At 38.9% G+C, this 57,671-nt stretch carries 52 protein-coding genes and 1 tRNA gene (2 of these 53 only partly in view); 32 read left to right on the top strand and 21 right to left on the bottom strand.

Annotated features, from left to right (window positions below; genetic code table 11):
- From AB657_RS16660 to AB657_RS16640, 5 genes are all read left to right on the top strand, one after another.
- Positions 1–1,963, top strand: the 3' portion of a protein-coding gene (locus AB657_RS16660; RefSeq protein ID WP_047247536.1) for a hypothetical protein. The gene continues 512 nt to the left of window position 1, outside the view; only the last 1,963 of its 2,475 coding nucleotides appear in the window; the start codon falls outside the window, past its left edge; the stop codon is at positions 1,961–1,963.
- Positions 1,964–2,164: 201 nt separating this feature from the next.
- Positions 2,165–3,502: an OmpA family protein gene (locus tag AB657_RS16655; protein WP_232304899.1), complete on the top strand. Its 1,338-nt coding sequence runs from the start codon at positions 2,165–2,167 to the stop codon at positions 3,500–3,502.
- Positions 3,503–3,512: 10 nt separating this feature from the next.
- Positions 3,513–4,211 (top strand): TapB family protein, encoded by a 699-nt coding sequence (locus tag AB657_RS16650; RefSeq protein WP_047247535.1) that lies wholly within the window; start codon positions 3,513–3,515, stop codon positions 4,209–4,211.
- 31 nt (positions 4,212–4,242) lie between these two features.
- Entirely contained in the window at positions 4,243–5,616 is a 1,374-nt protein-coding gene (locus tag AB657_RS16645; RefSeq protein WP_047247534.1) for a S8 family serine peptidase, read from the top strand.
- A gap of 148 nt (positions 5,617–5,764) precedes the next feature.
- Positions 5,765–8,536, top strand: coding sequence for a CHAT domain-containing protein (locus AB657_RS16640; RefSeq protein ID WP_084696450.1), 2,772 nt, complete (start codon positions 5,765–5,767; stop codon positions 8,534–8,536).
- A gap of 3 nt (positions 8,537–8,539) precedes the next feature.
- Here the strand turns inward: AB657_RS16640 and AB657_RS16635 are convergent, their stop codons facing one another.
- Positions 8,540–9,277 carry a tetratricopeptide repeat protein gene (locus AB657_RS16635; protein ID WP_047247532.1) on the bottom strand — a complete coding sequence of 246 codons (738 nt, stop codon included), beginning with the start codon at positions 9,275–9,277 and terminating at the stop codon, positions 8,540–8,542.
- 4 nt (positions 9,278–9,281) lie between these two features.
- The gene (locus AB657_RS16630; protein WP_047247531.1) at positions 9,282–9,851 is read right to left on the bottom strand and encodes an RNA polymerase sigma factor; all 570 of its coding nucleotides are present in this window, start codon (positions 9,849–9,851) and stop codon (positions 9,282–9,284) included.
- 408 nt (positions 9,852–10,259) lie between these two features.
- Here AB657_RS16630 and AB657_RS16625 point away from each other — a divergent pair, with 408 nt between their 5' ends.
- The 5 genes from AB657_RS16625 to AB657_RS16605 all read left to right on the top strand — a co-directional run bounded on the left by AB657_RS16625 (position 10,260) and on the right by AB657_RS16605 (position 15,138).
- Complete coding sequence (locus AB657_RS16625) at positions 10,260–11,363, top strand: YncE family protein (RefSeq protein ID WP_157491797.1); 1,104 nt, start codon at positions 10,260–10,262, stop codon at positions 11,361–11,363.
- A gap of 70 nt (positions 11,364–11,433) precedes the next feature.
- Entirely contained in the window at positions 11,434–12,468 is a 1,035-nt protein-coding gene (locus tag AB657_RS16620) for a Kelch repeat-containing protein (RefSeq protein WP_157491794.1), read from the top strand.
- 94 nt (positions 12,469–12,562) lie between these two features.
- Entirely contained in the window at positions 12,563–13,129 is a 567-nt protein-coding gene (locus tag AB657_RS16615) for a collagen-like protein (protein ID WP_047247528.1), read from the top strand.
- A 110-nt stretch (positions 13,130–13,239) separates the two neighbouring features.
- Positions 13,240–14,445: an outer membrane protein assembly factor BamB family protein gene (locus tag AB657_RS16610; protein WP_157491792.1), complete on the top strand. Its 1,206-nt coding sequence runs from the start codon at positions 13,240–13,242 to the stop codon at positions 14,443–14,445.
- A 105-nt stretch (positions 14,446–14,550) separates the two neighbouring features.
- Positions 14,551–15,138, top strand: coding sequence for a collagen-like protein (locus AB657_RS16605; protein WP_157491790.1), 588 nt, complete (start codon positions 14,551–14,553; stop codon positions 15,136–15,138).
- 27 nt (positions 15,139–15,165) lie between these two features.
- Here the strand turns inward: AB657_RS16605 and lipB are convergent, their stop codons facing one another.
- From lipB to AB657_RS17900, 3 genes are read right to left on the bottom strand one after another with little or no spacing between them, the layout of a single operon-like run.
- Positions 15,166–15,882, bottom strand: coding sequence for a lipoyl(octanoyl) transferase LipB (gene lipB, locus AB657_RS16600; RefSeq protein WP_047247525.1), 717 nt, complete (start codon positions 15,880–15,882; stop codon positions 15,166–15,168).
- A 28-nt stretch (positions 15,883–15,910) separates the two neighbouring features.
- Positions 15,911–16,648, bottom strand: a complete 738-nt coding sequence (locus tag AB657_RS16595; protein WP_047247524.1) for a hypothetical protein — start codon at positions 16,646–16,648, stop codon at positions 15,911–15,913.
- Between the two features lie 12 nt (positions 16,649–16,660).
- Positions 16,661–16,816, bottom strand: coding sequence for a YqaE/Pmp3 family membrane protein (locus tag AB657_RS17900; RefSeq protein ID WP_010518549.1), 156 nt, complete (start codon positions 16,814–16,816; stop codon positions 16,661–16,663).
- A gap of 219 nt (positions 16,817–17,035) precedes the next feature.
- On the opposite strand from AB657_RS17900, the gene lysS reads away from it, so the two are divergent.
- The gene (gene lysS / locus AB657_RS16590) at positions 17,036–18,727 is read left to right on the top strand and encodes a lysine--tRNA ligase (protein WP_047247523.1); all 1,692 of its coding nucleotides are present in this window, start codon (positions 17,036–17,038) and stop codon (positions 18,725–18,727) included.
- 120 nt (positions 18,728–18,847) lie between these two features.
- Here the strand turns inward: lysS and AB657_RS16585 are convergent, their stop codons facing one another.
- A complete protein-coding gene (locus tag AB657_RS16585) occupies positions 18,848–20,302 on the bottom strand; it encodes a RagB/SusD family nutrient uptake outer membrane protein (RefSeq protein ID WP_157491788.1) in 1,455 nt (484 codons plus the stop codon).
- 4 nt (positions 20,303–20,306) lie between these two features.
- Positions 20,307–23,405 carry a SusC/RagA family TonB-linked outer membrane protein gene (locus AB657_RS16580; protein ID WP_047247521.1) on the bottom strand — a complete coding sequence of 1,033 codons (3,099 nt, stop codon included), beginning with the start codon at positions 23,403–23,405 and terminating at the stop codon, positions 20,307–20,309.
- Positions 23,406–23,855: 450 nt separating this feature from the next.
- Here AB657_RS16580 and AB657_RS16575 point away from each other — a divergent pair, with 450 nt between their 5' ends.
- The 6 genes from AB657_RS16575 to AB657_RS16550 all read left to right on the top strand — a co-directional run bounded on the left by AB657_RS16575 (position 23,856) and on the right by AB657_RS16550 (position 29,869).
- Positions 23,856–25,286 (top strand): SLC13 family permease, encoded by a 1,431-nt coding sequence (locus AB657_RS16575; RefSeq protein WP_047247520.1) that lies wholly within the window; start codon positions 23,856–23,858, stop codon positions 25,284–25,286.
- A 201-nt stretch (positions 25,287–25,487) separates the two neighbouring features.
- The gene (locus AB657_RS16570) at positions 25,488–27,977 is read left to right on the top strand and encodes a zinc-dependent metalloprotease (protein WP_047247519.1); all 2,490 of its coding nucleotides are present in this window, start codon (positions 25,488–25,490) and stop codon (positions 27,975–27,977) included.
- Positions 27,978–28,149: 172 nt separating this feature from the next.
- Positions 28,150–28,329 carry a hypothetical protein gene (locus AB657_RS16565; protein ID WP_047247518.1) on the top strand — a complete coding sequence of 60 codons (180 nt, stop codon included), beginning with the start codon at positions 28,150–28,152 and terminating at the stop codon, positions 28,327–28,329.
- A gap of 161 nt (positions 28,330–28,490) precedes the next feature.
- A complete protein-coding gene (locus AB657_RS16560) occupies positions 28,491–28,931 on the top strand; it encodes a hypothetical protein (protein ID WP_047247517.1) in 441 nt (146 codons plus the stop codon).
- Between the two features lie 169 nt (positions 28,932–29,100).
- Positions 29,101–29,529: a GNAT family N-acetyltransferase gene (locus tag AB657_RS16555; RefSeq protein WP_047247516.1), complete on the top strand. Its 429-nt coding sequence runs from the start codon at positions 29,101–29,103 to the stop codon at positions 29,527–29,529.
- A 103-nt stretch (positions 29,530–29,632) separates the two neighbouring features.
- Positions 29,633–29,869, top strand: a complete 237-nt coding sequence (locus AB657_RS16550) for a hypothetical protein (RefSeq protein ID WP_047247515.1) — start codon at positions 29,633–29,635, stop codon at positions 29,867–29,869.
- 3 nt (positions 29,870–29,872) lie between these two features.
- Here the strand turns inward: AB657_RS16550 and hemL are convergent, their stop codons facing one another.
- From hemL to AB657_RS16535, 3 genes are read right to left on the bottom strand one after another with little or no spacing between them, the layout of a single operon-like run.
- Positions 29,873–31,153 carry a glutamate-1-semialdehyde 2,1-aminomutase gene (hemL, locus tag AB657_RS16545; RefSeq protein WP_047247514.1) on the bottom strand — a complete coding sequence of 427 codons (1,281 nt, stop codon included), beginning with the start codon at positions 31,151–31,153 and terminating at the stop codon, positions 29,873–29,875.
- Positions 31,154–31,160: 7 nt separating this feature from the next.
- A complete protein-coding gene (locus AB657_RS16540; protein WP_047247513.1) occupies positions 31,161–32,009 on the bottom strand; it encodes a glucosaminidase domain-containing protein in 849 nt (282 codons plus the stop codon).
- Positions 32,006–32,911: a 1-aminocyclopropane-1-carboxylate deaminase/D-cysteine desulfhydrase gene (locus tag AB657_RS16535; protein WP_047247512.1), complete on the bottom strand. Its 906-nt coding sequence runs from the start codon at positions 32,909–32,911 to the stop codon at positions 32,006–32,008. Before AB657_RS16535 ends, AB657_RS16540 begins: the two co-directional genes overlap by 4 nt.
- Positions 32,912–33,473: 562 nt before the next feature.
- Here AB657_RS16535 and AB657_RS18110 point away from each other — a divergent pair.
- Complete coding sequence (locus AB657_RS18110) at positions 33,474–33,632, top strand: DUF5522 domain-containing protein (protein WP_198146915.1); 159 nt, start codon at positions 33,474–33,476, stop codon at positions 33,630–33,632.
- Between the two features lie 69 nt (positions 33,633–33,701).
- Positions 33,702–34,277 (top strand): DUF4136 domain-containing protein, encoded by a 576-nt coding sequence (locus AB657_RS16525; RefSeq protein ID WP_047247510.1) that lies wholly within the window; start codon positions 33,702–33,704, stop codon positions 34,275–34,277.
- Between the two features lie 56 nt (positions 34,278–34,333).
- On the opposite strand, the gene AB657_RS16520 is transcribed toward AB657_RS16525, so the two are convergent.
- Positions 34,334–34,798: an Lrp/AsnC family transcriptional regulator gene (locus tag AB657_RS16520; protein ID WP_047247509.1), complete on the bottom strand. Its 465-nt coding sequence runs from the start codon at positions 34,796–34,798 to the stop codon at positions 34,334–34,336.
- Between the two features lie 166 nt (positions 34,799–34,964).
- Here AB657_RS16520 and AB657_RS16515 point away from each other — a divergent pair, with 166 nt between their 5' ends.
- Entirely contained in the window at positions 34,965–36,722 is a 1,758-nt protein-coding gene (locus tag AB657_RS16515; RefSeq protein ID WP_047248056.1) for an aromatic amino acid hydroxylase, read from the top strand.
- Here AB657_RS16515 and AB657_RS16510 read toward each other — a convergent pair.
- The 3 genes from AB657_RS16510 to alaS all read right to left on the bottom strand — a co-directional run bounded on the left by AB657_RS16510 (position 36,709) and on the right by alaS (position 40,961).
- Positions 36,709–37,320: a DUF4230 domain-containing protein gene (locus AB657_RS16510; protein WP_047247508.1), complete on the bottom strand. Its 612-nt coding sequence runs from the start codon at positions 37,318–37,320 to the stop codon at positions 36,709–36,711. The genes AB657_RS16515 and AB657_RS16510 overlap by 14 nt on opposite strands.
- The gene (locus tag AB657_RS16505; protein WP_047247507.1) at positions 37,317–38,279 is read right to left on the bottom strand and encodes a GSCFA domain-containing protein; all 963 of its coding nucleotides are present in this window, start codon (positions 38,277–38,279) and stop codon (positions 37,317–37,319) included. Before AB657_RS16505 ends, AB657_RS16510 begins: the two co-directional genes overlap by 4 nt.
- A 66-nt stretch (positions 38,280–38,345) precedes the next feature.
- Entirely contained in the window at positions 38,346–40,961 is a 2,616-nt protein-coding gene (alaS, locus tag AB657_RS16500; protein ID WP_047247506.1) for an alanine--tRNA ligase, read from the bottom strand.
- A gap of 103 nt (positions 40,962–41,064) precedes the next feature.
- Here alaS and AB657_RS16495 point away from each other — a divergent pair, with 103 nt between their 5' ends.
- Genes AB657_RS16495 through AB657_RS16475 form a run of 5 tightly spaced genes read left to right on the top strand, consistent with a single transcriptional unit; the run spans position 41,065 to position 44,193 of the window.
- Positions 41,065–42,042, top strand: a complete 978-nt coding sequence (locus AB657_RS16495; protein ID WP_047247505.1) for a M23 family metallopeptidase — start codon at positions 41,065–41,067, stop codon at positions 42,040–42,042.
- Entirely contained in the window at positions 42,042–42,371 is a 330-nt protein-coding gene (locus AB657_RS16490) for a MerR family transcriptional regulator (RefSeq protein ID WP_047247504.1), read from the top strand. The genes AB657_RS16495 and AB657_RS16490 overlap by 1 nt, the downstream gene beginning before the upstream one ends.
- A gap of 12 nt (positions 42,372–42,383) precedes the next feature.
- Entirely contained in the window at positions 42,384–42,983 is a 600-nt protein-coding gene (locus AB657_RS16485) for a LemA family protein (RefSeq protein WP_047247503.1), read from the top strand.
- A 6-nt stretch (positions 42,984–42,989) separates the two neighbouring features.
- Positions 42,990–43,427 (top strand): TPM domain-containing protein, encoded by a 438-nt coding sequence (locus tag AB657_RS16480; RefSeq protein ID WP_047247502.1) that lies wholly within the window; start codon positions 42,990–42,992, stop codon positions 43,425–43,427.
- Positions 43,408–44,193, top strand: coding sequence for a TPM domain-containing protein (locus AB657_RS16475; RefSeq protein WP_047247501.1), 786 nt, complete (start codon positions 43,408–43,410; stop codon positions 44,191–44,193). The genes AB657_RS16480 and AB657_RS16475 overlap by 20 nt, the downstream gene beginning before the upstream one ends.
- Before the next feature lie 62 nt (positions 44,194–44,255).
- Here AB657_RS16475 and der read toward each other — a convergent pair whose 3' ends face one another.
- The 4 genes from der to AB657_RS16455 all read right to left on the bottom strand — a co-directional run bounded on the left by der (position 44,256) and on the right by AB657_RS16455 (position 48,829).
- Positions 44,256–45,560 (bottom strand): ribosome biogenesis GTPase Der, encoded by a 1,305-nt coding sequence (gene der / locus AB657_RS16470; protein ID WP_047247500.1) that lies wholly within the window; start codon positions 45,558–45,560, stop codon positions 44,256–44,258.
- A 60-nt stretch (positions 45,561–45,620) separates the two neighbouring features.
- The gene (locus AB657_RS16465) at positions 45,621–46,331 is read right to left on the bottom strand and encodes a NeuD/PglB/VioB family sugar acetyltransferase (RefSeq protein ID WP_047248055.1); all 711 of its coding nucleotides are present in this window, start codon (positions 46,329–46,331) and stop codon (positions 45,621–45,623) included.
- A gap of 262 nt (positions 46,332–46,593) precedes the next feature.
- A complete protein-coding gene (gene era, locus AB657_RS16460; RefSeq protein ID WP_047247499.1) occupies positions 46,594–47,478 on the bottom strand; it encodes a GTPase Era in 885 nt (294 codons plus the stop codon).
- A complete protein-coding gene (locus tag AB657_RS16455; protein WP_047247498.1) occupies positions 47,465–48,829 on the bottom strand; it encodes an alanine/glycine:cation symporter family protein in 1,365 nt (454 codons plus the stop codon). Before AB657_RS16455 ends, era begins: the two co-directional genes overlap by 14 nt.
- A 155-nt stretch (positions 48,830–48,984) precedes the next feature.
- On the opposite strand from AB657_RS16455, the gene AB657_RS16450 reads away from it, so the two are divergent.
- From AB657_RS16450 to AB657_RS16420, 7 genes are all read left to right on the top strand, one after another.
- Positions 48,985–49,057: transfer RNA gene (locus AB657_RS16450), tRNA-Met, on the top strand.
- A 55-nt stretch (positions 49,058–49,112) separates the two neighbouring features.
- Positions 49,113–50,447 carry a tyrosine-type recombinase/integrase gene (locus AB657_RS16445; protein WP_047247497.1) on the top strand — a complete coding sequence of 445 codons (1,335 nt, stop codon included), beginning with the start codon at positions 49,113–49,115 and terminating at the stop codon, positions 50,445–50,447.
- The gene (locus AB657_RS16440) at positions 50,448–51,431 is read left to right on the top strand and encodes a hypothetical protein (RefSeq protein ID WP_047247496.1); all 984 of its coding nucleotides are present in this window, start codon (positions 50,448–50,450) and stop codon (positions 51,429–51,431) included.
- A gap of 122 nt (positions 51,432–51,553) precedes the next feature.
- Positions 51,554–52,060 carry a type II toxin-antitoxin system RelB/DinJ family antitoxin gene (locus AB657_RS16435; protein WP_198146914.1) on the top strand — a complete coding sequence of 169 codons (507 nt, stop codon included), beginning with the start codon at positions 51,554–51,556 and terminating at the stop codon, positions 52,058–52,060.
- A complete protein-coding gene (locus AB657_RS16430; RefSeq protein ID WP_047247494.1) occupies positions 52,057–53,106 on the top strand; it encodes an AAA family ATPase in 1,050 nt (349 codons plus the stop codon). Before AB657_RS16435 ends, AB657_RS16430 begins: the two co-directional genes overlap by 4 nt.
- Position 53,107: 1 nt before the next feature.
- Complete coding sequence (locus AB657_RS16425; protein ID WP_047247493.1) at positions 53,108–53,290, top strand: hypothetical protein; 183 nt, start codon at positions 53,108–53,110, stop codon at positions 53,288–53,290.
- Positions 53,291–53,349: 59 nt separating this feature from the next.
- A complete protein-coding gene (locus AB657_RS16420) occupies positions 53,350–54,207 on the top strand; it encodes a DUF6371 domain-containing protein (RefSeq protein ID WP_047247492.1) in 858 nt (285 codons plus the stop codon).
- On the opposite strand, the gene AB657_RS16415 is transcribed toward AB657_RS16420, so the two are convergent.
- From AB657_RS16415 to AB657_RS16410, 3 genes are all read right to left on the bottom strand, one after another.
- On the bottom strand, positions 54,208–54,528 hold the full coding sequence (locus AB657_RS16415) for a hypothetical protein (RefSeq protein WP_047247491.1): 321 nt from the start codon (positions 54,526–54,528) through the stop codon (positions 54,208–54,210). It abuts the gene before it with no gap.
- An 86-nt stretch (positions 54,529–54,614) separates the two neighbouring features.
- Positions 54,615–54,785, bottom strand: a complete 171-nt coding sequence (locus AB657_RS18290) for a hypothetical protein (protein ID WP_394332532.1) — start codon at positions 54,783–54,785, stop codon at positions 54,615–54,617.
- Positions 54,786–55,071: 286 nt separating this feature from the next.
- Positions 55,072–57,671, bottom strand: partial view of an RNA-directed DNA polymerase gene (locus AB657_RS16410; RefSeq protein ID WP_047247490.1) — the 3' portion only. It continues 397 nt past the right edge of the window; 2,600 of the gene's 2,997 nt are visible here — the last part of the coding sequence; the start codon falls outside the window, past its right edge — the gene reads right to left on this strand; its stop codon occupies positions 55,072–55,074.

Below are 57,671 nucleotides of genomic sequence, written 5' to 3'. Positions count from 1 at the left end.
CACTAAAAGTGATATCCTCGAAAAATTCAATAAATTATCGGATCCCTCCAAATCGGCCCAAGTATGGATAGACCTATCTAAGGGAAAACAACTTTACAACCACTTATTGAACATTACGCCGGACACGACCCAACCCTTTGCATTCAATAACTGGCTCTCTCTGGATGTAAGCTTTAAGACCGACCAATTGTTATTGAATGGTATAACAGTTTTAAAAGATTCTACAAACAACTATCTTAAACTATTCTCCGGCACCAAACCTTTGCTCAACACCACGGCAAAACTTATACCCACAAATACGGACCATTACCGGTCTATCACTTTTAACGACTATAAAACGTTTTCTAATAACAGGGAAAAATATCTGGATAGGGACCTAGAAAAAGATTCGATTTTATCTACGGTAGAAGAAATTGGCATTGCCCAAATAAACGGCAACAAGGCCGTTGTTCTAAAAACTTATGGTGCCGCCAACATCATAGATTTTGTAAATAATATTAAGACCGGTTCCATAGATTTTCAGGGAAGTGAAATATTAGAGCTAGAGCCCAACAATTTTATAACCAAGAACCTTTCTCCGATCATTGAAGATTTCACCCCAAAGTATGCCAGTATTATCGAAAACACCTTTGTCTTTAGCACAGAACCCGCATCTATAAAAGCCATTATCTCTACAAACAAAGGCGAGAAATCATTGGCCAATACGGTGATGTACAAAAACACAGCGAATATAACCACAGATGAGTCCACTGTACTTTTCATATCAAATCACAAGGGGTTTCAAGAAAACCTTAAACAAAATGGTTATTCACAATTGGCCAATGATTTACAGAGTGCGGGTTTGACAGATTATCTTTTTGGATCTCAAATAATCGCGGACCACGGTTTTCTTCATACCAACTACTTTCTAAAAAAAATATCGGAATCGGAGAACTTGGCAGGTGTTTCCGAAATATTCAATATTCAATTAGAGACCGATATTTTGCACAACCCCCAATTCTTCACAAACCACAGAACAAACAAGAAAGAAATTGTTGTCCAAGACCAAGACAATGTACTTTACCTTATTTCCACACAAGGAAAAATTCTTTGGAAGAAGCAGTTAGAGAGTGCTGTGCAAGGTAAAATACACGAAATAGACATTTATAAAAACGGGAAATTTCAGCTGGCATTTACCACCAACAACAGGTTTTTTGTTATTGACCGGAACGGTAAGGAAGTTGCACCTTTTACATTTAAATATGAAGGTGGCAACCTTAACCCATTGGCCGTATTTGATTATGAGGGCAAAAAGAACTACAGGTTCGTGGTTACCCAAAACAATAAAGTGTATATGTACAACAGCCAAGGGAAAATCGTATCCGGTTTTAAATACACGAAGGCCGAAGAAAATATTATTGCGGCCCCACAACATTTTACCATTGGACAAAAAGATTATTTAGTCTTTAGACTCAGCGATGGCAGTCTTAAAATACTAAATCGTGTTGGAAATGTTCGGGTAAAAGTTCCTGAAAAAATCTCTTTTTCCGAAAACGATGTCAAAGTCCATAAAAACAGATTTATCATAACTACCAATGACGGTGTTCTCTATCAAATAGGAACCAATGGCAATATTGAAAAAACAAATCTGAAATTACATGCAGACCATGGTATGGATGCCACCGCTAGAACCTTGGTGCTAATGGACGATAATATTTTAACCATCAGGGACCAAAAAGTGGCGTTGGACTTAGGGGTCTACACCAAACCATCCATTTTTTATCTGAACGATAAAATTTATGTATCGGTAACCGATATACAAAATCAAAAATCGTACTTGTTCGACAGTCAGGCAAAACCCATTTCCGGTTTCCCTGTTTTTGGTACTTCCACTGTAGATATGGCCGACATGGACAATGACAAAAAACCCGAACTGGTCATTAAAGACCTAGATAATTCTTTCATAGTATACAAAATACGTTAATACATATTTTATAAGTATTCATAAGCCTGTAGTTGCCAGCTATACATTCTTCTTAAAAATTTATTGAAGTTTCTTTAGTTTTAATGTTAACCCCAATATATGTGCTGGCATTAAATAGCGAGATCAGATCGGGAGCCTACTTATTTTCCCGTTTTACGATTCTCGCCAATAATACTAATGAATACTATAAAATATGTACCGATGAAACGTATGAAGCACATCTTACAAGTAATATGTACCTTATCTTTTATTTTTTTTTCCACATCTGAAGTTCATGGCCAGTTTTTAAAAAAATTAGGCAAAGCCGCCGAAAAGGCTGCAGAAAGAACAGTAGAACGGCGTGTAGAGAAAGAAACCTCCGAAAAGACCGACCAAGCCTTGGACAGTATTTTTGAACCTGGGGCCAAAGGTGGGGGAAAATCTCCTCGCCCTACCGAAAACAAATCGCCACAAACGGGCTCGGGCGATACCACTACCCCACAAAACCAAGGGGACGTAGGAACCTCAATACAAGCTCCTCCCAAAACACTGTCCGTTTATAGTAAGTTTGATTTTGTACCTGGAGACCAACCCTTGTTCATAGATGATTTTTCAAATGAATTTGTCGGGGATTTCCCTTCTCGATGGAATACCAACGGAAGTGGTGAACTTGTTACCGTAGAAGGCGAAACCAATAAATGGCTGAAAATTTTACCTGGCTTCTCTATGGCCTACATTCCAGACATCTCTTCATTGCCAGATGAATTCACCTTAGAGTTTGATGTAATTGCCTTAGGACTGGACAGCAAAACTTCATCACAATCTTATTTCGGCATTGTTATAAGTGACAACAACACTTTTAAACAATCGGCGAACATGGGTATGGTAGAATACTCTTTTTGTCAATTTATAAACCCCGGGGTGATCGTGGAAAACAAAATAGCCTCGAAAAGGGTGATCCGAAACGACGTAAAGGCAGATATACGAAACATTGTAAAAGAGAAACACCATGTATCGATAGCTGTAAACAAAGAACGTTTTAGATTTTGGATCAACGAGAACAAATATATTGACGTACCACGACTGTTACCATCAAATACACAAATGCAAGGTATAAAATTTACGCTCCGCGGAACTGACACCAACAAAGAATCTATTCTTATAAGTAATGTAAAAGTCGCCAAGGGAGGTGTGGATCTAAGAAGAAAATTATTGGCAGACGGAAAAATATCTACCACCGGCATTCTGTTTAACAGTGGATCGGCCCAGATACAACCACAATCTATGGGTATTATCCGACAGATATACCAGGTACTTCAACAAGACAGTACTATAAATCTAAAGATCGTTGGCCATACCGATGCCGACGGTGACGACCAGAAAAACCTCGAATTATCAAAAAAAAGGGCAGATGCGGTAAAAGATGCTCTGGTATCTATATATAACGTCTCTCAAAATAGATTGTCTACAGAAGGCATGGGAGAAACAAAACCTGTCGCGGACAACACTTCGGCAGATGGAAAAGCACTGAACCGACGCGTAGAATTCATTAAACTATAAAAACAAAATCATGAAGACCCCTTTACTAACAATAATATTATCTTTTATCATGGTCAGCATAACCTATGGCCAAAACAACTGCAGTAAATTCTACCCACTAAAAGAAGGTAGTTCTTTTGAATATACCAACTACGATAAAAGAGGAAAGGTAGATGGCTCTGTACACTACACCATCTCAGAAGTCCGTTCCGAAGGCAATGCCTCGGTTGCCACATTCGACATGAAATACAAGGACAAAAAGGGAAAGGACCTATTTGAATCTAGCTATTCCTTTAGTTGTGAAAATGGTTTGGTCACTATTGATTACGAATCACTTTTCCCTTCACAAATGATGCAGCAATATACCGATATGGGAATGGAAATGGACATCTCGGGCACCGATATTCAATTGCCCAACGACCTGGGTATCGGCCAGCAATTGTCAGATGCCAACGTTTCTATAGCCATGAGCATGGGAGGCATCAACATGAATACCTCGGTAAACCAAACAAATAGAAAAGTGGAGAAAAAAGAAAGTATAACCACCCCTGCGGGCACCTTTGACTGTTATCTACTAACCGAGGACCAAACTACTAAGGCTATGGGCGCAAATATGGAAACGTCCACCAAACTATGGTTAGCAGAGGGCATAGGTATGATAAAGCAAGAAAGCTATAAAAAGAACGGAACCCTGATCAGCCGAATGGAACTGACCCACTATAGCAAGTAACCAAAACTAAAAATATTAAACAACCACTACTATGAAACTAAAGATAACTCTATTAATACTGGTATGCCTTGGCATTACCTCTTGTTCTAAATGGCATTATGGGGACCACAAAGAAGACGAAGACCCGAAGGACAACGAAGAAAAATACAATGAAATAATTGTAGAAGAAGGCGCCAACGGCCAACATGGCAAAATCAGCCTTTCGCCCAATGAGGTCGTCGTTACCTATGATGGTGTAGATGCGATCCGAAAAACCGAAATACGAGATAGTATAACCACCGAGTATCCCGGACTGGAAATCTTGAAATGCGATTGTGGCAGCGATGATATCGAAATGTGGCAATTTGACCCGGCCACGCCAAACGTAGAGGCAATTATCGAAGGAGTCGTGGATAGATTGCCTCGACGCAACCCCCGAGGAAGAATCGAGGGAGAACAATCATTTATTGTTTCCTTGCCGGAAATGCCCCCTTACGTAGCCCAAGGCCAAAGTGGTGGTGAACCGGCTTTCATAGCTCCCCGTGACGAAAACAGTGTGAACATTGCCATTTTAGACACCGGAATCGATTATTTTCGGCCCGAGCTTACCTCATCGGACAGAAATGTTCTTTTCCCAAGTGGCGATTTTACCGGTTGTATAAGCACCCAATCGGGGTGGAATTTTACCCAGGACAATCAAGATATTTTAGATGAAAACGGCCACGGCACCTATGTGACCAAGATTATTACCGATATCCTCGATGCCGAAGAAACTCCCGTAAACTACCAAATTCTGCCCTTAAAAGTATTCGATAGCGAGGGCAAGGGCTCTTATTGGAATATCCTTTGTGCCCTGACCTATGTAAAATCGATAAACGAAAACGGAGGTAATATCCATATAGTCAACGCCAGTTTTGGCGGTGCAGTGGACCGTGCTTATTTCAGTTCTGACGACAACATATTTGCCCATCTTTTAGGCGAACTCAACGACCTTGGGGTGCTAGTGACCACATCGGCAGGCAACGCAGGTAGGGATAACGACAGTGGTCCCGAAGGTCACTTTTTATCTTCTTACCGAACCAAAAACATGTTGACGGTGGCCGGCTACAATTACATAGAGGGCGACACAGGGGATCCACAGTTACATGAAAAATCGAATTTCGGAAACGAAAGCGTACAAGTGGCCATGGCCTTTAATGGCTATGAAGTTATCCTGGGTTATCCTAGCGGATTGGACGATCTGGTCAAGTTAGAGGGCACCTCCTATTCAACAGGGGCCATGACCGCTCTAGCAGCTATTGTGTACCGCGAGACCGGAGTGGTATCGGAGGGCTTAAAATCGGCTATATTGTCATTGCCCATAGTAAGCTACTCTCCCAACCTCGATGGAAAAATTGAAGAGGGACGTGTCATTCTACGCGAATAGTTTTGTCTATAAACAGGTTTGAGAGCCCTTGTTTTCTATCAAGGGCTTTCCCGTTTTTGATTTTCCGGCATATTATACTCTTTTTTAGACATTTGTATTTATATACATTGTGCAATTGTTGTACTTTGTGGCATCCATAGGTCAAAAAATGTCAAAGCAACGCCCTCTCTTTTCGTTTCCTGCTTTTTGGTGCATACCTATGCTGCTTTTCCTATTTCCCATTGTTGGTATATCGCAACACGACCAATTGCTTCAAATAATTGAAAGCGGACAGGCCAAGGAGGGCATAGAAAACAGCCTCGATAAATTTTTTGAGGATAACGAGGCCCGCCTAAACGACCGGGAACTTGCCGATTGCTATCATGATGTTGCGAGCCAATGGTATTATGAAAACTGGTGGAATACCGGTAGCCTTCCCTACCTCGTAAAGGCCATTGACTATACGAAAAAGGCCTTGGACATAAAAAAGAACCTTGATAACCTTCCAGTGGGTTCAATGGAAAAAACCGCTTATAACCTAGGTGCCTTCCATCATTTGAAAGGAGAAGTGTTCAAAGCCGAAAAAGCCTATCTTTTTCTATTGCAAAACGGTAAAGATCCCGATAAGATAGAAAATGCCAAGGTTGAACTGGGTAACATCTATCTTGAGATCGGGGACTTTTACAAGGCACTGGAGCAATTTGATGAAATTATAATTTCCAACAACAGTTCTACAATAACCGAGAATTTCATCGATGCCCATATTATCAAGGCCGAGATTTTCTCCCTAATGGGTATCGCCCAGTTTTCAGATGATATCCGCACCAATCTTTCAAAGGCAGATTCGCTATTGAAACGATCCGGCATTAGCGAAAGCTACTACAACAACCGGATCAACCAGACCCAGGGCAACAGGTTAATTGAAATTGGCGACTATGAAAATGCCATAAAATTTCACAAAAGGGTACTATCGGACTCGCTCAACCTATACCCCAACGAACTTGCCCGGGTATATAACAGCCTAGGTTTCTCCGAAATTAAATTAAAACGATTTGATTTGGCTGAGAAGTATTTGCAAACTTCAATCGACCACGACCCCAACTACTCGCTTCCCTACGAAAATTTGGGTGACCTCTATATGGCCAAGAAAGATTTTGACAAGGCAATGTACAACTACCAAAAGGCCATTTATTGGTCGATCAATAAATCGGATCCCGTTGAAGTTACAAACTTGCCTTCCCTCAGTGAAATAGAAGTGGCTTCCGAAAAAATATTTTTACTCAACCATTTGGTTACCAAGGCCAACGGTTGGTTACGCTTTTATGAGGAAGAGCCTAGGGAAGCCTATCTTTTATATGCACTTTCCACTTTCCGTCTTTCCGATCGGTTGATCGACCTGATCCGAAATGAAAGTACCGAAAACCAGTCTAAATACTTTTGGAGGGAAAAGGGGGCCAACCTCTATTCAAAGGCGGTAGAGGTATGTTATTTGCTCGACCTGCCCGAAGCGGCCTACTACTTTATGGAGCGGAACAAGGCCCTTTTGCTCATGGAGGATATCAGTGCGGAACAAGCCAAGGAAATGGCCAATTTACCCCAAGACGTATCGGAGCGGGAGTTTAAGCTTAAACAGGACATTTATTTATCTGAAAACGAATTAAGAAATTTTGAGCCTACCTCTGAAAGTTCTCTTGATTCCGTTAGGCAACGGGTATATGAAAGCAAACGAATTTATAACACTTTCGCAGATTCACTGGCCACGGCCTTTCCCGACTATGCCACCATAAAAAAACAGGCACATTTGCTACCCTACAAAAATTTTATATCCGATTACATTTCGGAAGACGAAGCCGTACTCCAATATATCCTTAACGAAGAACAAGGATACGGTTTGCTTACATCAAGGGAGCAAACCACATTCTTTAAATTAGGGAATGTAAAAAACCTAAACGAGAGATTGGTACAACTCTATGGCCAATTGACCGACCTGACCACCAGCCGAGACGAGCTAACTCGTTTCAACACCTTATCTCACCAAATTTTCAACCAATTGGTGCCCAAGACCGTGCATAAGGCGATCAAAGGCAAAAAACTGACCCTGGTTACCGATTACATCCTACAACAGATTCCTTTTGAAGCCTTTGTCACGGACCTCGATGGACCCACCTACCTCATTGAGGATACCGAAATCCGCTATGCCTATTCGATGTCGTACCTCAACGCCAAAAAACAGGTCTCCAGTAAGGCCAAAAACGAATTGTTGGCCATAGCCCCTGTAACATTCAACACTCTGGGACTTCCAGAACTTATGTTCAGTAAATCTGAAGTGGAAGAAGCGGAAAGAATATTTTCCGGAAAAAAGTTGATGAACCAAGAAGCAACGAAAGCAAGATTTTTAGAACAGGTAAACGATTATAACATAGTGCATCTATCTACCCATGCCGACATCGGCGAGGACAGTGACCCTTGGATAGCCTTTAGTGACCAAAAAATGTTCTTGAAAGAAGTGTACGCGACAAAAAACCGGGCCGATATGTTGGTTTTGAGCGCCTGCAATACCTCTATCGGTGAATTAAAAAAGGGCGAGGGCGCCATGAGCCTGGCCCGAGGTTTTTTTCATGCCGGAGCAAAAAGCGTGGTCTCTTCCCTATGGTCTACCAATGACAAGAGCAGTAAGGAACTGATGACCACTTTTTACAAGGGCCTTAGTGAAGGACTTACAAAATCAGCTGCTCTTCGCAGGGCCAAAATCGATTATATTGAGCGTTATCGGGGCAGCTCCATTTCTCCCGCCTATTGGAGCGCATTGATTATCATTGGGGACAACACCCCCGTCAAAATTACGAATCGTCCGTGGCAAATGCTCATTTGGGCCGTTCTTGGCGTTTTACTGCTACTCATTGTCTATTGGGGGGGCAAAAGGGGAAATAGGTCCTCTTGATTTTTATTGGAGCTCTTCCAACAAAGCAACGGCTTCTGCCTTTTTATACCTGCCATCGGCCTCTAGGTCATCGAGCAGATCCACCGCCCTATCTTTCTTGCCCGTCTTTAAACAAGCCAATGCATTATACCACATGGCCTGCGGAGCAAACTCCCCTTTTTTACCAATAATTTCACTTAAAAGCGGAATGGCCTTTTCGGGCTGTTTGTTTTTTAGGTACGATTGTGCAAGATAAAAGTTAACAATCTCGGTGTTTTCGGTTTCCTTCAACTCCGTAAAAAGAGTTATCGCCTGTACGTTATCGTTGGTCTCATAGGCAACAAATGCCTTACGCTCCAACGAATTATCGGTTTGCTCGCCTCTAGTAATGGCATAGACCGTGTTCGGGTACTCCTGAAAGTTATCCTCATACAGACCGCTGTAATCGGGCCCGGAAAACGCATTGTATCCTATCCACCCCAAACCAATTACCAAAGCAATAGAGGCCGCTAGGGCCCATTTTCGATAGCCCCGTATCGGCTTGTCCGCAGGTCTTTCCTTCTGGATCTCTTCCTCAAAACGTATTAATTTAGATTTAAGGTCTTGGGCTTCCTCGTTCCGAATAACTTGCTTTAGGTCATTTTCAAAATCAAATTGTTCCTTGAATTCGCTATCGGTTTGCAAAAGTTGATCAAGCATTTTTTCCTGTTCCGGTGTCAGCCGGTTAGCAAAGTAATTGTATAGTAGTTGTTCTTTGTCCATGACATTAGTAGGTTTTTCCTTGGATGCGTTCTTTCAACGTTTTCATACATCTGGATTTAGCGGCTTTCACCACATTTTCACTGTTATAATTACCTTTTTCCATAATCTCTTGAATGGTATGACCGCGGTAATAAAAGAGCGTCAACAATTCTTGGCATTTAGCCCCTAGACCTTTAAAGTGTTCTTTGAGCAACCTTTGTTCTCTCGTAAGGTCTGGGCTATCGAGTTCAAGAGCATTGATCTGCACATCGGAATCCCCTACTTTTGAGAGATCATAACTTCCTGAGACCGATTTTTTATTCTTCCTCATTCTGTCAAAAATTAAATATTTACCTATAGAGAACAAATAGGTGGAAACACTGCTGGTCAATTTTTCCAATTTTCCGTTCATTACGTTCTCATAAAAAACGATATAGGCATCTTGGTAGATATCTATATTTTCATCCTCGGTAAGATTATAGCGTCTGGCAAAATTCAGAAACTTGGCCCGGTTCTCCTCGTATATCTTTTTAAGCACTTTTTCAGAACCCGACCTAAGTTCTTCCAGCGTAATATCTTTATCTGTCTTTGCCACTTTAATAATCAGGAATTGAATAGGTTAACATCATTAACAGCTAATTTAACCTTTTTTAGATCTGATTTCCACCAATAGCCCCCATAACTCCCTGTCAATAACGTTTTTGTAGTATTCCCATTACAAGATTCAAAACAAAACATAGACCTATATTTTTTTTAGCATCAATGTTAACCTACACCTCATTGAGACATACATTATAACACACCTAAAAAAATATACCCATGGAAACCTATAAGAAATTAGAGATCATAAAAAGAATTTTGATCATTGCCCTAGCCATAACAATATGGATATATATTTTTCTATTACTAGCATAGTCTACCCCTAACCACCCATTCTTTTTTATTCGCTTGTTAACCTTTGCCCATGTTCTTCATAAAAGGGCGTATCTATAAAAATTACATTATGAAAATTTCAAGAATTTATTCCGTGGTTTTGGCCCTAACATCATTATTATTCATTTATTGCAGCAAGAATGATGATTCGCCCGAACCTATAGCCGAAAATACACCCACCGAAGAAACACCCGTTGAAGAACCCCCTATTGAGGAAACCCCACAAATTGATGGTTCTTGGTCGGTTAGTTCCACTAATCTTTATGATTACGATTATGCCAAATATTTTATAATTAATACCGACAACACCTTAGTAATTCTCAATGAAAACGAATTGGGATTCAAAAGCCTTGATAATGCCAATTATACCAATGATGAAGAAAACAGCCAGATAACTATAAATTATGGTTATGGATCAGCTTTGGCGAATTACACATTAACAGATGATGAATTGGTCATGAATTTTCCTGACGGTTTTATAAACTTGATTAGAAGCGAAACGGCAGATGACAACGATTGGGTAGAAGAACTAACAATTTTAGAGGAAGGAGACGCACCTTGGAACGAAGATGTGGATATCGCCTGGAACGGGAGCCAAATTTTGGTCGGCAACGGTTATGAAGTTGAAGATATAGGGTTGGTAAACCCCGAAACCTTTGCCCTAGAGGGCACCATTACGACCACCCGAAGTGCCTTTGCCGTAGAAGTAGAAGTAGAAAAATATGACAGTTCTGGTAAATATATATTTCAAAGCAGTAACGGCCATTCTAAGTTCTTTATCTACCGAGAATCTGACAACACCTACATAGATGAGTCTTTAGACCTAGGGGCTTGGATCTACGGATTAGCATCCGTTGATTATAATAAAATTTGGGCCGCCAGCGGTAACGAAAGAACTTTGTATCTATATAATTACAGCACTGTTTCCATTGAGCAAACCATTGAACTGGGAGATACCAGACCTTACGGACTAGATTACCAAGATGGTTATTTATATGTATGTGCAGAAGGCATGTTGTACAAATGTGATGTTACTGACGGGCTAACTGTGGTAAATTCTTATGTCGTTCCAGATGTATCCATTGTTGGGATAGCCTATGACGGATCCAATTTTTGGATTTACGGCCACCGTGGCGATGATGGGAAACTAATAAAATTGGACCTGTCCATCTAACCCCTACCTTTTAAACGATCACATAAACGAGTAGATCTATCACATCACAAAAAAACTAAAACCACATATTATGAAAGTTCTAAAATATATAATGGCTTACACGGTATTGATCGGTATTTTCTGTTCATGCGAGAAAGACCTGATCGGCGAGGTCAAAGACTACGACCAAAAAGAAAAAGACACCAAAGGTTTTCCTAAAGACGATAGTTATTCCCTTAAAATCAACGTTGAGACCCATGAAGACCAAATGGGTAGTTTTTATGACAATAAAATGGTAGAGTTTCACGGCAAAATATGGTCCATTGGTGGTTATAATAGTTATAGCTTGCCCTATTGCAACAGTGATATTTGGTATAGTGACAACGGTATTAATTGGCGAAGTGTAACCTCTAACCAATTTGGTGCCAGAAGGGGACATGCAACTGCCGTTTTCAATGATCGGATTTGGATGGTTGGAGGTATAAATACCGATACCCCTATATGGGTCGAATACGATGATGTATGGTCTTCCTCTGACGGGGAAACATGGACACAACAACTGGAATATGCTCCGTTCGGACATCTGTTTTACCCCTCACTTACCGTTTTTAACGGAAAAATGTTCCTTATCGGGGTAAATCGAACATCTTCTTTAAAGGCAGAAGTATGGTCCACCACCGATGGTACTTCATGGAATTTAGAAACCTCCGACCCCTTTCCTCCGAGAGAAGCTCACCAAACCGTTGTGTTTAACGACAAACTTTATGTTATAGGAGGGCAAGGCGAAGGCATCGCCTACAATGAAATCTGGGAAAGTGACAACGGTTCAACATGGACACGCCTAACCCTTTCGGGAGATGTTTTTTCCGATAGGTATCATCATGGTGCAGTCGTATATGACAATAAAGTGTGGATTCTTGGCGGAATGGGCCTTATTACAGGACCCTATGCAGATCTATATTATTCCGACAATATGGAAGATTGGACCCAATATACCGATCTGGGCCCGTCACCTACTCCACTGAACAAATTCGCCAGCCTTAACTATGATGGGGCCATTTGGATCTTTGGTGGTTTTAATACACGCGAACCCATTGGTGAAATCGTCACTTTAAGGAGTTTATAGACAAAAAAATAGACCAATACCGGTTTTTTGTACCCTTATGTTAACCTCTACTTTTCTTCACCATTAATTGGATAAAATCTTAAATAATATAATTATGAAAACTACAATCAAGAGTACACTGTTTTTACTTTTAGGTATTACTTTGTTGACCACCTCATGTACAAAAGAAGGCGACATCGGCCCTATTGGACCAGAAGGACCACAGGGAGAGCAAGGCCTTCAAGGACCTGAGGGACCACAAGGTGATTCTGCGCCCACCTCAAATTATTTTGAACGTTCCAATTTAAATACCGCATCGATAGATGCCAATACAACAGCAGCTCCTATTGGCCCTGTTTTAACCATTGAAAAGGAATTCGACGATACTAGAATAGAGGTCATACTAAATTCTAGGGTAGGTTCAGGAACCTTCTCCGGGGCTAATGGGATTAAAGTATCTACTAGAATAAATGGCGAGGTCGGTTCATTGCAAAGTCTCGCTGCAATAACTTCTAGTAATACAACAGATTTTGTATCTGTTTTTGATGTTTTTGATGACCTACCGGCTGGAACCCATGAAATACAAGTATATGTTCAAACGGCTCCTTCCGGCACTTCAAGCGGAGTTCTACTAGACCCAGGTGGGTACGGCGGAAAAATAATTGCCAAAGAAACTTATTAAAAAAACTTAAACGGATAGAAACCTCGGCCGAGCCCGGGGTTTTTCTATGCCCATATGTTAACCTTGATACACCCCCTAACATAAAAATGTAAACATAAATTTCAATTATTATGAAAACCTTTAAATCCTTCATGGGAATACTTCTATTGCTTACGGTCTTTGCAAGTTGCAAAAAGGACGATAACAACGATTTTGAGGAAACCGAAGAAACTGTGGAAGAAATAGAAGATCCCGGAAACGATATCGAAGGAAGCATTTGGATCAGTAGCAACAATCTTTTTACCGAATTGGACCTAAAGGACAATCAGCAGATCAAATCCTTCACCACTCTGGATTCTTATCATTGTAATGAATTCAACGGTGTTTTCATCTGTACGCAAGGCGCATACAACGGAACCAAGACACTCCTCGGAAAAGACACTTTTAACGGAGAGCCCCTATGGACCAAAGACTATGTAAAAGACGACGACAAGTATTATCAAATTGGCGCCACTTGGGTATATCAAAACGCGGTATTTATTGGCTATAGTGCAATTAATACCACAACCTATCATTCCACCTTTTATCTCGATGCGCTAAATCGTGAAACGGGTGATGTTTATTGGACTATTGAACTGACTGATGAGGTGAGGAAGATTACCTCCTACCAAGACCAAATAATTGTCGAATTGAGCCTCGGTTCAAGCACCCAGGAAATTTTAAGCATAGATCCCGGTACTGGCCACATTGATAAAAGAATCCCCTTCACCGATAGGATATCAAAATTAATCGGTGGCTCGTCGTCGATAATCGTAATGACCTGGAGCAACAGTGTCGTTTCCTTGGATGCCGATTTGAACGAGAATTGGACCTTTGAAACCGGAAGCCCGAATGTTCTAGGAGGTTATGAAAGTGGCAACCAATTTATTTTTTACTCCCGTGACCAGACCGTTTACAGTATTGACAAAAACGACGGATCCCTTATTTGGGAACACGCCTATACGGGAAAATACGCATCGGCCATAGACCTATCCAACGATACGGTTTATCTTAGCTATAAGGAAGAGAGCTCGGCCATTGTCACAAAAACCCTTGATATTTTTAGCGGGGAAGAACTAGATTCCTTTACCTACCCCATCAATGAAGAATGGGATTCCGATTATACGAAATACTATTTCTTCGACAAGTATCAATTGCTATTCAACACCATAAGAGATCAAAACAAAACCTACATCGTTTTGATCAATATTTCCGCCAAAACATTGGTATGGGAACTAGAACTTGGTCAAACAGCCTATCCGCATTTAATTATTACCCCAACAGATTACTATCAGTAGGGCATGGTCCTGGCCAGGTACACATACCCTATCATTCCAAATCTTGCAACGAAGTGTTAACCTTTTGGCCCACATTCCATAAAAGGAAAACAAACTTTAAATATTATGAAAACTACATTGAGATTTTTATCATGCATGATTATGGGCCTCGCCCTATTGACCACTTCTTGCTCCAAGGACGGCGATACCGGACCCGAAGGACCCCAAGGTGAACAAGGGATTCAAGGGGAGCAAGGACCCGAAGGCCCCCAAGGCCCCCAAGGCCCCGCTGGTGAGGATGGCAATGCCAACGTCATAGTGAGAACGATTGACCCCGTTCCCGCGTGGGAATCGGGAAGTTATTTAGGTACTTCAGCAAACTTTATAGATATAGAAGAACCGTTGTTGAATGAAGAATCTGTCGATAATACCTTAGTGCTAGTCTTTTTTCAGCTTTTTGGCGAGTCAATATGGTACCCGATGACGTATAACTATACTTATTCAGACGGAAAAGAGGAAATTATCACCTTCACCTATGAGTCAAATCAGATAAGCATCTACTCGTTTGAATCGGACGGGCAGCTTAATGCTAACATCACACGCTTACAGTATTTCTTAATATCTGCAAATGATGAAACTGCGGCCAAAAATGCAGGTATCGATTATCGTAAAATGACTTACAATGAATTGATGGATAATTTCGGACTGAACTAAAGAAATCATAAAACAAAAAACCACGGCTCAGGTCGTGGTTTTTTGTTTTATGATTTCCGCCTCAAAAAGCGCCGCAAAATGTTTAAGCAATTTTTCCTTAACCTCATCCATCGAAATTTCTTTTTGACCCAACTCCACATTCAAGGAAGTTACTGCCTTATCTTTAATACCACATGGGATCATCATATCAAAATACCCTAAGTCGGCATTTACGTTCAACGCGAAGCCGTGCATGGTCACCCAACGGCTGGCACGTACGCCCATGGCACATATTTTTCGGGCAAATGGCGTTCCTACATCGAGCCAAACCCCGGTCTCTCCCTTTGAACGCTCCGCTTTCAATCCATATTCCTCCAAGGTCAAAATGACCATCTCTTCCAGTAAACGGAGGTATTTATGTATGTCGGTAAAGAAATTTTCGAGGTCTAGAATGGGGTATCCTACAATCTGCCCGGGACCGTGATAGGTTATATCCCCTCCCCTATTTATTTTATAGAATTTGGCCCCTTTTGCCGCTAGCTGATTCTCATCCACCAACAGATTTTTAATATCTCCGCTCTTTCCTAAAGTATATACGTGGGGGTGTTCTACAAACAAAAAATGGTTGGGAGTTTCCAGATCCAGATCCTCTCTTCTGTTCCTTATCTTTAAATTAAGGGTCTCTTGAAAAAGCTCCTCTTGGTAATCCCAAGTTTCCTTATAATCCTTGACCCCAAGATCTTTGTGGTACACCTTCTTGTTCATGCGACAAAGATACGAAATGAACCCTTCTTTACTTTTCCAATTCTACCTCTATAAAAATAGATTCGGGATCTTTGAGCATCTCTAAAAAATTAACTTCGTAGACCATGGTTTTGCCATCCATAGAAAAAGTTGCATTGTCTAGATTTGTAGATTTCACCCTTTTTGGAAAATGGTATTTAAAGGTATAGGTTGATCCGGATAAAAACATCTCGGCACTGTCAAGGCTATCGATACTTTTGTTAAAAAGCTCCCTGTCCACTATTTCCGACTTTCTTGTAAACGTATTCTTTTTGAACGTATAATTTACCTGTGTAGCTCCGTTCGAAGGATTTTGCGGCATTGGTTTACTTCCTGCACTTGGGCCAATCGCACTGGCACTTTGAAAGGTATTAAAGGCATCGTTTACCTCAGAAACATTCTTAAAGTCCCTAAAGAGATCAAAATTCATAACACCGTTATCTGGATCCATCTTCATGTGCATTGAAAAAGGCTCCAATTTTTTAAGCTCTGCTTGACGCTCTTCTGAAAGTTGGGCAATACTGTCTTTTTTCTCACGAAACAAATCTCTGAACACCAAGGTTGAATCTATGGCTTCTTCCAGTTGTGTAGAGTCGTTGGAAGGTAGCATCTGCATCATTTCACTACCATCAAAAGATATACTCATTTTCCCGGTTCCATTCTCATTGATATAAATTTCCTCGGTAAAATTACATGCGACAAATAGAGCGACCATAAAAATCGCCAACAATACGTTCGATAACTTCATTTAAAATTTGTTCTAATTAGGATTGTTTAATATGACCAATGCGGCGATAACCCCCGGTACCCAGCCACAAAAAGTCAAAAGTAAGACAATTAGAAACGACCCACAACCTTTTCCGATTACGGCAAGGGGCGGAAATAAAATAGCCAATAAGACTCTTATTAAACTCATTGCGATTATAATTTTGATTGATGTACTATATAGGTCGTAAAAATATTGGTTTTGTTACAGAACATGGTTTAAACGGGATAAATTTTTTAGCCCTTACGTACGTGCATCATCTTCGCAACATTTATCAAGAACAATATAGATCATATTCACTCTTTTGTTCTTCCACAATTTAAAGATTAATGCATTGTTACCTATATTTGCGGCTTTAAATAGTATAGCATGCAGTTATCCGAACAAGAGGTTGTAAGAAGAGAAAAATTGGCCAAATTAAGGGAAATGGGCATAGACCCTTACCCAGCCGCATTGTACCCTGTAAATGCCACTTCAAAAAGTATCAAGACCGATTATGTTGAAGGAAAAAAGGTCATCATAGCCGGTAGGCTGATGTCTCGACGTATACAAGGAAAGGCTTCCTTTGCAGAGCTTCAAGATAGCGAAGGCCGTATTCAGGTATATTTCAACAGAGATGAAATTTGTACAGGTGACGACAAGACCCTTTATAACGATGTCTATAAAAAGCTTTTGGATATAGGTGACATTATTGGTATTGAAGGCGAGCTATTTACCACTAAAGTGGGAGAAAAGACAGTAATGGTCAAAAAATTTAAAATGCTGAGCAAGGCATTAAGACCGTTACCACTACCAAAAGTAGATGCCGATGGCAATGTATACGATGAATTTAACGACCCCGAACTTAGGTATCGCCAACGATATGTGGACCTTATAGTAAACCCAAAGGTTAAGGAGACATTTATAAAAAGAACCAAAATAACCAACAGTATCAGGGAGTTTTATAACGAACGTGGTTATTTAGAGGTAGAAACACCTATTCTGCAACCCATACCGGGCGGTGCCGCAGCTAGGCCTTTTCTTACCCACCACAACGCATTGAACATTCCGTTATACTTGAGAATTGCAAACGAACTTTATTTAAAAAGATTGATCGTCGGTGGTTTTGATGGGGTCTATGAATTTGCCAAGGATTTTAGAAACGAAGGCATGGACCGTACCCACAACCCCGAGTTTACCGTGATGGAACTCTATGTAGCCTATAAAGACTACAACTGGATGATGGAGACTACGGAACAACTTTTGGAAAAAATAGCTATTGACGCCAACGGAACCTCTAAATTACAAGTCGGTGACAATGAGATAGAATTTAAGGCTCCGTACGCAAGGGTTCCTATTTTGGAAGCTATTAAGATACATACCGGCATAGATGTCTCTGACATGAACGAGGAGGAACTACGTGAAACCGCAAAAAAATTGGGAATCGAAGTAGACGAAACTATGGGTGTCGGCAAACTTATCGATGAGATATTCGGAGAAAAGTGCGAACACCACTACATACAACCCACCTTTATTACCGATTACCCAAAAGAAATGAGCCCGTTGACAAAACAACATAGAGACAACCCAAGATTAACGGAGCGTTTTGAGTTAATGGTAAACGGAAAAGAACTGGCCAACTGCTACTCTGAGCTAAACGACCCCATAGATCAAAGAGAGCGTTTTGAAGAGCAACTGAGACTATCGGAAAAAGGAGATGACGAGGCCATGTTCATAGATCAAGACTTTATTAGGGCATTGGAGTATGGTATGCCCCCTACTTCTGGTATTGGTATAGGTATAGACCGTTTGGTAATGTTAATGACCAACAATTCGTCTATACAAGAGGTATTGTTCTTTCCCCAAATGAGGCCAGAGAAAAAACAGGTTGAACTTTCTGAAAACGAAAAAGCAGTTTTTGACATCCTTAAGAAAGAAAAGACCATGCCTTTGTCGGAGCTAAAATCACAATCGGGATTAAGTAACAAAGGATGGGATAAAAGCATTAAGGGACTCACCAAACACAAATTGGCCAAGGTATTTAAAGAAGGAGAATCTCTGTTGGTAAAACTAGAGGAGTAGGTTCTTTTTTAAGAATACCCAAAAGCCACCCATCTTGTTAAAATACATATAGTACTATATAAAAAAGAGCCGCATTTTTTAATGCGGCTCTTTTACTATTACCTTATTATAAGGATACGATTATCTCCAACCTCCGGTGGAATAGTCAACACCAGGTTCGCCAGATGTACCTCCAAAAGTATAATACTCCGCAGGTATTGCAGCCAAAGCTGTCCCAGGAACTGGAAAATGTAGCATTGTACCTTTTTGTAATAAATTTTCTTTACGCATTTCAAAGAAATTAAGCCCATAGCCTGTAAATGGAAACTCTACCAACCGCTCATAATGTATTGCATCGGCAATTTCTTCAGGAGAATTTCCAATATCTGGCAGCTGACCTCTAGTAGACCTGGTCCCTGAATTTATCACCTCTGCGGCTTCTTCATACCTTCCGAGTCTTAATAATGCTTCTGCCTTGTACATGTCATTTTCAGAAACAACAAACTCTTGCATAGGAGTAGTCCATTGAGATATATAATCGTCATATCTGCTGTATCTATAACTACTATAGTGATATGTTCCCCTAGCGGCATTAAAATCTTGAGATGAAAGATATTCGAAATCCGTTGTCAATCTTGCATCGGCACTGGTAGATTCTGGAAGTACCGTAGCATCTTCTGGCCAATATGCGGGCGTTGATGGATCCATCAGATTTATAACATACATATCTACCCTGGCCCATCCGGTATAAACAGCATAGGTCTTATATAGATCATACCAGACCACATCGTCGGCTAGAGGGGCAAAATCTACTGTTATACCATTATTGGCATATTCCAAGACTTTTTCCCAATCCGTAGCATCCCTTTCTGTAGAGTTTCGTGCATTCATAGTAAGCATCCGTGCACCAAAGGAATTCATCAATGAGGCCAAGTAATAATTATCTATGGTCATTCCTGGAACCCAAGTTTCAGGCAGTGTAAAAGAGGATTGGTTCGCTATGGCTATAGCTTCGTCCAATTTACCTATCGCATAGTCCATTGCCTCCTTGTAACCAACAGATTCTCCTTCATTGAGCACTCCATTTTCATCAGAAAGCCACACTTGATCATAGGTCATGGCCAAATATCCCACAATAATAGCTTGTGTAAATCTGCCAAGGGCGGCCACAGCCTCGGGGTTTTCAAATTCAACTCCTGCATTTACGGCATACATAATGGTATTGGCATCACTAAGAATAGAATACATGGAGTTAAAAAAAGATTCATTTATAACTGCATTTCCATAGCTACCTTGATTGTTAAAAGCTACCCTAGGTTCGCTTGAAGTATCGCGCATTCCAAAATTACCCCATGAACAGGTTAGAACATCTGACATGGTAGCCATGGCAAACACAGGACTATCATAACTATGGGTGGTCTGGAACCAGTTATTGATCAAGGTTCCCGCAGTTGACTCTAGAGCAACAGGGTCTGTTGCCAATATCTCATCATTTGGGTTCTCCGGATTTCCAACATCCAAATTAGTGTCAAAATCATCACAACCTATCAAAAAGGCCATGAGTGAAAATAAGACAAGTATTTTATTAGTTTTCATTTGTTTAAAATTTAAATTGTAGTGAAAAAGAATATGCTCTTTGAACAGGATAAACACCATAATCCACAGAATAGTACTGTAATGTTTCACTGTCATATTGGGCCACCTCTGGGTCCCATCCTTTATAATCGGAAAATGTTAATAGATTTCTACCGATCAAACTAAATTTTATCGAGTCAAAAAATCCTCCGGCAACATTGTCCAATGCTTTCTTATCCAAAGTGTATGACAAAGATGCCTCTCTAAGTTTCACAAAAGAACCATCCTCTACCCAAAAAGCGTTATTTTGGTTAACATCATAAAGAGACGCATAATATGTTGTTGTTTTCTTTTGGTCTACCGGTTTACCAGCTTGGTCCACAATAGCACTTCTTAAATCAATGGTGTTCCACTGATAATTGCGGTTATATACATCACCCCCTTGCTTCCAGTCCCAAAGCATGTAGAACCCAAAATTCTTATATGAGAAATTAGAGGTAATCCCTAATTGAAAATCCGCATTTTGGTTACCGATTTTTTCATATGCGACCGAACCGTCTTCGTTTAACTTTATAATTCCCTTTTCATCTTCGGTTCCAACAGATGAGGCCAAAACTACCACACCATCAGAATTTACCACATAGTCCGATATGCTTTCGCCGGCCCCTAGTTGATTTTCCATTTCTTCTAAAGAAGTAACGAATTTTCTTCCGTACATGCTACCAAACTCTTCATTTTCATTAATATAGAAAAGATCGTCCGGTCCTACTTTCATAGAAGATACAGATAGTTCTTTAATTTCATTTTTGGTAGTGGCAAAATTAAACCCAAGGGTCCAATTGGTATTATCGTTCCTTATAGCATCTACCTGTAACGATGCTTCATATGTATCGAACGCTACAGTACCCACATTTTGCCATTGTTTGTTTTTACCTGCATTGGCTGGTGAAAACAAATCAACTTTCATGAATTGGTCTTCTGTTTCCGATTTTGAATAGTTGGCTTCCAACCTGAATCTATTGTCCAAAAAGTCTAGATTTAAGCCTACTTCCATTTCCGAGGTTCTAGAGGGCTTCAAATCCGGATTACCTTTTAATCTATCGGTTGAAAGACTACCGTCGGAAATACCTGTTTGTTCGTATTGCCAATTAAATCCTGGACGCTGCCCCGAAGTTCCGTAAGACGCATGTACTTTTAGTTCGTCTATTCCTTTAATAGGAAGGTCCTGACTAATTCGGTACGCTCCCGAAATCCTGTAATAGGGCGCCCATTTTTCGTTTTCTCCAAAAAGTGACGAACCGTCATACCTAAACATTCCGTCAAGAATATATCTATCCTTATAATCTAAGCCAACGATGGCAAAAAAGTTTTTAGCACGTTCGGTTTGGCTATCGGAAGAAGAGGAAATGGTAGAAGTATCAAAGTTATCCATTGTCGGCAAATCTTTATAAAGAAAGTCATATCCAGAGGCATCGTAATTCTCGTAATACCTATCTTCCATTAAGAAACTCAACTTTGATTTTAGGTTCAATTCACCCCATTTTTGAGCTATATTGGCCGTGAACTGAGCTTTTTGCGACAATCCATAGGATGAAAATTTATAGAGCGACCCTTTTGAATATTCAAAACCAAGTTCGTCATCTCCAGAAGACGTATAGGTTTCATAAGGTCTATATGTGGTATACCGATAGTCCCTTTTCTCGAAAGAATACTCAGAATCCAAGTTGATCCAATCGGCAAGTTTAATATTTAGGTTATATCCACCCAAAAAACGTTGCTGTCTTGCAAGACGATTATATGTACTTAGATAATACAATGGATTGGTTACTTCTGACTGCCATTGATCTGGATAGTAGTAATAAGGTTGCCCATCGGGGTTGTCCGCAAAAACATTGGCATCAGGACTTACACGGGTGGCCGCCCTATACAAACCACTATCACCCGTAGGAACATAATCTTTTGTTTTAACAAAAAGGTTGGATGCAGAAAACTTAAGCCAATCATTAATTTTAAAATCGGTATTAAGCCTAAAACTGTTTCGTGCATAACCTTCGGTTTCTATAAGAATACCTTCATTTTCGGTGTGTTCGTACGAGAAAAAGGTTTGCGATTTTTCACTACCCGAAGACACCGAGGTATAAATTGTCTGATTAAAGCCTTTTCTAAAGAACTCATCTTGAAAATCATGATAAACCCCATAAGGATTATCGGAGTACAAATCATCTTCCTCTATTCTGGCTCCAACAACGGTTGGGACCCTCACCCCTTGATAACCACTTGGGTAGGTCACTCCTTCATATTTTGTAAACTGGCCTAAGTAATTTTCATAATCCGATGCCAGCACGTAATGATGTGACTTGTTGATATCCATTTTATTGCCAAGCTCAGAAAAACCTACTTCTGACCTAATAGTCACTTGGGTCTTGCCCTCTTTCCCTTTCTTGGTTGTAACCACTATAACACCATTTCCTGCTCGTGATCCATATAGAGAAGAAGCCGAAGCCCCTTTTACTATTTCAAATGACTCTATATCATCAACATTTATATCCGAAAGCCCACCTTCTACAAAAACACCATCAACGATGACCAAAGGACTTTGAGATCCAAAAAGATTTTTGGCTCCCCTAAGAATAATATTGGCGCCTTGTCCAGGACGACCAAGATTGGTCACCGTTACACCGGAAACTTTACCTTGAAGCGCGCTGGCTGCAGAAGCGGCCGGAACATTCTGCAGTTCATCTGCAGTTACCTTAGCCACCGTTACTGAGAGTTTCTTCACATTGGTGGCACCCGCGACACCCGTTACCACCACTTCATCAAGGGCTTGTGCATCTTCTTCCATCTGCACGTTGATTACGTTGCCGGCCCCGACAACCCGTTTTGTGGTCTTTTGCCCAATATAAGTAAAGAGCAACGTTTGCCCTTGAGTTGCTTTGATGGCATAGTTTCCATCAAAATCTGTTTGGGTACCTTTTGTGGTCCCTTCTACAACAATGTTAACACCGGGCAGCGGAAGGCCTTCGGAATCCTTAACCGTACCGGTAATTGTCTTGTCTTGTGCATAGGATGTATGCACAACAAACGCCAAGAATAGCGTTAACAATCCATTAAGTTTAGTTTTCATAGTTAAATTATTTGAATTTTAGGGTATCTAAAATCATAATTTACCGTTAATAATGCAAATTAGATTTTGTAAAAATTTAAGAATACCCAACAAATAAAATACCCTTAAAATGACTATATAGCTATTGAAAAGAATATAATTTTACTACAGTAAAATTGTTGTTATATCAAATTAATTTTCATCACAATTGCCTTGAGCTACAGAAGAACAAGAGAAAAAACTATACGGTTATTTTATGAGAAACAAACCTAAAAAAGAACAATTGAACGAAGAGTTTACGAACACAGTATCACCCAAATGTTGCACAACACCCTTTTTAGACCCAGGTTAGTTTCTTCCCCTATTTATCTACTATAAATCTTCAACTTTTCACAAATCAAAATGATTGCAAAAACAACCTACAAGGTTTATATTTTTAAATTTTATCAAAAAAGCATAGCTTAGGACTTAATGGAACTAAGCAAAAAAATCGGTTTGGCCTTAGGGCCTACCATTTTTATTATAACCAACCTTTTACCTTTTGAGCTTGTCTCCGAAAAGGGAGACCCCGTAATTTCAATTGCGATTTGGATGATCGTTTGGTGGATTACAGAAGCTGTTTCCATCTCGGTAACCGCCTTACTACCTTTATTACTATTCCCTCTTTTAAAGGTGATGCCCATGGAAGAGGTGGGGGCAAACTACGGCAGCCCGATTGTATTTTTATTCTTTGGAGGGTTTGTAATGGCTTTGGCCCTAGAAAAGGTTAACCTGCACAAACGAATTGCACTTAGCATCATAAAAATCACGGGCACCACCCCCAACAAAGTGGTACTCGGTTTTATGATAGCTACCGCAGTTCTAAGTATGTGGATAAGCAACACCGCAAGTACAGTGGTTATGCTGCCTATAGCCATGTCGGTGATTCAATTACTGGTAAACGATACCGATGGATTTACGAAACGTGACCGCAACTTTGCCTTAAGTGTTATGCTCGGAATCGCATTTTCGGCAAATGCCGGTGGTATTGCCACCGTTATCGGCACACCACCAAACTCTGTCCTTATCGGACTATTGGAAAATGAGTACAACATAGAAATCTCCTTTCTAAAATGGATGATCATTGGCCTCCCCTTCTCCATTATAATGGTATCTATCTGTTATTTGGCTCTTGTAAAATTGATGTACCCCAATAAGGGACTTAAATTTAACGCCTCTAAATCTATCATAGACCATGAGTTACAAAAATTGGGACCCGCAACTAGAAAAGAAAAAATGGTGCTGGTCATTTTTGGCATTACCACTTTCTTATGGATATTTAGAACTGTAATAAATTCGATCATTCCTAATTTGGGAATATCGGACGCGATGATAAGTATTTTTGCCGCCTTGGCGTTGTTCACGATCCCTTTTAGCATTAAAAAGGGTCTTTTTATACTAGATTGGCGAGACACCAAAAACCTGGCCTGGGGCATTCTTGTATTGTTCGGTGGCGGTTTGGCTTTAGCAAAAGGAATGTCGGTTACCGGCATTGTAGACCTAGTCGCCTCTACTATTGCGGAAAGTGAAATAAGTATTCTTTTTACCGCGAGCCTATTGATATTTCTAATGCTGTTTATGACCGAGCTTATGAGCAATGTTGCCTTGGTAGCCGTATTGGCCCCGGTAGTTGCCGGTATAGCTTTAGGACTGGGACTACCGATCGAACATTTACTCATTCCTATAACCATGGCAAGCAGCTGTGCTTTTATGTTACCCATGGCCACGCCACCAAACGCTATTGTTTTTGCCAGCGGATATATTAAGGTTTACGAGATGGCCAGAGTAGGTTTTCTACTAAATATCATTGCCATTGTTTTATTGATCGGGTTGTTTCAATTCGTTCTCCCTTTATTATTTTAACAGTATCTAAAAAAATAAGACCCTTGTACATGTAAGGGCCTTATAATTAACTAATTCAGAAACAAAAATGATATTTCCCCTTTAATGGACTGTATAAAAAGTAAAATGTTACAATTTATGCTTATGATTTCGTTAACAATACCTTAAATTAATTTTTCAGTACTTTGAAATTTAGCAAACTCAGCAAACTATTCAAAAAAAATGATCAAAAAATCACTATTTCCATTACTAATTTTAGTTTTTGCACTCAGCTACCAAACTTCTGATGCACAAATATTTAAAAAGAAGAAAAACAAAACGGAGAATACTTCCGAGAAGCCTAGCAAAGACAAAATAAAACCTTACGACAAAGTCATTACCAAAGATGCCAAAACCGATAAAGGACTTTTTGACGTTCATGTAGTAGAGGACAAATATTATTACGAAATACCCGATTCCCTTTTTAATAGGGAAATGTTAATGGTAAGCCGTATTTCTAAAACCGCATCTAAAATCGGTTTTGGCGGGGGGAAAATAAATACCCAGGTGCTCCGCTGGGAAAAGAAGGACAAAAAGGTATTGCTACGGGTTGTATCACACGATGTGGTCGCAGCAGATTCGCTCCCCGTACACGAAGCTGTGGTAAATTCTAATTTTGAACCTGTTCTTTACGCTTTTGACATTAAAGCCTTTAAAAAAGACTCCCTAAATCCTGCTACGGTTATAGCAGTGGATGATATTTTCACCAAGGATACCAAGGCCCTGGGCCTACCCGAATCATACAGAAAAAGATACAAGGTTTCTCGTTTAGACGATAGCAGGAGTTTTATAGAGAGTATTAAAAGTTACCCGTTAAATGTAGAGGCCAGACACGTTAAGACCTATTTGGCGAGTGCACCACCAAGTAATGGAAGTTTAGGCTCCATTTCCATAGAAATAAACAACTCGATGGTTTTACTACCTAAAGAACCCATGAAAAGGAGGTATTTTGACCGTCGGGTAGGATGGTTCACTCGAGGGCAAGTAGACTATGGCCTGGACGCCCAAGAAAGTAAGACAGTAACCTTTTTGGATCGCTGGAGACTAGAGGTGAAAGACGAAGACTTGGAAAAATTTAAAAATGGGGAACTTGTAGAACCCAAAAAACAAATTGTTTATTATATAGATAGGGCTACACCAAAGCAATGGGTACCTTATATAAAACAAGGTATCGAAGATTGGCAAGTTGCTTTTGAAGCAGCTGGCTTTAAAAATGCCATTATTGCGAAAGACCCTCCAACTCCCGAAGAAGATCCAGATTGGTCTCCCGAAGACGTAAGATACTCCGTGGTAAGATACTTGGCCTCTCCCATTCCAAATGCCAACGGACCGCACGTTAGCGACCCTAGAAGCGGTGAGATATTAGAATCCGATATAAATTGGTACCACAATGTAATGACCTTGCTTAGAAACTGGTACTTTGTTCAGACCGCAGCCATAAACCCGGCGGCTCGGAGCGTAGAATTCGACGAAGAGGTCATGGGACGTTTAATACGTTTTGTTTCATCTCATGAAGTAGGCCATACATTAGGCCTGCCCCACAACATGGGAAGCAGTGTTGCCTATCCTGTGGATTCACTTAGGTCAGCCACTTTCACAAAAAAATATGGAACAGCACCATCTATAATGGATTATGCACGTTTTAACTATGTAGCCCAACCTGGGGACGAAGGTGTTGCTTTAATGCCCGGAATCGGGGTGTACGACAAATACGCCATTAAATGGGGATACAGACCTATTTTAGATAAAGACGCCAAAGAAGAAAAACCTATTTTGGATAGTTGGATACTGGAACATGCGGGAGACCCACTATATCGTTTTGGACACCAACAAGTGGGAGATATCGTAGACCCCAGTTCACAAACCGAAGATTTGGGCGACAATGCAGTTAAGGCAAGTGAGTATGGTATTGCCAACTTAAAACGTATTGTTCCCAATTTAATAGAATGGACCAAAGAAGATGGTAAGAATTACGATGACCTCGAAACATTATACGGACAAGTAATTTCTCAGTTCAATAGATACATGGGTCACGTATCCAACAACATCGGAGGAGTCTACGAACACCATAAAACCTATGACCAAGAAGGTGACGTATACACACATGTACCAGAAGACCACCAAGCCAATTGTATGGCGTTCTTACAGGAACAATTGTTTCAGACCCCAGAATGGCTGTTAGATTCAGAAATATTCGGCAAAACCCAATATTCAGGATTCGTAGAGCGCATACGAGGAATACAGGTACGTACCTTGGACAATATTCTAAGCCTTGGCAAAATGGCCCGTCTTATAGAAAATGAAGCTTTAAACGGCAATGAAGCCTATAGTTTAATAGATATGATGGATGATTTGAGAAAGGGTATATGGTCCGAGCTTTCTTCTGGCAAGAAAATAGACACCTATAGAAGAAATCTCCAAAAAGCACATATTGATCGTCTGGCCTATTTAATGACGGCTGAAAATCAGTCCAAAAAACCTGACTTTGGGGGCTACCAAAAGTCTACCGCCGTAAACACGAGCCAGTCAGATATTAGATCTATCGCCAGGGCAGAACTGAACATTATAAAAAGAAATGCCAGAAATGCCATAGGAAGAACTTCTGACCGTATGAGCAAATATCATTTACAAGATATTGTAGAGAGAATAGACTTGATCTTGGAACCAAAATAACACTCTATGTTTGTAAAGTAGATATAAAAAACAACCTAAAAGCAAATACCTGAAATTTGTACACCACATTTTATGGTATTTTGCCATCAAAAAGAGCCCATTTTACAACAATGGGCTTTTTTTATATAATATCTTTTCATAGCTTAGAATCAAACAAAAACCCCCAACAACCATGAATAACAAAATAAAAAGCCTTATTTACCTCGGCTGCTTTATGATAGCAGCGGTCACTTATCATTTAGAAACCGATAGCTCTAAAAAAGAAGAGCCCCAAAAGAGCAAAGAAGTGGCTCAAGCCGATATTGTAATACAACCTTTTACAGAGAATTTAACTACCGAAGAGGTACAATAGATATCCTACACAAGTCTACAAAAAAGCATGGCCTACCGCCATGCTTTTTTTTGTTTTTACCATGTTACCCAAACAGTTAAATTATTACTAAAAGAAACACTGTCTTTAAACCTTTCTTCAAATAGACCGTCCTATTTACAAAACCCATAAAAATTATATCGATGAAAAAATTAGTAATGATAGCCGTTTTATTAACAGGTATGACGGCAATGGCACAAAGACATGACATGAGAGAAGGTAGAGGATCTATGAAAGACCTATCTCCTGAACAAATGGCTACCCTTCAAACAAAAAGAATGACTTTAGCACTGGATCTAACAGACGCACAACAGTCAAAAATGAAAACATTATTGACCAAAGATGCTGAAGAAAGAAAAGCCAAGATGGAAGAACGCAAAACAAAGAGGGAAAATGACGAAAAATTGACCGCAGATGAAAAGTATGCCATGCAAAACGAGCGTCTAGACAAACAAATCGCGCACAAAAAAGCCATAAAATCCATCTTGTCGGACGAACAATATGCCAAGTGGGAAAAAATGCAAAAAAAGAGAAGTATGGACAATAAGGGAAAAAAGAAGCGAGGTAAAGAAGCTAGAAGATAATATTAATTGTTTAGTGATTGTTTTAAAAAGGCCCTGCAATAAAAGCGGGGTCTTTTTTTTGCTTAAATATTTTATCATACCTTAAAAACAAAATATTTTCATTCATTATTTTACATAACTTGCCATTCTTACAGTAACATTTATCATAATTAAGACCCTATTTGTTTCTATGCACCCCATCACCAATGACCAATACCAAGAAGTTGTAGATTTATGGGAATCCTCGGTAAGGGCTACACACCATTTTTTAAAAGAAGAAGATATTCTATATTTTAAACCTTTGATCTTAGAACAATACCTAGATGCCGTTGAGCTTAGATGTTTTAAGGACCATGAAAATAAAATAATCGGTTTTTTCGGGGTTGCGGAAAATAATTTAGAAATGTTGTTTGTACATCCTGACCATATAGGTCAAGGAATCGGAAAAGCTTTACTAACATATGCTATCGAAAAATTCGATATCAAGAGAGTAGATGTAAACGAACAAAACGAAAACGCAGTAAGGTTCTATCAACATTTTGGTTTTAAAACTATATGTCGATCAGCCACAGACCCAACTGGCAAACCCTATCCCATATTGCATATGCAACTGAATTAGCCCCTTCAATAAAAGTATCAAAGTCTTCCCATTTTCAACAATCCGCTTTCTATTTTAAACAAAAAAGATGTACTTTAATAGCTACCTGTTAAACTGCACCGACATGAAAACAATGACTTGCAAACAATTAGGAGGGGCTTGTGAGATGAAATTTCACGCCAACAGCTTTGAAGAAATGGTAGAACTCAGCAAAAAACACGCCTCTGAAATGTTCTTAAAAGGTGATACCCCTCATCTTAAGGCAATGCAAGATATGAAAACCATGATGCAGTCGGCAAATGCCATGCAAGAATGGTTCCAAATCAAAAGAAATGAATTTAACGCTCTTCCGGAGCATTAATATTTACAGATCCAGTTTTTCGACCGCCTCTATGGTCTCATCCAAATCTTGATAAGAAAGTGCATCGTTCAAGAAATAACTTTCAAAAGCAGAAGGTGGAAGATACACCCCTTGATCTAGCATACCATGAAAGTAATTTTTAAAGGTCTCGTTATTTCCTTTGGCCGATGAAGCAAAGTCCACAACAGGTTCATCTGTAAAGTGAACAGAAATCATACTACCAAAACGATTGATCTGATAGGGCACATTCTTTTTACCTAAAGCCTGCGACAAACCATGGTGCAAGTATTCTGTTTTTTTCTGAAGACTATCGAATACTTCTGGTTTGTTGTTCAACTCTGTCAACATAGCCAGGCCCGCACTCATTGCCAATGGATTTCCACTTAAGGTACCCGCCTGGTAAACAGGTCCGTCTGGAGCTAAATAACTCATAATATCTTCCTTTGCAGCAAAGGCCCCTACGGGTAAACCACCACCAATTACTTTACCGAAAGTCACAATATCGGCATCGATTCCCAAAGCTTCTTGCGCCCCACCTTTTCCCAGTCTAAAACCGGTCATTACCTCATCAAAAATGAGCAGAATGCCATTTTTTGTACACAGTTCCCTTAGACCATGCATAAACTCATCCGTAGGTACAACACACCCCATGTTGCCAGCTATGGGCTCTATAATCACAGCTGCAATCTCACCTGCGTTCGCCGACACCAACTTGGCCACACTCTCTAAATTATTGTAATCGGCCAACAAGGTATCTTTGGCGGTACCTTGGGTAACCCCAGGACTATTCGGACTTCCAAAAGTAACGGCACCACTACCCGCCTGTATCAAAAAAGAATCTGAGTGGCCATGATAGCAACCTGCAAATTTTATGATCTTATCTTTTCCTGTATAGCCCCTTGCCAATCTAACGGCACTCATACAAGCTTCCGTTCCACTATTTACAAACCGGATCTTATCTATATTGGGCACCATGGAAACCGCCAACTTTGCCAAATCGGTCTCAATTTCGGTGGGCATACCAAAGGATGTTCCTTTTTGAGCCTTTTCTATAATGGCCGAAATTACAGGTTCATAGGCATGACCCAAGATCAATGGCCCCCACGAGGCAATATAATCTATTAGTTTATTACCATCTTCGTCGTACAGATAGGCACCTTTGGCCTCTTTTACGAAAATTGGATCACCCCCTACCGCTTTAAAAGCCCTTACGGGTGAATTTACCCCACCCGGCAAATATTTTTTTGCGTCGGCGAACAACGCACTACTTCTTTTATAAATCATCTATATATTAGTTTACGGAAGTGGTCTTTACCAAAAGTTTTTGACCAACGGAAAGTCCGGAATCCCTCAAATTGTTCATGCGCATAAGTTCATCTACCGAAACATAATAACGTTTCGACAAAGAATAAAGGGTATCTCCTTTTTTAACTATATGAATGGCATTGGTTTCCGTGTTTTTTATTTCACTTTTTTCATAAGCGATCTTGGCCCCTCCCTTATCATATTTGTACAGCTGATATTTTTCTATCAGATAAATCAATTTTTGGGGGTATTTTTTATCGGTCGCATAACCTGCCTTTCGCAAACCATGGGCCCATTTTTTATAATCGGTTACCCTGTAATCGAACAAAAATGCATACCTGTTTCTTGTTGTCAGAAACAAACTATGATCCCTAAATGAATACATAGGATGATTGTATTTTCTAAAACATTCCCCTTTGGCATCATCATCATGAAAGTCATAATCACCTTCCCATCCGGTATGGCACTTAATACCAAAATGGTTATTGGTCTTCATGGCCAATTCCCCTTTTCCGTAACCACTCTCCAACAAACCTTGGGCCAGGGTAATACTTGCCGGTATCCCATAGGTCTCCATTTCTTGTTGGGCTATTTCTGAGAAAGTATCTATGTATTCTGAAACCGTTTCTATCTTAAAGCGAACAAACTTACCGGAATCCTCTGGCAGCGAACCACCCGTCTTGTCTCCACTGCTTCGTTTATGGTGACCGGATTTTGACTTACTGCGTTCAGAAAGCACATTTTTGGTACGAAGATTATCTGAATAAGCCTTTTTAGATTTACATCCTACAGCTATTACCGCCAGTACCAAAAGTGTTAAAAATTTATTTTTCATATATCCAACAAAGGTAAATTTTTCTTTTGCAATACAGAATTCATACCAATAACCCCCTGTAATCCACCAGTATGTACCGCCAAAATTTTTGTTCTCGGAGCAAAATTATCATTCTTAATCATATCCAACAACCCATACATCATTTTTCCTGTATAAACGGGATCTAACGGAATTTCTGTTTCCCTTTTAAAAGTATTTATAAAAGTGATCAACTTTTCATTGACCTTGCCATATCCTCCAAAATGATATTCGTGTATTAAATCCCAATTTGGTCTTTGTGTCATTTTTTCTATCTCGGCACTAAGAAAATCCCCCTTTAATGCCGAAAAGCCCAATACCTTCTGCTCATTTTTTAAAGAATTGCTCAGTCCTGAAATGGTACCACCTGTTCCTACACAAACGGTTACAACATCAAACTCTTCATCATTTTCATTTAAAATTTCCTCACAACCCTTTATTGCCAAAGGGTTGGTGCCTCCTTCCGGCACTAAATAAAATTCACCGAATTCTTTTCTTAATCCTTTCAAGAATTCCTTATCGGTTTTATTGCGATAGAGCTCCCTACTTATAAATTTAAACTGCATATTGTTTTCAGCGGCAAATTTCAAAGTAGGGTTCTTATGCCACTTTTGCTCCAACTCTTCTCCCCGTATCACTCCAATGGCCCTTAGGCCGTTGTTCTTGGCCGCTACCGATGCTGCCGAAATATGGTTGGAATAAGCACCCCCAAAAGTTAACAAGGTATCATGGCCTTGAATTATCGCTTCCTTTAAATTATACTTTAATTTTCGGTATTTGTTTCCTGAAATGTATGGATGCAACAAATCTTCCCTTTTAACGGCAAGGGTTATCTGCTTTTCCTTTAAAAGGGAAAGGTTTAGGAATTGATTATAGCTTTGCAAACAGATTTATTTACGAATACAAAAGTATTTAATAAAGCTAAAAGGCCTTCGATTATCCAAATAATCATCACAATGTTCATTTGCATATGCCTCTTGCTCAAAACTTAGGTTTTGATATGCCTTATACGTATCCAAGTAAAAAACAGACCTTATTAACCATTCTGTTAGATACAGAATATAAAATGGTACTATGAGTAATTCTTGCTGTTGCCTTAAATGAATTTTTTCATGGTTAATAAGTTCTTTATCGAACTTAAGGGTATGGTTTTTTATAAAAATGAAGGGCCAAAGAGACAACCCTACATAGTTTTTATAAAAAAAATGTTTGAACACCAATATCATAGACAACGCTATTCTAGTCTTTTACAAATATAAATGATAAACACACCTGTTAAAAAGATACTGGATTTTATTGCCAACAAAACCGATAAACGCATCAAATATGTCAAAATAGCGTTAAACATTGGCCTTAAAAAGGATATTTTATTGGGTTATCAACATAAAAAAGTAATTTTAAGTATTATAAATCTCAATTGAAACATACAGAACCCATATTATTGGAATGAGAAACATACTCCCTATTGAAGAAGGAGATTTTTACTGGTCAGAGGATGGATACCGGGTTTTCACAGAACAGTACCACCTAAAACGAGGATACTGCTGCGAAAGTGGTTGCAAACATTGCCCCTATGGTTACGACCCAAAGACCAATAGCCAATAACAAAGGGGTTCGGCATGATTTTTGAGACTTTTTAACTGGAGAAAAATTCTTTAACGTAAAAATATTATTATGAAAAACTTTAAATTTCTGGTCCTGCCAATGCTAGCCGTTTTTATGCTCAGCTCCTGTTCTTCCATACAGGTACTTTCCGATTATGACCAACAAGCTGACTTTAACGGGTATAAGTCATACGCATTCTATAAAACAGGAATAGATAAAGCGCAAATTTCGGATTTGGATAAAAAACGTATTCTTAGGGCCATAGAGGCGGAAATGCAGTCCAGGGGATTTGTAAAGTCAGAGAACCCTGATCTATTGGTCAGCATTTTTACAAAGGAACAGGAAAGAGTTGATATCTATAATAACAATTTTGGCTGGGGCGGTGCCTGGGGCTGGGGTTACAATCCATATGCTTGGGGTCCTGGTTGGGGCTGGGGCTGGGGAGGCAACAGCGTAAGCACCCGAACTCAAGGGTCGCTTTATATAGACCTTATTGATACAAAAAGCAAAGAACTGGTATGGCAAGGAAAAGGCGAAGGCACCTTGGCCAATACCAATAATATAGAAAAGAAAGAACAACGTATTAAAGAATTTGTTTCTCAAATATTGGAACAATATCCACCCAATGCGGTGGCCTTAAAATAAGCGCATATCCATTATAATACAGAAATCCGTTTGATCGCTTGACCAAACGGATTTTTTTATAATAACGGAAAATGTTGACTGTTCTTAGCCTCATTTAACACAAAAGCACTCTTTACTGCCCCAATATTGGGCAATGAAGCAATTCTTGTTTTGGCAAAATGGTAATACGCATCAAGGTTCTTCACGGTCACCTTTAATAGAAAATCGAACTCTCCACCAACCACATAACATTCGGTAACCTCATTGAACTTAGAGACATTATCTAAAAATTCATCCATTAAACTTCCTTTCTGGGCATCTAAAGAAACAAAACTAAAAACAGTAATACTCTGTTCTATTTTATTAGTATCAAGTACCGCCTTATAATTTTTTATAAACCCTTCAGCCTCCATTCTTTTAATACGCTCGTAAACCGGGGTCTTGGTCAAACCCAACTGCCCCGCAATGGATTTTGCACCTGTTTTTGCATCTTCTTCCAGAATTTTCAAAATCTGCCTGTCTATGTCATCCAAGGTGTACATAAAATTTTTTCCTTTTAACCATACTAAAACTACATCAAATAAGACTTATTTACTAATAAATATACACAAATAAGTAAAAAATACTATTAATACATCAATGTTAAGGGATTTAAACTAAAAATATTATATTTAAGTATAAGTTTTTAATTCTAAATGAATGAAAATTATGAGTTACGAGAGCAATCCTATTCTAGATAAACTTCCCAAGCATCTTAAACAATACATAAAACCTCAAAACTATGAGGATTATACCGCTATCGATCAAGCGGTATGGCGATATGTAATGCGAAAAAACGTTGATTATTTAAGTAGGGTTGCCCACGACTCCTATATTCAGGGATTGGTTAAAACAGGCATTTCAATAAACGAAATACCTAACATGTACGGTATGAACCGAATTCTTAAAGACTTGGGATGGGCGGCCGTGGCCGTAGATGGTTTTATACCCCCGGCGGCTTTTATGGAATTCCAGGCTTACAATGTTCTGGTCATTGCTGGCGATATACGCCAACTAGAACATATTGAGTATACGCCCGCACCCGATATTATTCATGAAGGTGCCGGCCATGCACCTATTATAGCCAACCCTGAATATGCCGCTTATTTAAGAAGGTTTGGGGAAATTGGCAGCAAAGCCGTTTCCAATGCAAAAGATTTTGAACTATACCAAGCGGTAAGACATTTATCTATCATTAAAGAAGCAAAGGGTACCCCGGTCGAGGTTATTACCGAAGCAGAAAAAAAGGTGGAAGAATTACAGCAGAATATGGGTGAACCAAGTGAAATGGCCTTGATCAGAAACCTGCATTGGTGGACAGTGGAATATGGCCTAATAGGCACTTTGGAAGACCCAAAAATTTATGGGGCAGGATTGCTCTCCAGTATTGGGGAAAGCACTTGGTGCATGACCGATGCCGTACAAAAAGTTCCTTATTCCATAGAAGCGGCAAAAACCCCATTCGACATTACCAAGCCGCAACCACAGTTATTCGTTACCCCAGACTTTGCATTTTTGAGTCAAGTTTTGGAAGATTTCGCCAACACTATGGCCCTTCGTACCGGAGGGTTGAGAGGTATTCAAAAACTTATAGATTCAAAAGACCTGGGAACCATAGAACTTAGTACAGGGCTTCAAATATCTGGAAATTTCGAATATGTAATTGAACATGAAGGCAGCCCCGTTTACTTTCAAACAAATGGCAAATCTGCTTTGGCATACAGAGAAAAAGAATTAGTAGGCCAAGACATTAACCAGCATAAATCTGGCTTTGGGTCTCCTTTAGGACGCCTAAAGGGAATTAACCTCGCCATAGAAAATATGAGCCCACGAGATTTAAAGGCCTATGACCTTTATGAAGGAAATACTGTTTCCCTAAACTTTGAAGGCGGTGTTAATGTAACCGGAAAAATAATTACCGGAACCAGAAATCTTCAAGGAAAGATTATGCTCATTACCCTAGAAAATTGCAAAGTAACCCATAACAACAAAGTGTTGTTCGAATCTAACAACGAACTATACAATATGGCAATAGGAGAACATATTGTATCGGCTTTCAACGGTCCTGCCGATTTAAATAGCTTTGACCTTATGGATCACGAGCTCACCAAAACAATTACCGCCCCAGAAAACTCAGAGCAAAGTGAGTTATCTCGTCTTTACCAACAAATAAGAGACTACAGAGAGAAAAAAAACACGACCATTTCGCGAAACAAGGTATTTAAAGAAGTAAAATCAAAATACCCTAACGACTGGTTGTTACCTGTTGAACTTTATGAATTGGCCATAACCAATAACGACATTCAATTTGCGGAAGAAATAAAAAACCATCTAGAAAATATTAAACTGGACAACCCTAAGGTAGGCCATTTGATTGATGACGGTATTGCTCTTACAAAAAGTAACCTAGTAGCTAGCGCAAAGTAGGAAAGTCATTGGCAGTTTCTATAAGGGTACCTTCAAAAGAAAGGCGCCACCCCAAGGTATTGGTAAGTATGTAAAACTTGTGCAATTCGCTCATCAATCTATTCTGGGCGTTCGACTTTAAAGAAGAAGCCTCTACTTTCTTTAACAATGAAGCTTTTACATTTCTTTTTATGGTATTGTAATCACCGGCATCAAACGGATTCAGGTAATCTGCGGTGACATCGTAATACTCAAAATCGGGATTCAACTTAATTTCCGGTTCAGGTATACTTTTTATTATAAGTGTTTTCGATTCTTCATCGATTTCAAACATAATCTTATTTAGATCATAAGAGATCGTCACATCTGCATTAACCACCACCAAAGCTTTCTTTTCTGCCGTCAACAAGGCCCCGAACAGCTCTTTGGAATCTTTATAGTTATACACCTCCGAAAAATGGCCCTCGGTGACTACAAGCTTTGATACATTTTCTATTTGTTGCTGTATAAGCAAGGAATGTTCTTGCAGAATGGCCTTTGAACCGTTCTCATCCATACATGAACGAAAAATGAACACAGCCGCTAATGTTATCAAAACCCCGGCTACAAATCTTCTCATAAAGAACGGTTATCAAAATTCATAAATGGATATTCCGATTTAAGATAGGCAATTTTTTGATCAAGTACCTTTTGGAATTTTTTATGCGCTTCCGAATCAGGATTAAAAGGCCGGTGGCGTAACCCCCTTTCAACCTCAGCTACTTTTGCCATCGTCTCTTCGGCCGTATCCGATATCCATACATACTGGAATTTTTTCCAAATATAATCTATGGCCAACTCATTAGGATGCACCATATCTTGTGCATAAAAACGATAATCGCGCAACTCATCCATCATAATTTCATAAGAAGGAAAATATTGGCTATTGTTCGACTTTTCCACTACTTCATGTACAGCACTAATTAAATGTGCCTTGCTACGTTGATTCTCTACAAAACCATCCTTTAAATGACGTACGGGAGAAACCGTAAAAACAAAATTAGCCGTTGGATTTATATCCAAAATTGCACTTGTTATAGATTGAAGCGACCTTGTGATATCGGCTATCGACAACAATTTTTTTTGAAACTGTTTTTGGGGCACTTTATGGCAGTTCGCCACTACCTTCCCCTTTTTGATATCCTCATACACCCATGCAGTCCCTAGGGTAATTATTATATGGGAACCCTGACGAAGCCACTTGCCCGTCAATTCAATCGCTTGGTTCAGGCTGTTTAAAAGTTCTTCTTCGGTAACGGCACTTACATGGGAGTGCGCGTCAAAACAGTGCCATTGTTCGTTCAAATAAAAAATATCCGCTTTGGTATAGGTATACCCCTCTATCGCCTTTAATATCAAATTTTGAATGGACATAGGGTGAAACAATATTCCGAAGGGGTTTTGTTCCATTTGAAATTGATGATAGCTAAGTTTGTTTCCAACATTCTCAGAAAAACAAGACCCCAACAACAATATTCGACTAGCATAGTCGATTTGATGCTCCGATTTTAACAACGGTACTTGGGTCTGAAGTTTCATATATTTCTACTACTTCGCTGTTGGACGTATCCATATCTAGCACCGAAGTTAAATTGATTCGAATGCCTAAACCAAATACTCTTTTACTTTCTCAAGAGCCTCGTCTATACCTTCTGGTTTTTTACCTCCAGCTGTGGCAAAGAAAGGTTGTCCGCCTCCACCACCTTGGATAAATTTTCCAAGTTCACGAACTATGCTGCCCGCATTTAACTGCTTGGAAGCCACCAACTCTTTAGATATATAGCAAGAAAGCAACGCCTTACCATTCTGCTCGGTACCGAACAATAGAAACAAATCATCATTGTTCTGCCCCATTTCAAAAGATAGGTCTTTGATCCCTGCCGCATCTAAATCCAATTTTTTGGCCAAGAAACGCACCCCGTTAACTTCTTGCAGTTCTTTTAATAGGTCAACCTTAAGATTCTTCGCCTTGTCCTTCAACAATGCGGAAACCTGCTTTTTCAGTTGTGCATTTTCCTCCTGCAAGTTGGTCACGGCCTTTAAGGCATCCTGTGGGTTACCCAAAACCCCTTTTATTTCGTTTAAAAACCTATCGTTCTCTAAATAAAACCCTTTCACCGCATCACTGGTAATAGCCTCTATTCTTCGTATGCCAGCGGCAACAGCACCTTCCGATACTATTTTAAAATGCCATATATCTCCCGTGTTCTTCACATGGGTACCACCGCACAGCTCCACAGATTTACCAAATTTTATAGTCCTAACGGTGTCTCCATACTTTTCTCCGAACAGTGCCATTGCCCCAGCTTCCAAAGCATCTTTCATAGGAACGTTTCGCTCTTCTTGTAAAGGCAATTGCCCTTCGATCCTTGCATTTACGAACCTTTCTACCTGATCCAATTCTTCTTTGGTCATTTTTGCAAAGTGCGAAAAATCGAACCGCAAATATTTAGAATGTACGGCAGACCCCTTTTGTTCAACATGGGTTCCCAATATTTCCCGTAATGCCTGGTGCAATAAGTGGGTAGCGGTATGGTTGGCCTCTGTTCTATGTCTTTGTTTGGCATCTACTACCGCCCTAAAAGTACCTTCTAACTTTTTAGGTAAGGTTTTTGCAAAATGAACAATCTCATTGTTCTCTCTTTTAGTGTCTATTATATACACCACATCTCCGTTTGAAGCTTCCAAATAACCTTTGTCACCTACTTGCCCACCCCCTTCTGCATAGAAGGGGGTTAAATTAAATACCAATTGATATTGCTCCCCTTGTTTTTTGGAAACTATTTTTCTGTATTTTACGATTTTTACATCGGCCTGTAATAAATCATAGCCTACAAATTCTTGCTCTGTATCAAACTGCAACACCTTCCAGTCATCTTTTGACACCTCTGAGGCAGATTTAGACCTGTCCTTCTGTTTTTGCATGGCTTTGTTAAAACCGGCCTCATCCAATTTATACCCTTTTTCACTTAAAATAAGTGCAGTTAAATCTATCGGGAAACCAAAAGTATCATAGAGTTCAAATGCCTTGGCACCATCTACCGTTTCACCTTTTGTACCTTTTATGATGGTATCCAACAAAACCAAGCCTTGATCCAGGGTTTTAAGAAAACTATGCTCCTCTTCCTTTATTACGTTCTCTATCAACTGCTTCTGATCGGCAAGTTCAGGATAGGCTTCCCCCATTGTATGGGTTAAAACTTTCACCAACCTATACATGAAAGGTTCTGTGGTTTTCAAGAAGGTGAAACCGTACCGAACGGCACGGCGAAGAATTCTTCTAATAACATAACCCGCACCATTATTACTTGGCAATTGACCGTCGGCAATAGAAAAAGACACCGCCCTTATATGATCTGCAATAACACGAACCGCAATATCGGTTTCCTCATCCTTTCCGTATTCAGAGCTTGTAATCGCCTCTATTTCTCGTATTAGCGGTGTAAATACATCTGTATCATAATTAGATTTTACATTCTGCAACACCATACACAAACGTTCAAAGCCCATACCCGTATCTACATGTTTGGCAGGCAGGTTCTCTAAAGATCCATCGGCTTTTCGGTTGTATTGCATAAATACAAGATTCCAGATTTCTACCACTAACGGGTGATCTTTGTTTACCAAACTGGCTCCCGGAACCTTTTTCTTTTCCTCTTCCGAGCGTATATCTACGTGTATTTCCGAACAAGGTCCGCATGGCCCTTGATCTCCCATTTCCCAAAAATTGTCTTTTTTATTGCCCATGAGAATCCTATCCTCTGGTACAATTTTACTCCAAATAGAGTAAGCTTCATGGTCTTTATCCAATTTGTCGGCATCATCACTACCTTCAAAAACGGAAACATACAAACATTCCTTATCTATCTTAAAAACCTCCGTCAACAGTTCCCAAGCCCAAGAAATGGCTTCTTCCTTAAAATAATCACCAAAACTCCAGTTCCCCAACATTTCGAACATGGTATGGTGATAGGTATCTTTACCTACCTCTTCCAGATCGTTATGCTTGCCGCTTACCCTAAGGCATTTTTGCGTATCAACGACCCTAGAATTTTTTGGTTCGTTGATGCCCAAGAAAAATTCTTTGAACTGGTTCATCCCCGCATTGGTAAAAAGTAATGTAGGGTCGTCTTTTATTACCATGGGTGCCGAGGGCACTATTTTATGTTTCTTACCCTCAAAAAATGTTAAGAACTGTTTTCTTATTTCCTTGGAATTCATCTAAAATGCTAAGCTTTTACAAATTTTAACTGTTTATAGAAAACAATTTTTATATTTGTTTGTTACGTTAAAATAAACCACAAAAATAGGATAAAATCCCTTCATGTCTAAAGTTAAGTACTATTACGATCCGGATACACTTTCTTATCGAAAGATAGAACCCGAAAAATCTAAGCGCTATAGAAATATTGCTTTTTTCTTTTTAGGATCTTTTCTGTTTGGTCTCTTAGGTCTTATTTTACTTTTGAATACTAGTATAATTAATACTCCTAGGGAATTATCCCTACAGCGCGAGGTCAAGAACTACGAGCTTCAGTTTGAGCTTCTCAATAAAAAAATGGAGCAAATCGAAGAAGTATTGGCCAATATAGAGGACAGGGACAATAATATATATAGACTATATTTTGAAGCCAACCCCATACCCGAGGAACAAAGACGTGCCGGTTTTGGAGGAATAAATAGATATAAGTCTTTGGAAGGCTTCAACAATTCTGAAATGGTGATAGCCACTACCAAAAGGTTGGATATTATAAAGAAACAGTTGGCCATACAATCCAAATCTTTGGACGAAATCACAAAACTAGCAGAGGAAAAAGAAAAATTATTGGCGGCCATACCGGCCATACAACCTGTAAACAACGAAGACCTGACACGAATGGCCTCAGGTTATGGCTGGCGAACAGACCCTTTTACAAAAGTTAGAAAGAAACATTGGGGCATGGACTTTACCGCACCAAAAGGCACACCGATCTACGCTTCAGGTGATGGTGTTGTTGTAAGGGCGGACAATAACTCTTCTGGTTACGGAAAACATATACGTATTGACCATGGTTATGGCTATTTAAGTCTTTATGCGCATATGAGTCGATACAACGTAAAGAAAGGACAGAAAGTAAAACGGGGAGACCTTATTGGTTTTGTAGGAAATACTGGCCGTTCGCAAGGTCCCCATGTGCATTACGAGGTATGGAAAGACGGGCAGAGGATCAACCCAATAAACTTCTATTATGGCAGTTTGTCTCCAGAAGAATATGAGAACATGCTGAAATACGCCAATCAAGAAAATCAATCTTTGGATTAATGCAAGTAGAACTTCCCGAAAAAAGGTATTACGGTATTGGTGAAGTGGCCCGCGCTTTCGGGGTAAACACTTCGTTGATCAGATTTTGGGAAAAAGAATTCGATGTTCTTCAACCTAAAAAAAATGCAAAGGGAAACAGAAAGTTCACTCCCCAAGACATCAAAAACCTTCAATTGATATTTCATTTGGTAAAAGAAAGAGGCTTTACACTTGAAGGAGCCAAAACACATCTTAAAGAAGAAAAACAAAAGACCCTTTCCAATTTTGAGATTATACAGAAATTAGAACGTGTAAAGACAGAACTGATAAAAATAAAGAATCAACTATAAACAAACACTACCATGAAAAAAGGATTAATCGCATTAATAGTCTTAGCCGTCATAGCATTCGGACTCTACCAATGGGGCGTCGGCTTTAACAATAAGGCAATAGCCCTAAAAGAGACGTCTACAAAAACTTGGGCGAATGTAGAGAGTGCCTATCAAAGAAGAAATGACCTCATCGGCAATTTGGTAAAAACCGTTCAGGGCGCCGCCGATTTTGAAAGGGGAACCTTAACAGATGTTATCGAGGCCCGTGCAAAAGCGACCTCCATAAGCATTGACCCTACCAATATTACCCCTGAGCAATTAACACAGTTCAACCAGGCCCAAAGCGGACTTAGCGGGGCCCTAAACAAGTTATTGGTTACGGTAGAGCGTTACCCCGACCTAAAGGCTAACCAGAACTTTTTAGAATTGCAGTCTCAATTAGAAGGAACGGAAAACAGGATAAATGTGGCCAGAGACCGCTTTAATGCAACTGTTGAGCCCTATAATCTTCATATCAAAAAATTTCCAAATTCGATTTTAGCCGGAATTTTTGGTTTCGAAGAATTAGCCTATTTTAAATCAGAGGCCGGATCAGAACAAGCACCAGACGTAAACTTTGAATTTGATTGATAACAAATGTCTAAAGTTGAAGATTTCTTAACACCGGCAGAAGAACAAGAAATTGTAGAAGCCATCATTGAGGCCGAAAAAAATACTTCGGGAGAAATTAGGGTACATATAGAAGCCCATACCCGATCCAACCATTTTGAACGCGCCCAAGAAGTTTTCCACATGCTTAAAATGGACAATACCAAGGAAAGCAACGGGGTGTTGATATATGTAGCCGTTAACGACCGTAAATTTGTCATCTGTGGAGACAAAGGAATAGACCATGTAGTACCCGAAAATTTTTGGGACACTACAAAAGATGCCATTCAACGTAAATTTAAAGAAGGAAAATTCAAGGAAGGAATCATTGATGGTATTTTAATGGCCGGAAACGAGTTAAAAACACATTTTCCTTGGCGAGCAAACGACACAAACGAATTAAGCAATGAGATATCTAAAGGCTAGTCTTAGCTTTTTACTTTTTTTTAGCTTTCTTCAGTTATGGAGCCAATTTGAAATACCCGAAAAGCCCCAGAAAGAGACTAGTGTCTATGATTATATAGACCTTTTACCGGCTAGGCAAAGAGTCTCTCTAGAACAAAAGCTTATTACGTACTCCGATAGCACCTCTACCCAAATCGTAGTTGCTATTATTGGTAGTACCGAGAGTGAGAACATCAACTATCTAGGAGCGCAATGGGGACATAAGTGGGGCATTGGCCAGAGCGGAAAAGACAACGGAATATTAATACTTTTAGCCAGAGATGACCGCCAAATTGCCATTAACACCGGTTACGGGGTCGAGGGTTCCTTAACGGATGCCATGTCAAAAAGAATCATAGAAAATGTCATAATTCCAGAATTTAAAAAAGGAGATTATTACAATGGCCTTAATTTAGGTGCAGATGCCATATTCAAGGTTCTCACCGGTGAATTTAAGGAAGACCGTACTTTTAACAATGACAATGGTTTTCCCTTACCCGCCTTTCTCCCCTTTATCATATTCGCTATAATCCTAATTATTTTATGGAGCCGTAAAGACGGAAACAATAATGGTAGAGGAGGAGGAAAACGAGGCCTTAGCCCTTGGGATGTTATCATCTTAAGCAACATGGGACGTAGCGGTTCTTCCGGCGGTGGCTTTGGAGGAGGCAGCTTCGGCGGAGGCGGTTTTAGCGGAGGCTTCGGCGGAGGTGGTTTTGGCGGAGGCGGTGCCTCGGGAGGCTGGTAATACACCCGCAGTTTATAAACAAAAAAGGGTCTTTTTCAAAGACCCCTTTCCATATCATAAATTTATTTCTTTCGCATAAATACAGTCATCGGCACCCCGGTAAAATTGTATTTCTCTCGTATCTTATTTTCTAGATAACGCTTGTAAGGCTCTCGTACGTACTGGGGCAGGTTACAAAAAAATGCAAACTGCGGATATGGTGTAGGCAACTGCGTACAGAATTTAATCTTAACGTGTTTTCCCTTATATGCCGGAGGAGGATAGTTCTCTATTAACGGCAACATTACATCATTGAACTCCCTAGTCTTAATTTTCTTGCTTCTATTCTGGTATACTTCCACAGCTGTTTCAATAGCCTTGTAAATACGTTGTTTTGTCAATACCGAGATAAACAATATAGGAACATCAGTAAAAGGTTCTATGGCCTTTTTGATACGCTGGGTATATTGTTTCATCGTATTGGTTTCCTTATCCTCTACCAAATCCCACTTATTTACCAAAATAACAATCCCTTTATTGTTACGGGCCGCCAGCCAAAAAATATTCTCTACCTGCCCATCAAACCCCCTGGTAGCATCTAAAAGCAACAAACAAACATCACAATGTTCTATTGCCCTTACGGAGCGCATTACGGAATAAAATTCCAAATCTTCCTTTACCTTTGATTTTCTTCTAATTCCGGCAGTATCCACTAAATTAAATTCAAAACCGAACCTATTGTATTTGGTATCTATACTGTCTCTTGTGGTTCCGGCAATATCGGTAACTATATAACGCTCTTCTCCGATAAGCGCGTTTATAAAAGATGATTTGCCCGCATTGGGCCTTCCCACTACGGCAAACCTTGGAAGGTCGCTTTCTTCCTCCACTACATCGGGTAATTCTTTCACCAATGCATCCAACAACTCCCCCGTTCCACTACCATTTATGCTCGAAAGTGTATAATATTCACCTAGCCCCAAGGAATAAAACTCCACGGCATCTTCTTCCCTCATGGCGTTATCCACTTTATTAATGGCCAAAAACACAGGTTTGTTTACCCTTCGTAAAAGTTTCGCCACATCCTCATCCATTCCCGTAACCCCGGTTTCTACATCTACCATAAAAATGATAGCATCGGCTTCTTGAATGGCAAGTTCCACTTGCTTATCTATCTCCTTTTCAAAAACATCATCACTTCCCAGCACATAACCACCGGTATCTATCAGCGAAAATTCTTTTCCGTTCCAGTCGCTTTTACCATAGTGCCTATCTCTGGTAACGCCACTCACGGCATCAACAATAGCTTCCCTACGCTGAATTAATCGATTAAAAAATGTCGATTTTCCAACATTAGGTCTTCCAACAATGGCTACAATAGCTCCCATACTTTATAATTTGGGTGCAAAGGTAACAATTAAAGCACTGATTTAATTAAGGTAAGATTATTATTGCCCTATATATAAAGGAATAACATTGTTTTTTTTCTTTCTTGCAGACATGTAAGGCTCTCCTATTTCCCGATCTCTAATCTTTTTTGCAGGTGCACCAAAGGCCAAAACATGACTGTCGATATTACCCACCACCAAAGAGCCGGCCCCCACAACGGTATGGTTACCAACAGATATATCGTTTATTACATTAGAACCCAGACAAATTGCAGAATACTGACCCAAGATAAAATTACCTCCTGTACAGGTTTTAGGCGCAAGACTTGAAAAATGTTGCATAAAACCGTCATGCCCCAAAGAACTATTAGTATTCAAAATACAGAAATTACCTATAGTAGAATTGGAATTAACAATTACACCCGCCATTATCACGGTACCTGCACCAATCTCCACATCCTTTCCAATTTCGGCACTAGGATGAACAGCTGTTATATAGATAAAATTCGGCGCAATCTTATTAATTCGCTCCACTACAGTATTGCGCACCCAATTGTCTCCTATGGCCACAATGCCACCGTAAATATTATGTTTGTCTATAAGGTAAGGTAAATCAATTTCACTACCCAATACGGAATATCCATTTACTTTTGTACCCTTCTTCTTGAATGAATCAATAAAACCTACGACCTTATACTTGCCTTCTTTTTCAATACAATCTAATACAACACTACCGTGACCAGAGGCACCAAATATTACTACATTATGCATTTCATCGGGGTTTATGAGCATTTTGTCGATTGATTCAAAGATAGTTAAAGTTCTTACTCTTCAAAGGAAAAAGAACATTTTTTCAATAAAAATTATGACTCATATACAAAATGAAGACAGGTCGAAACATTTTTCCAAACACAAAAAATGCAGTCCTTAGCCAATAAAAAACAGTGCTGAAAAGAATTAAACATTTAACAAAAAAAGAGAAATCCTTAAAATGAAATTTATACAATAGAAAAGATGAATTTAGCTGGCAAGTCTACTTGTTGTACCCAAAACGCTTCAACTGTCGACTATCATTACGCCAATTTTTGTTGACTTTTACATAGAGTTCTATATGTACCTGTTTGTCAAAAAATTTCTCTAAATCCTTTCGGGCCTCAACCCCCACTTTTTTCAGTGCAGCGCCTTTATGACCAATAATGATTCCCTTTTGGCTATCCCTTTCTACCATGATTACAGAACGAATTCTTATAATCTTATCATCTTCTATAAACTCCTCCGTTTCTACCTCTACCGAATAAGGAATTTCCTTTTTATAGTACAACAATATCTTTTCCCTAATAATCTCGTTCACAAAAAAGCGTTCGGGCTTATCGGTCAATTGATCTTTCGGGTAATATGGCGGGGCCACGGGAAGCAGCTCTAAAATTCGTTCAAAAACCTCCTTTACATTAAAATTCTGAAGTGCAGAAATAGGATGGATTTCTACCATAGGCAACTGTGCCTGCCAATATTGCACCTGCTCTTCTAACAATTCTTGACTGGCCCCATCAATCTTATTTAAAAGCAACAGTACTGGAATCTTTGAATTTTTAACCTTCTCAAAGAACTTTTCGTCCTTCAGTGCCTTCTCTCCAATTTCTACCATATACAAAAGTACATCGGCGTCTTCAAATGCAGACTTTACAAAATCCATCATTGAAGATTGCAAGTCATAGGCAGGTTTAATGATTCCTGGCGTATCTGACAATACAACCTGAAAATCATCGCCGTTTACAATACCCAAAATCCTATGCCTAGTTGTCTGTGCCTTTGAAGTAATAATGGAAAGTCGCTCTCCGACAAAAGCATTCATTAATGTAGATTTCCCCACATTGGGGTTTCCTATAATATTTACAAAGCCAGCTTTATGTTCTTTCATTCCTTAATTTTTCAAAATAAACTTTTGCCGCCACATTTACCTTTGGCGCCAGCAACAATACGGCAATCATATTCGGTATCACCATTAATGCATACGAAAGATCAATAAGATTCTTTACCAGATCCAAGGAGGCTATCGCCGCAAAAACAATCATTATCACAAAATAAACATTGTACAAACGCCCTATTTTGGCATTGGTCAAAAAAGATAAACATTTAACTCCGTAATATGAATAGGTAAACAAGGTAGACAATGCAAAGGCCGTTACAATTACCATTAACAATTCGTCACCAAAACCGAACAATGTCTTCTGAAATGCATTTAAGGTCATTACGATTCCGCTACCATCTTCTAAATACGCCCCACTTAAAATAATAACTACCGCCGTAAAGGTACAGACTAAAATGGTATCTATAAAAGGCCCCAACATGGCAACCAGGCCTTCACGGATCGGCTCATCGTTTTTTGATTGCCCATGATACATGGGAGCACTACCCAAACCTGCCTCGTTTGAAAACATGGCTCTTCTCACCCCTATGATTACCAGACCCCAAAAACCACCCGTTACAATCGAATTAAAGTTCCAAGCTTCTGTGAGTATCAATTTTAAGGATGGCAACACCAAAGAAGCGTTCATTACCATCACCACTATTACGGCCACTAAATAGACCATTACCATAAAAGGCACTATTGCCGTTGCCACCTTGGCAATCTTAGAAAGTCCACCAAAAATCACAAAAGAGCTTATGATGGCCAGAACAAAACCGACTGTTAATTTCCAGTTGTAGTCGCTCATCTCCATGATTGTCTCGGAAGGATTAACAACACTCATAAAAGTTTCGGTAAACTGATTGGCCGTAAAGACTCCCAAAAAACCAAAAAGACCTGCCAAGGCAAAGAAAATGGCCAAAGGTTTATATTTTTTACCCAGCCCCTTGGTAATATAGAACATGGGGCCGCCCTGGAGCTTTCCTTCCGAATCTTCCCCCCTGAACATTATTGATAAACTACAGGAATAAAATTTAATGCACATACCAATAAATGCGGTCATCCAAATCCAGAACACCACACCAGGCCCCCCATCGTGAATGGCAATGGCCACACCAGATATATTGCCCAAACCAACGGTAGCGGCCACGGCCGCCGACAAAGCTTGTAAAGAACTTACATCTCCCTTTGCGTTTTTATCATCATATTTACCCCTGGTAATCGCAAGTGCATGTCTAAAATAACGATAAGGCATTAACTTGGAATAAGCCATCAAAAACAGCCCCCCACCTATTAATAATACAAACATTGGCCATTCTGTTCCAGAAATTGCCCTGACCAAAAAATCATTGAATTGCTCCATTTTTCGAAGGTAGATATTTAAAACGAAAATATCACTTTGCTTAAAAACGGAGCTACTAAATACCTTTATTTATTTACTTGAAACAATTTCTTTAAAATCAAACGTAGGGATATTTGGTTTTTATATTAAAACAATTGTATCTTTGTCGTCCACATCGCGGGATAGAGCAGTAGGTAGCTCGTCGGGCTCATAACCCGAAGGTCACTGGTTCGAGTCCAGTTCCCGCTACAAAGGCCCAAGGCCAATGAAAACAACGGTTTGTGTACGCACAAGCCGTTTTTTTATGCCCTCAATTTCCGTACTTTTATCAAACGTACATAAAAACGTACCTGTTTTTAACATGAAACTCAACTATTCCGAGCCAAAGATCTACACCGGGGGAGTCGATATCAAACAGTGGTCAAAATTATCCACGAAAGAAAAGAAGGCCGCACTCCGCAAACATTGGTATGTATATTATTACTTCCGGCATCCGGTCTCGGGCAGATTGGTCAAACAGCCACATATCAAAGGGGGCGCGAACCGGTTCAAGGACAAGGCCGGTAGGTACCACATATTGAAACACTTCCAGACCGCAATTACCATTGTCCTCCAAGAGGGGTTCAACCCCTACGGGGAAAACGGGAACCTAAAGGAATATCTTAAAAATCGGGAAAAGAGGATCCAAGGCCACGTCCAGACACCACCCCAAAAAATCCGGACACACGAAGTGGAACCATCCACCAGTATCATGGAAGCCTTCAAAACAGGCCTACAGGTCAAGGAAAATGTACTGGGCCAGGATTCCTTCAAAAAATTCAAGAGCAGGGTGATACGATTCCAGAAATGGTTGACCGACAACGGTATTACACCAAAGACCGACATAACTTCGATCACGAAAAAAACCGTGATACGATACTTGAACCATGTATTACAGGAGACCAGCCCAAGAAACAGGAACAATACACGAACGGACTTGAGCTCATTGTTCCAGACTTTGGAGGACAATGAGATCATCGAGGCCAATTTCATCAAAAAGATCAATGTATTACGTGCAATACCCACAAGACATAAAAGCTATACCCCTGAACTTTTAGAGAAAATCGACGCATATCTAAAGGAAAACGATAAGGTATTACGTTTGTTCATTCAGTTCATATCCTATAATTTTCTACGGCCGATAGAGGTATGCAGGCTCAGGGTCAAGGATATCGACCTGACCGACCGAAAACTGTACGTCAAGGCTAAGAACCAGCAAGTGAAGACCAAAATGATACCACAGATCATGATAGATGAAATGCCCGATATCTCAAAATACAAAAAGGACGACCATCTATTCAATATGAACCGTTTAGGCGGGATTTGGACAACGAACGAATCCAACAAGAGGGACTACTATACAAAAAGGTTCAAAAAAGTAAAGGACCATTTCAAACTGGGCACGGACTACTCCATGTACAGCTTCCGTCATACATATATAGGTAAACTGTACCGGGAACTTGAAAAACACCATAGCCCCAACGAGGCAAAAAGCAGACTAATGCACATAACGGGCCACAGCTCCATGAGGGCATTAGAGTCCTACCTGAGAGAAATCGACGCAAGTTTACCCAAAGACTATTCACAACATTTAAAATAAATGGAATACAAATATTTCGGATTCTTAAAAGAAAAGGATTTTCCTGAAGGAGAATATGATGCAGAAATCAGATATCTACAAAAACATTCCCTTTTAGAAAAAGACCCCAGTCTATTTTCACCACCATACTATGATAAAGGCAATAAAATCTGGATAGTCCCCGTAAACGAAAATGCAACCAAACATCTATATTATAATTTAACCCCTCATGTATTACAAGAGTATTACATGTTCCTAAAGGATCATTATCAAAAAAAAATTGATGGGCCTTTCCTCGAATATTCGTTGCGTTTAGATGATGAACTATATGGTCTGGACCGGAATAGTCAGAATAAGATAGCCCTTAAGAAATTCAAGGATTTATTTAACACCATTGATATATTTTTTGTTTCTCCTGAAAAACAAATATCCCCACAAGGTATAGAGCATATGCAAAGGATTTCCAGAACCAAACTTTTACATAAAGCCCAAAATGCCATGAAACAAAGACAGCGTATTTACGATGATTCCATCAAACAGTTTTTACTGGGAAACAAGGAATATTTCAATGATCATCTGGCCGAGAACAACACCTACATAGCTTTCACGATCAAGTTTGAATCAGAGTTGAAAATACTATTAAGCCTTAATGATAGGTTTAAATTTGAAGAAGATCATTACTTCGGCATTAATGCCCAGTTAAGACAAAAATATGAAAGACATAATGGGCTTTCTTTCAATTTCAGTGTTTTTAAATTCATACATACCGTTATAACCGGGATTGAAAAACATACCCACTCCCATGTGGTCAGCTTATATTATTTTCTTCATAGCAATCAATATATTAAAGAAGATGCCAAAGCATTTCAGGATTTTATAAATGCCGAATATAGTTTAGATCTAAAAAGAATAAAAATCAACAATCCGTACAATGAAAAGCATCTTGAAAGAATAAAAAAATTCACAGATTTATTTTCAAATAATGCTACCCTAGAAGACAAATAAGCGGTGTGTCCCTAAAGCCTATTTTATGTCCCTAAAATACCCTTCAGAGTCCCTCTTCATGTCCTTTTTTTCTTATTTAAAAATCAATTACTTGCATCTAAATCAATATGATTCAGATGTTTATGAAAACAACAATAAATTTAAGAATAGACGAAGACCTTAAATCCTCACTTCAAGAACTAGCTGACCAATATGGTATTTCATTATCGGATTACCTAAGGGAAATCCTATACAATCACCTAGACTATATCGACATTGCCGAACCTCCTATCCCCGATGAAGATTTAATTACTATAGAACCTTCGCCAAACCTACCTTATGAAAAAACCTACGAATTTACCGGTCTTCTTACCTGGTTGTTTTGTAGGTACATGCATCCGAGCGACAATAATTCAAAAGCAACGCTCGACACTCTAAAAACAAAAGTGGAGAGAGTCCTAGAAAAAAGTTCGTTTTCACATGAACTAAAACTGGAGTTTTTAAAGGTCCTAGGAGACCTTAACAGGTACTTGCTAGAGCCCGAACATGAAAACAAACAATTCCTGTTCCCGATAAGCGGCAACCACCTATCCTTTAATTACTACCTATTGATGAATGAGATTTGGTCTCTTGAAACCCAGATGTTATGAAACCGAAAACCAATAATATAAAGATGCAAAATCTCATCAAATCAGATATTCAAGACCTGGAGGCTGCCATAGATAAAACAGAGGATTCTAAAAACTGTTTGATTGTAAAACCTGCGAACAAGTGGATCGAAGAAGCAAAGGCCCGACCCGTTCCAAACATGCTTTTTAGCGAACTATGGTTTGAAAACGAACTGTGCATCATGTATGCCGACACAAACGTTGGCAAATCCATTTTGGCGGTACAAATAGGTCAGAGCATTAGTTCCGGAACCCCAATTGCCAATTTCAAATTAGAAGCTAGCGAACAACGGGTACTATACCTAGACTTTGAACTATCCGACAAACAATTTGAAAAACGCTACTCGGACAATTATAAGGACCATTATATATTTCACACAAACTTCTTCCGTGCCGAAATAAATCCTTTGGTCGACATCCCTAAAGAATATAAAGGAATGGAAGATTACCTATGCGCCGAATTAACGGGTATTATAAAAAAATATAAAGCCCAAGTGTTAATCATAGACAACTTGACATTTTTGCAAAATGATAATGAAAAGGCAAAAAACGCCTTGGAATTAATGAAGCAGCTGAAAATAATTACAAAGGAGTTGAATGTTTCGATCATGGTATTGGCCCATACCCCAAAACGTGACGATTCAAAACCATTAAGTAAAAACGACCTTGCAGGAAGCAAAATGCTTATCAACTTTTGCGACAGTGCATTTGCCATAGGTTTTAGCACAGAGGATCCGTCGCACAGGTATATAAAACAAATTAAACAACGTAATACGGAGCATTTGTACCATACGGGCAATATTATGGTATGTGCGCTGGAGAAAGAATCAAACTTTCTAAAGTTCCGATTCCTCTTTTATGACTCTGAACTAAATCACCTGAGACAACCAACACAGATCAACCTAGAAGAAAGAGATGCCGAGATGATAAAACTTATCTCTGAAGGGGTAAGCAATACGGATATCGCAAAAAAATTCGGATTAAGTGAAGGTGCCATTAGAAAAAGAAAAAAAACCTTAGGTATCTAAAATGGTTGCGTCCGATGTATATACTATAGCAAAAGCACTTCCAATAGAGGAAATGGCCAAGCTATATGATATGCTAAAAAAGGACATCGAAAAAAGACCTAAAATAAAAAAAGGCAGAAAAAAACTACCTGATTTTACCGTTGAAGATGCTTTAGATTATTTGTTAGAACATCACATAAAATAAAACAATTCGTACCGTCGTACCGACTATCATGGTACGACGGTACGAATTAAGCGTAACCTATGTATAAATATTCATTAGACAAATCAAGTAAAAAGTTCATTTGCCCAAATTGCAATAAAAGAAAGTTCGTGTTCTTTATCGATAACGAAACAGGCCATTACTTGGAACCGATATATGGCCGGTGTGACCGTGAAAGTGCATGTGGATACTTTAAAGCACCCACCTACAATAAACGGACCATCACCTCATTTAAAAAACCAATTTATAATCCGCCTACGTTCATAAACGAAAATGTAATCGGTAAATACTGTAATAACTATGACCACAATAATTTTGTTTCCTTTCTTTTAAAACACCATTCCGAAAAGGATGTAATACAAGCCATAGAAAACTACTTCATTGGCACCACCAACCACTGGAAAGGGGCGACTATCTTTTGGCAAATAGATGAAAAACTAAAAATACATACCGGAAAAGTGATGCTTTACGACCGTATTACAGGTCGTAGGGTCAAAAAACCATATGCACATGTCAATTGGATGCATAAAGTATTACAAATAAAACCCTTTGTATTACAACAATGTTTATTTGGCCTACATCTTATCTCGGAAGGAGCACAAAAGAAAACCATATGCATTGTAGAATCTGAAAAAACCGCCATAATCATGAGCTTGGTATTTCCCGAGTACTATTGGATGGCTACAGGTTCTAAATCCAACTTAAAAATCGGGTTACTTTTACCGATCAAGAATTTCAAAATTATACTGTATCCCGATAAAACGGAATATCAAAGCTGGAACGAAAAAGCTGCCATGCTGGACAAAAATGGTTTCTCCATTAAATGCAGTCGTCTAATAGAGAGCATAGATGTTGAAGTGGGGGGAGATTTGGCCGATCTATATTTAGCCTTTCATTAATTAGGGAATATCTGCTTGGTCCTGGATTCTTTCACCGACCACTTCCATTTCAATTAAATATTCAGCGATAACATTACCGTCCCCATTCCTGAACCTTACAGTATAGTTCGACCTTAGACTATTAGTCGTATTACACACAACATCTTGCTCTTTCAAATAACCAAAAAGAAAATCATGACCATGAACCTTCTCACATAGTTTTTTCAAAAGATGTGTCCAAAGGACTTCTTCGTAATCATCTGCTATAACATGTAGAGAGCGTTTACCATTAGGTTTACCTTTTTTATAATACTCAACGTTAAAGATAAATTTTCCGTTCATTTAGATAATGTAAATTAAATACAAGTCTAGGATAGTTTTTTAAAGTAAAAAAACACTACACCTTACCGTATTGCATTTCACATTACCTAAGTCAAACATTTCAAAAGATTTAGCTTAGCCTCTAATCTCCTTAAATGATTAGCTGCAATTGTTTTCGAGATATCTTTAAACGTCATTCTATTGTTGTTTTTTAGAAATTGATTGATGTATTGGCCTGGGCCATTATAAATAACTTCTATACTCCCATCAGTATTAATGTGAACAGCTAATGTTCCATATCTACATTAAAAGAACAACTAAAATTGTACGCCATACCTGCCTTTATTTGAGCCTTTTTATTCGTAACCTGTGAAAGTCATCATAACGATGTTCATTTTTACCATAAAGTTCAACATCATTTTTTTTCACTTACCAAGGTTTCTCCAAAATCCAATCAAACGACCAACTAGAGAAAAATCCTGTTTTCCTTCATATTGTTTTTTAATGATTCTGTACTGTCCAATAGTTGTTGATTTTTTTCAATTTCAGTACTATTTAGATTGCTTACCTTTTCTCAACACTATCGTGATCAAAGTCTGGAGGTGTATTTTTAAATATGTTTGTGTCTTGATATTGCACAGATAATTTTTGAAATTCTCTAAGTTCCTTTATATTTAATTTACTAGTTAGAACTACATGGTTCTCTCCACCTTTTAGACGCATTATATCCTTTAAAGCTGTTTTTTTAGGTAGTGTTATTCGTGAATCTCCATAGTCGGAAGTATTAACCTGTACAAAATAACAATGAATATCTCTTGAGACACTTTCTGCTATATTAGAAAAGTAGTTTACGTCTTGGTTATATTCAGAAGCAATTAATAGGTCTACCTTTCCTTTAAAAATGGCTCTATGATTAATATCTGCCAATTCATAACAATTGTAGTTTGCAAAATGTACTCCTCGCCAAATAAATAGGTTATACAAAACATATTTTGGTTTAGGAATAATCCGCCTTCTCTGTTCTATTATTTTTCGCTCTCCCGGAGAATAGTGATACTTTAACCTTAGATTAATTACTGCATCTTTAATTCCATTGTGTTCTAGGGGTAAACAAGTAGCAAGAAGGTTAAATGTTTTTTTGCCTACAGTAAGATGTTCTAAGCCGGCAACAATAAGTCTTTGTTTTCTTCTAGATTCATCGGCTAAAACAGGTAACCAAGAATAAGGCACGCTTACTTCCGGAAGTATAAGCGCATCAGTTTTCTCATTTTCAGCCGCATTTAAAAGTGCTATAAATTCCTTTCTTCTTTTAAATCCTGTGTTGGGAGTTTCAAAAATTGATGCGGAAATATTTTTTATATCGACAGTAGTATTTGCAATACCTACTTTAATGTTTAATAGACTTTTCCCACTTTGCGGAATTTCAAAATAATTGTAACCTATTTCGTCTGTGCTAGTACCTTTTTCTATTTTAAAATAGTAATTTTTAAGACTTTCTTTATGAACTTTACTTTTTGAAGAGGTTGTTTTTAAGCGAAACTCATAATTGGTTTTAAAGAAATAATCAAACATCTCGTCATAGATACTTTGAGATTGTCGATTGAAAAATAAATCGGACTCCTGAGGAATTACTCCATTTTTGTAGTACTTAAGAAGTTCTATTAACAAAAGACAAAGATTAAACTCAAAGAAATATAGAAATCTTGGAGCAAATTTTAATTTGTTCTGATTAAACTCTAAGTCTTCCAACTTAAAATCAACATTTCTTAACCCCTCTAATTTTATAAAATTAATGTCCTTGGAATTGCCTATATTTAAATAGTTCAATAAAGGTGTTACTATAAAACTATTTCTTAATAAGTTTGAATTTATATAAGCTCTTTTTACTGCATTTATTTTACCATGAAAATTAAATGAGTTTCTGAGCTCTTTGCTTTTTAGAGATTCTTTTCTTGCTGTCCACCAATGGTCAGTAACAAAATTAGGATTTAAAGCAGTAGCCAATGCACAGCAATTTTCTAAATAAATAGTAAGGTAAGATTTTGTATCTAAGACATCTTTAGTGGATATTACTTTATCTCCCGTATTCCTTTGAATTTTTTCTATGTTCTTAGAAACCTCCCTGAAAAATTGCCAAAAAGAATCTTTATCATTTATAATGACAAAATAGGTAAACACTTTTTCCCATGATGCAGAAAATTCTAAACTGACGATACCTTTAAAGAAAGTTAATATTTGCTCTTTGGTTTTATCCGATTCATCTTTGTCGCTAAGCAAACTAATCTTTATTTTCTTAGCTAGGTATACAGCAGCACCGTACTTACTTTGGTTAATACCTTGAACACTTCTAAGTTTGTTAATTGTATCTGAATACGATAATTGGTATACGCTATTATCAAAATCATCTGTTATATCATCTTCAGCAGGCAAGAACCAAAATGCACTGCTGTTCTGTTCAATTTTTCTTTTGAACATATCAAGGACAGCTCGTGATTCTTTACTTTCAAAAGCGTATAAAAGTATTTTTTCTTGTTGAATCCTTATTTTCGGTAAATCACAATATTTATAATCATATTTTTTATTTCCAATCTTAACTTTCTTAAACAGATTACGGTTTACCAAATATTTTTCCAAAAAATCTTCAACTGCGGTACTACTTGTTTTGGATGAATAGTCGATTTTAGTATTCGATAGAATAATTTGGATGTCATCAACATACCTACCGTAATATGCTGGTGACAATTCTTTTTTAATTTTTTTATCAAAATCTTTGAGATAATAGTTTGCAAGTATCCCTGAAGATAGTAAACCAATTGGCAGAATTTTAGCTGACTTTTTAGGGCAAACCGATTGATATTTGGACATCATTTCAAAAAGTAATTCAGAAAAAATTAATTTTCTTTTATTAGTACCTTTTTTAATGTCAGCAACCAATTGGTCTTTGAAGGAATCATCTATTATTGCATTATAATAATACTCCTTTATGTCTAGTGTAAGAATAACTACATCTGTATCTTTTTCCAAAAACCGTTTTGCAATGTCCAATCCATTGTCACGCCATTTTTGGTATTGTTCAAAATAAGGTTTGAATAAACGTAACCCTTCAACCACCTCACCATTCCCAGACTCCAACTCCAAATGATAAGCATAGTTGTCTTTGCTAT

Origin of the sequence: Maribacter thermophilus (assembly GCF_001020565.1) — a bacterium.
GTDB lineage: Bacteria > Bacteroidota > Bacteroidia > Flavobacteriales > Flavobacteriaceae > Maribacter > Maribacter thermophilus.
The sequence above is the reverse complement of the archived record's forward strand: the minus strand, read 5'-3'. Positions and strand labels throughout refer to the sequence as shown.

Excerpts from the sequence above, each read along its gene's own strand:
- AB657_RS16655 (WP_232304899.1), top strand. The coding sequence starts at position 2,165 with ATGAAACGTATGAAGCACATCTTACAAGTAATATGTACCTTATCTTTT.
- AB657_RS16650 (WP_047247535.1), top strand. The coding sequence starts at position 3,513 with ATGAAGACCCCTTTACTAACAATAATATTATCTTTTATCATGGTCAGC.
- AB657_RS16645 (WP_047247534.1), top strand. The coding sequence starts at position 4,243 with ATGAAACTAAAGATAACTCTATTAATACTGGTATGCCTTGGCATTACC.
- AB657_RS16640 (WP_084696450.1), top strand. The coding sequence starts at position 5,765 with ATGTCAAAGCAACGCCCTCTCTTTTCGTTTCCTGCTTTTTGGTGCATA.
- AB657_RS16635 (WP_047247532.1), bottom strand. The coding sequence starts at position 9,277 with ATGGACAAAGAACAACTACTATACAATTACTTTGCTAACCGGCTGACA.
- AB657_RS16625 (WP_157491797.1), top strand. The coding sequence starts at position 10,260 with ATGAAAATTTCAAGAATTTATTCCGTGGTTTTGGCCCTAACATCATTA.
- AB657_RS16620 (WP_157491794.1), top strand. The coding sequence starts at position 11,434 with ATGAAAGTTCTAAAATATATAATGGCTTACACGGTATTGATCGGTATT.
- AB657_RS16615 (WP_047247528.1), top strand. The coding sequence starts at position 12,563 with ATGAAAACTACAATCAAGAGTACACTGTTTTTACTTTTAGGTATTACT.
- AB657_RS16610 (WP_157491792.1), top strand. The coding sequence starts at position 13,240 with ATGAAAACCTTTAAATCCTTCATGGGAATACTTCTATTGCTTACGGTC.
- AB657_RS16605 (WP_157491790.1), top strand. The coding sequence starts at position 14,551 with ATGAAAACTACATTGAGATTTTTATCATGCATGATTATGGGCCTCGCC.
- lipB (WP_047247525.1), bottom strand. The coding sequence starts at position 15,882 with ATGAACAAGAAGGTGTACCACAAAGATCTTGGGGTCAAGGATTATAAG.
- AB657_RS16595 (WP_047247524.1), bottom strand. The coding sequence starts at position 16,648 with ATGAAGTTATCGAACGTATTGTTGGCGATTTTTATGGTCGCTCTATTT.
- AB657_RS17900 (WP_010518549.1), bottom strand. The coding sequence starts at position 16,816 with ATGAGTTTAATAAGAGTCTTATTGGCTATTTTATTTCCGCCCCTTGCC.
- lysS (WP_047247523.1), top strand. The coding sequence starts at position 17,036 with ATGCAGTTATCCGAACAAGAGGTTGTAAGAAGAGAAAAATTGGCCAAA.
- AB657_RS16585 (WP_157491788.1), bottom strand. The coding sequence starts at position 20,302 with ATGAAAACTAATAAAATACTTGTCTTATTTTCACTCATGGCCTTTTTG.
- AB657_RS16580 (WP_047247521.1), bottom strand. The coding sequence starts at position 23,405 with ATGAAAACTAAACTTAATGGATTGTTAACGCTATTCTTGGCGTTTGTT.
- AB657_RS16575 (WP_047247520.1), top strand. The coding sequence starts at position 23,856 with ATGGAACTAAGCAAAAAAATCGGTTTGGCCTTAGGGCCTACCATTTTT.
- AB657_RS16570 (WP_047247519.1), top strand. The coding sequence starts at position 25,488 with ATGATCAAAAAATCACTATTTCCATTACTAATTTTAGTTTTTGCACTC.
- AB657_RS16565 (WP_047247518.1), top strand. The coding sequence starts at position 28,150 with ATGAATAACAAAATAAAAAGCCTTATTTACCTCGGCTGCTTTATGATA.
- AB657_RS16560 (WP_047247517.1), top strand. The coding sequence starts at position 28,491 with ATGAAAAAATTAGTAATGATAGCCGTTTTATTAACAGGTATGACGGCA.
- AB657_RS16555 (WP_047247516.1), top strand. The coding sequence starts at position 29,101 with ATGCACCCCATCACCAATGACCAATACCAAGAAGTTGTAGATTTATGG.
- AB657_RS16550 (WP_047247515.1), top strand. The coding sequence starts at position 29,633 with ATGAAAACAATGACTTGCAAACAATTAGGAGGGGCTTGTGAGATGAAA.
- hemL (WP_047247514.1), bottom strand. The coding sequence starts at position 31,153 with ATGATTTATAAAAGAAGTAGTGCGTTGTTCGCCGACGCAAAAAAATAT.
- AB657_RS16540 (WP_047247513.1), bottom strand. The coding sequence starts at position 32,009 with ATGAAAAATAAATTTTTAACACTTTTGGTACTGGCGGTAATAGCTGTA.
- AB657_RS18110 (WP_198146915.1), top strand. The coding sequence starts at position 33,474 with ATGAGAAACATACTCCCTATTGAAGAAGGAGATTTTTACTGGTCAGAG.
- AB657_RS16525 (WP_047247510.1), top strand. The coding sequence starts at position 33,702 with ATGAAAAACTTTAAATTTCTGGTCCTGCCAATGCTAGCCGTTTTTATG.
- AB657_RS16520 (WP_047247509.1), bottom strand. The coding sequence starts at position 34,798 with ATGTACACCTTGGATGACATAGACAGGCAGATTTTGAAAATTCTGGAA.
- AB657_RS16515 (WP_047248056.1), top strand. The coding sequence starts at position 34,965 with ATGAGTTACGAGAGCAATCCTATTCTAGATAAACTTCCCAAGCATCTT.
- AB657_RS16510 (WP_047247508.1), bottom strand. The coding sequence starts at position 37,320 with ATGAGAAGATTTGTAGCCGGGGTTTTGATAACATTAGCGGCTGTGTTC.
- AB657_RS16505 (WP_047247507.1), bottom strand. The coding sequence starts at position 38,279 with ATGAAACTTCAGACCCAAGTACCGTTGTTAAAATCGGAGCATCAAATC.
- alaS (WP_047247506.1), bottom strand. The coding sequence starts at position 40,961 with ATGAATTCCAAGGAAATAAGAAAACAGTTCTTAACATTTTTTGAGGGT.
- AB657_RS16495 (WP_047247505.1), top strand. The coding sequence starts at position 41,065 with ATGTCTAAAGTTAAGTACTATTACGATCCGGATACACTTTCTTATCGA.
- AB657_RS16490 (WP_047247504.1), top strand. The coding sequence starts at position 42,042 with ATGCAAGTAGAACTTCCCGAAAAAAGGTATTACGGTATTGGTGAAGTG.
- AB657_RS16485 (WP_047247503.1), top strand. The coding sequence starts at position 42,384 with ATGAAAAAAGGATTAATCGCATTAATAGTCTTAGCCGTCATAGCATTC.
- AB657_RS16480 (WP_047247502.1), top strand. The coding sequence starts at position 42,990 with ATGTCTAAAGTTGAAGATTTCTTAACACCGGCAGAAGAACAAGAAATT.
- AB657_RS16475 (WP_047247501.1), top strand. The coding sequence starts at position 43,408 with ATGAGATATCTAAAGGCTAGTCTTAGCTTTTTACTTTTTTTTAGCTTT.
- der (WP_047247500.1), bottom strand. The coding sequence starts at position 45,560 with ATGGGAGCTATTGTAGCCATTGTTGGAAGACCTAATGTTGGAAAATCG.
- AB657_RS16465 (WP_047248055.1), bottom strand. The coding sequence starts at position 46,331 with ATGCATAATGTAGTAATATTTGGTGCCTCTGGTCACGGTAGTGTTGTA.
- era (WP_047247499.1), bottom strand. The coding sequence starts at position 47,478 with ATGAAAGAACATAAAGCTGGCTTTGTAAATATTATAGGAAACCCCAAT.
- AB657_RS16455 (WP_047247498.1), bottom strand. The coding sequence starts at position 48,829 with ATGGAGCAATTCAATGATTTTTTGGTCAGGGCAATTTCTGGAACAGAA.
- AB657_RS16445 (WP_047247497.1), top strand. The coding sequence starts at position 49,113 with ATGCCCTCAATTTCCGTACTTTTATCAAACGTACATAAAAACGTACCT.
- AB657_RS16440 (WP_047247496.1), top strand. The coding sequence starts at position 50,448 with ATGGAATACAAATATTTCGGATTCTTAAAAGAAAAGGATTTTCCTGAA.
- AB657_RS16435 (WP_198146914.1), top strand. The coding sequence starts at position 51,554 with ATGAAAACAACAATAAATTTAAGAATAGACGAAGACCTTAAATCCTCA.
- AB657_RS16430 (WP_047247494.1), top strand. The coding sequence starts at position 52,057 with ATGAAACCGAAAACCAATAATATAAAGATGCAAAATCTCATCAAATCA.
- AB657_RS16425 (WP_047247493.1), top strand. The coding sequence starts at position 53,108 with ATGGTTGCGTCCGATGTATATACTATAGCAAAAGCACTTCCAATAGAG.
- AB657_RS16420 (WP_047247492.1), top strand. The coding sequence starts at position 53,350 with ATGTATAAATATTCATTAGACAAATCAAGTAAAAAGTTCATTTGCCCA.
- AB657_RS16415 (WP_047247491.1), bottom strand. The coding sequence starts at position 54,528 with ATGAACGGAAAATTTATCTTTAACGTTGAGTATTATAAAAAAGGTAAA.